The organism is Roseateles sp. GW821-FHT09G03 (assembly GCF_059416045.1).
Map to the genome: position 1 here is coordinate 1 of NZ_JBWKOK010000011.1, position 54,870 is coordinate 54,870.

At 68.9% G+C, this 54,870-nt stretch carries 55 protein-coding genes (1 of these 55 only partly in view); 27 read left to right on the top strand and 28 right to left on the bottom strand.

Annotated features, from left to right (window positions below):
* Nucleotides 1-146: 146 nt before the first annotated feature.
* The 9 genes from AC07OZ_RS27670 to AC07OZ_RS27710 all read right to left on the bottom strand — a co-directional run bounded on the left by AC07OZ_RS27670 (nt 147) and on the right by AC07OZ_RS27710 (nt 9,119).
* On the bottom strand, nt 147-1,517 hold the full coding sequence (locus AC07OZ_RS27670; RefSeq protein WP_495470236.1) for an SLC13 family permease: 1,371 nt from the start codon (nt 1,515-1,517) through the stop codon (nt 147-149).
* Between the two features lie 191 nt (nt 1,518-1,708).
* Nucleotides 1,709-2,659: an ACP S-malonyltransferase gene (locus AC07OZ_RS27675; RefSeq protein WP_495470237.1), complete on the bottom strand. Its 951-nt coding sequence runs from the start codon at nt 2,657-2,659 to the stop codon at nt 1,709-1,711.
* Nucleotides 2,656-3,609, bottom strand: coding sequence for a triphosphoribosyl-dephospho-CoA synthase MdcB (mdcB, locus tag AC07OZ_RS27680; protein ID WP_495470238.1), 954 nt, complete (start codon nt 3,607-3,609; stop codon nt 2,656-2,658). The genes AC07OZ_RS27675 and mdcB overlap by 4 nt, the downstream gene beginning before the upstream one ends.
* Before the next feature lie 7 nt (nt 3,610-3,616).
* A complete protein-coding gene (mdcG, locus tag AC07OZ_RS27685; RefSeq protein ID WP_495470239.1) occupies nt 3,617-4,297 on the bottom strand; it encodes a malonate decarboxylase holo-[acyl-carrier-protein] synthase in 681 nt (226 codons plus the stop codon).
* A gap of 22 nt (nt 4,298-4,319) precedes the next feature.
* Nucleotides 4,320-5,021 carry a biotin-independent malonate decarboxylase subunit gamma gene (locus tag AC07OZ_RS27690; RefSeq protein ID WP_495470240.1) on the bottom strand — a complete coding sequence of 234 codons (702 nt, stop codon included), beginning with the start codon at nt 5,019-5,021 and terminating at the stop codon, nt 4,320-4,322.
* A 99-nt stretch (nt 5,022-5,120) separates the two neighbouring features.
* A complete protein-coding gene (locus AC07OZ_RS27695) occupies nt 5,121-6,032 on the bottom strand; it encodes a biotin-independent malonate decarboxylase subunit beta (protein ID WP_495470241.1) in 912 nt (303 codons plus the stop codon).
* Nucleotides 6,029-6,361, bottom strand: coding sequence for a malonate decarboxylase acyl carrier protein (mdcC, locus tag AC07OZ_RS27700; protein WP_495470242.1), 333 nt, complete (start codon nt 6,359-6,361; stop codon nt 6,029-6,031). The genes AC07OZ_RS27695 and mdcC overlap by 4 nt, the downstream gene beginning before the upstream one ends.
* A gap of 22 nt (nt 6,362-6,383) precedes the next feature.
* On the bottom strand, nt 6,384-8,063 hold the full coding sequence (gene mdcA, locus AC07OZ_RS27705) for a malonate decarboxylase subunit alpha (protein WP_495470243.1): 1,680 nt from the start codon (nt 8,061-8,063) through the stop codon (nt 6,384-6,386).
* Nucleotides 8,064-8,201: 138 nt separating this feature from the next.
* Nucleotides 8,202-9,119, bottom strand: a complete 918-nt coding sequence (locus AC07OZ_RS27710) for a LysR substrate-binding domain-containing protein (RefSeq protein ID WP_495470244.1) — start codon at nt 9,117-9,119, stop codon at nt 8,202-8,204.
* A gap of 285 nt (nt 9,120-9,404) precedes the next feature.
* Here AC07OZ_RS27710 and AC07OZ_RS27715 point away from each other — a divergent pair, with 285 nt between their 5' ends.
* Both AC07OZ_RS27715 and AC07OZ_RS27720 read left to right on the top strand, forming a co-directional pair.
* Entirely contained in the window at nt 9,405-10,253 is an 849-nt protein-coding gene (locus tag AC07OZ_RS27715) for a DUF8813 domain-containing protein (protein WP_495470245.1), read from the top strand.
* Between the two features lies 1 nt (nt 10,254).
* Entirely contained in the window at nt 10,255-10,866 is a 612-nt protein-coding gene (locus AC07OZ_RS27720; protein WP_495470246.1) for a DUF4411 family protein, read from the top strand.
* Here AC07OZ_RS27720 and AC07OZ_RS27725 read toward each other — a convergent pair.
* From AC07OZ_RS27725 to AC07OZ_RS27740, 4 genes are all read right to left on the bottom strand, one after another.
* Nucleotides 10,824-11,687 (bottom strand): HEAT repeat domain-containing protein, encoded by an 864-nt coding sequence (locus tag AC07OZ_RS27725; RefSeq protein ID WP_495470247.1) that lies wholly within the window; start codon nt 11,685-11,687, stop codon nt 10,824-10,826. The genes AC07OZ_RS27720 and AC07OZ_RS27725 overlap by 43 nt on opposite strands.
* Before the next feature lie 151 nt (nt 11,688-11,838).
* Nucleotides 11,839-13,164 (bottom strand): ABC transporter ATP-binding protein, encoded by a 1,326-nt coding sequence (locus AC07OZ_RS27730; RefSeq protein ID WP_495470248.1) that lies wholly within the window; start codon nt 13,162-13,164, stop codon nt 11,839-11,841.
* 24 nt (nt 13,165-13,188) lie between these two features.
* On the bottom strand, nt 13,189-14,916 hold the full coding sequence (locus AC07OZ_RS27735; RefSeq protein ID WP_495470249.1) for an ABC transporter permease: 1,728 nt from the start codon (nt 14,914-14,916) through the stop codon (nt 13,189-13,191).
* Between the two features lie 230 nt (nt 14,917-15,146).
* Entirely contained in the window at nt 15,147-16,046 is a 900-nt protein-coding gene (locus AC07OZ_RS27740) for a LysR substrate-binding domain-containing protein (protein ID WP_495470250.1), read from the bottom strand.
* 127 nt (nt 16,047-16,173) lie between these two features.
* On the opposite strand from AC07OZ_RS27740, the gene AC07OZ_RS27745 reads away from it, so the two are divergent.
* The 8 genes from AC07OZ_RS27745 (at nt 16,174) to AC07OZ_RS27780 (ending at nt 23,873) form a co-directional block, all read left to right on the top strand.
* On the top strand, nt 16,174-17,406 hold the full coding sequence (locus tag AC07OZ_RS27745; RefSeq protein WP_495470251.1) for an alkaline phosphatase family protein: 1,233 nt from the start codon (nt 16,174-16,176) through the stop codon (nt 17,404-17,406).
* Nucleotides 17,407-17,605: 199 nt separating this feature from the next.
* Nucleotides 17,606-18,490: a phosphonate ABC transporter substrate-binding protein gene (phnD, locus tag AC07OZ_RS27750; RefSeq protein ID WP_495470252.1), complete on the top strand. Its 885-nt coding sequence runs from the start codon at nt 17,606-17,608 to the stop codon at nt 18,488-18,490.
* Complete coding sequence (gene phnC / locus AC07OZ_RS27755) at nt 18,487-19,278, top strand: phosphonate ABC transporter ATP-binding protein (RefSeq protein WP_495470253.1); 792 nt, start codon at nt 18,487-18,489, stop codon at nt 19,276-19,278. The genes phnD and phnC overlap by 4 nt, the downstream gene beginning before the upstream one ends.
* A gap of 5 nt (nt 19,279-19,283) precedes the next feature.
* Nucleotides 19,284-20,120 carry a phosphonate ABC transporter, permease protein PhnE gene (gene phnE, locus AC07OZ_RS27760; RefSeq protein ID WP_495470363.1) on the top strand — a complete coding sequence of 279 codons (837 nt, stop codon included), beginning with the start codon at nt 19,284-19,286 and terminating at the stop codon, nt 20,118-20,120.
* An 81-nt stretch (nt 20,121-20,201) separates the two neighbouring features.
* Nucleotides 20,202-21,299 (top strand): iron-containing alcohol dehydrogenase PsrA, encoded by a 1,098-nt coding sequence (gene psrA, locus AC07OZ_RS27765; RefSeq protein ID WP_495470254.1) that lies wholly within the window; start codon nt 20,202-20,204, stop codon nt 21,297-21,299.
* Nucleotides 21,296-22,129: a phosphonoacetaldehyde hydrolase gene (gene phnX / locus AC07OZ_RS27770; protein WP_495470255.1), complete on the top strand. Its 834-nt coding sequence runs from the start codon at nt 21,296-21,298 to the stop codon at nt 22,127-22,129. Before psrA ends, phnX begins: the two co-directional genes overlap by 4 nt.
* Nucleotides 22,130-22,164: 35 nt before the next feature.
* Nucleotides 22,165-22,803, top strand: coding sequence for a glutathione S-transferase family protein (locus AC07OZ_RS27775; protein ID WP_495470256.1), 639 nt, complete (start codon nt 22,165-22,167; stop codon nt 22,801-22,803).
* 158 nt (nt 22,804-22,961) lie between these two features.
* Nucleotides 22,962-23,873, top strand: coding sequence for an NAD(P)-dependent oxidoreductase (locus tag AC07OZ_RS27780; RefSeq protein ID WP_495470364.1), 912 nt, complete (start codon nt 22,962-22,964; stop codon nt 23,871-23,873).
* A 133-nt stretch (nt 23,874-24,006) separates the two neighbouring features.
* On the opposite strand, the gene AC07OZ_RS27785 is transcribed toward AC07OZ_RS27780, so the two are convergent.
* Nucleotides 24,007-24,900 (bottom strand): aldo/keto reductase family oxidoreductase, encoded by an 894-nt coding sequence (locus AC07OZ_RS27785; protein ID WP_495470257.1) that lies wholly within the window; start codon nt 24,898-24,900, stop codon nt 24,007-24,009.
* A 152-nt stretch (nt 24,901-25,052) separates the two neighbouring features.
* On the opposite strand from AC07OZ_RS27785, the gene AC07OZ_RS27790 reads away from it, so the two are divergent.
* A complete protein-coding gene (locus AC07OZ_RS27790; RefSeq protein ID WP_495470258.1) occupies nt 25,053-26,030 on the top strand; it encodes a LysR family transcriptional regulator in 978 nt (325 codons plus the stop codon).
* A 381-nt stretch (nt 26,031-26,411) separates the two neighbouring features.
* On the opposite strand, the gene fur is transcribed toward AC07OZ_RS27790, so the two are convergent.
* From fur to AC07OZ_RS27810, 4 genes are all read right to left on the bottom strand, one after another.
* A complete protein-coding gene (fur, locus tag AC07OZ_RS27795; protein WP_495470259.1) occupies nt 26,412-26,873 on the bottom strand; it encodes a ferric iron uptake transcriptional regulator in 462 nt (153 codons plus the stop codon).
* 31 nt (nt 26,874-26,904) lie between these two features.
* Nucleotides 26,905-28,107 carry a PepSY-associated TM helix domain-containing protein gene (locus AC07OZ_RS27800; protein WP_495470365.1) on the bottom strand — a complete coding sequence of 401 codons (1,203 nt, stop codon included), beginning with the start codon at nt 28,105-28,107 and terminating at the stop codon, nt 26,905-26,907.
* 13 nt (nt 28,108-28,120) lie between these two features.
* The gene (locus tag AC07OZ_RS27805; protein WP_495470260.1) at nt 28,121-28,324 is read right to left on the bottom strand and encodes a hypothetical protein; all 204 of its coding nucleotides are present in this window, start codon (nt 28,322-28,324) and stop codon (nt 28,121-28,123) included.
* Nucleotides 28,325-28,405: 81 nt separating this feature from the next.
* Nucleotides 28,406-30,130, bottom strand: coding sequence for an FAD-dependent oxidoreductase (locus tag AC07OZ_RS27810; protein ID WP_495470261.1), 1,725 nt, complete (start codon nt 30,128-30,130; stop codon nt 28,406-28,408).
* A 135-nt stretch (nt 30,131-30,265) separates the two neighbouring features.
* Here AC07OZ_RS27810 and AC07OZ_RS27815 point away from each other — a divergent pair, with 135 nt between their 5' ends.
* Nucleotides 30,266-30,757, top strand: coding sequence for an acyl-CoA thioesterase (locus AC07OZ_RS27815; RefSeq protein ID WP_297525873.1), 492 nt, complete (start codon nt 30,266-30,268; stop codon nt 30,755-30,757).
* Nucleotides 30,758-30,791: 34 nt separating this feature from the next.
* On the opposite strand, the gene gshA is transcribed toward AC07OZ_RS27815, so the two are convergent.
* The 6 genes from gshA to AC07OZ_RS27845 all read right to left on the bottom strand — a co-directional run bounded on the left by gshA (nt 30,792) and on the right by AC07OZ_RS27845 (nt 37,497).
* On the bottom strand, nt 30,792-32,258 hold the full coding sequence (gshA, locus tag AC07OZ_RS27820) for a glutamate--cysteine ligase (RefSeq protein ID WP_495470366.1): 1,467 nt from the start codon (nt 32,256-32,258) through the stop codon (nt 30,792-30,794).
* Nucleotides 32,259-32,462: 204 nt separating this feature from the next.
* Complete coding sequence (locus AC07OZ_RS27825) at nt 32,463-33,482, bottom strand: GlxA family transcriptional regulator (RefSeq protein WP_495470262.1); 1,020 nt, start codon at nt 33,480-33,482, stop codon at nt 32,463-32,465.
* 15 nt (nt 33,483-33,497) lie between these two features.
* Nucleotides 33,498-34,088, bottom strand: a complete 591-nt coding sequence (locus AC07OZ_RS27830) for a cysteine hydrolase family protein (protein ID WP_495470263.1) — start codon at nt 34,086-34,088, stop codon at nt 33,498-33,500.
* Between the two features lie 232 nt (nt 34,089-34,320).
* On the bottom strand, nt 34,321-34,920 hold the full coding sequence (locus AC07OZ_RS27835; protein ID WP_495470264.1) for a DUF1415 domain-containing protein: 600 nt from the start codon (nt 34,918-34,920) through the stop codon (nt 34,321-34,323).
* Nucleotides 34,921-34,974: 54 nt separating this feature from the next.
* Nucleotides 34,975-36,189: a M20 aminoacylase family protein gene (locus AC07OZ_RS27840; protein WP_495470265.1), complete on the bottom strand. Its 1,215-nt coding sequence runs from the start codon at nt 36,187-36,189 to the stop codon at nt 34,975-34,977.
* Nucleotides 36,190-36,363: 174 nt separating this feature from the next.
* Nucleotides 36,364-37,497 carry an ABC transporter substrate-binding protein gene (locus AC07OZ_RS27845; RefSeq protein ID WP_495470266.1) on the bottom strand — a complete coding sequence of 378 codons (1,134 nt, stop codon included), beginning with the start codon at nt 37,495-37,497 and terminating at the stop codon, nt 36,364-36,366.
* Nucleotides 37,498-37,680: 183 nt separating this feature from the next.
* On the opposite strand from AC07OZ_RS27845, the gene AC07OZ_RS27850 reads away from it, so the two are divergent.
* Both AC07OZ_RS27850 and AC07OZ_RS27855 read left to right on the top strand, forming a co-directional pair.
* Complete coding sequence (locus AC07OZ_RS27850; protein WP_495470267.1) at nt 37,681-39,753, top strand: molybdopterin-containing oxidoreductase family protein; 2,073 nt, start codon at nt 37,681-37,683, stop codon at nt 39,751-39,753.
* A 37-nt stretch (nt 39,754-39,790) separates the two neighbouring features.
* Nucleotides 39,791-40,858, top strand: coding sequence for an aminopeptidase (locus AC07OZ_RS27855; RefSeq protein WP_495470268.1), 1,068 nt, complete (start codon nt 39,791-39,793; stop codon nt 40,856-40,858).
* A 109-nt stretch (nt 40,859-40,967) separates the two neighbouring features.
* Here the strand turns inward: AC07OZ_RS27855 and AC07OZ_RS27860 are convergent, their stop codons facing one another.
* Complete coding sequence (locus AC07OZ_RS27860; RefSeq protein WP_297525887.1) at nt 40,968-41,219, bottom strand: acyl-CoA-binding protein; 252 nt, start codon at nt 41,217-41,219, stop codon at nt 40,968-40,970.
* A gap of 182 nt (nt 41,220-41,401) precedes the next feature.
* Between AC07OZ_RS27860 and AC07OZ_RS27865 the strand changes: the two genes are divergently transcribed.
* A complete protein-coding gene (locus AC07OZ_RS27865; RefSeq protein WP_495470269.1) occupies nt 41,402-43,012 on the top strand; it encodes a wax ester/triacylglycerol synthase family O-acyltransferase in 1,611 nt (536 codons plus the stop codon).
* A 138-nt stretch (nt 43,013-43,150) separates the two neighbouring features.
* Here AC07OZ_RS27865 and AC07OZ_RS27870 read toward each other — a convergent pair whose 3' ends face one another.
* The 3 genes from AC07OZ_RS27870 to AC07OZ_RS27880 all read right to left on the bottom strand — a co-directional run bounded on the left by AC07OZ_RS27870 (nt 43,151) and on the right by AC07OZ_RS27880 (nt 44,803).
* Nucleotides 43,151-43,483, bottom strand: coding sequence for a hypothetical protein (locus tag AC07OZ_RS27870; RefSeq protein ID WP_495470270.1), 333 nt, complete (start codon nt 43,481-43,483; stop codon nt 43,151-43,153).
* A 136-nt stretch (nt 43,484-43,619) separates the two neighbouring features.
* Nucleotides 43,620-43,952, bottom strand: coding sequence for a hypothetical protein (locus AC07OZ_RS27875; protein WP_495470271.1), 333 nt, complete (start codon nt 43,950-43,952; stop codon nt 43,620-43,622).
* Nucleotides 43,953-44,125: 173 nt separating this feature from the next.
* The gene (locus tag AC07OZ_RS27880) at nt 44,126-44,803 is read right to left on the bottom strand and encodes a TetR/AcrR family transcriptional regulator (protein ID WP_495470272.1); all 678 of its coding nucleotides are present in this window, start codon (nt 44,801-44,803) and stop codon (nt 44,126-44,128) included.
* A gap of 94 nt (nt 44,804-44,897) precedes the next feature.
* On the opposite strand from AC07OZ_RS27880, the gene AC07OZ_RS27885 reads away from it, so the two are divergent.
* From AC07OZ_RS27885 to hisA, 12 genes are all read left to right on the top strand, one after another.
* Nucleotides 44,898-45,854 (top strand): ABC transporter ATP-binding protein, encoded by a 957-nt coding sequence (locus AC07OZ_RS27885; protein ID WP_495470273.1) that lies wholly within the window; start codon nt 44,898-44,900, stop codon nt 45,852-45,854.
* Nucleotides 45,851-46,633 carry an ABC transporter permease gene (locus tag AC07OZ_RS27890; protein WP_495470274.1) on the top strand — a complete coding sequence of 261 codons (783 nt, stop codon included), beginning with the start codon at nt 45,851-45,853 and terminating at the stop codon, nt 46,631-46,633. The genes AC07OZ_RS27885 and AC07OZ_RS27890 overlap by 4 nt, the downstream gene beginning before the upstream one ends.
* 24 nt (nt 46,634-46,657) lie before the next feature.
* A complete protein-coding gene (locus AC07OZ_RS27895; RefSeq protein ID WP_088408428.1) occupies nt 46,658-46,921 on the top strand; it encodes a BolA family protein in 264 nt (87 codons plus the stop codon).
* A gap of 128 nt (nt 46,922-47,049) precedes the next feature.
* A complete protein-coding gene (gene hisG / locus AC07OZ_RS27900; protein WP_495470275.1) occupies nt 47,050-47,691 on the top strand; it encodes an ATP phosphoribosyltransferase in 642 nt (213 codons plus the stop codon).
* 60 nt (nt 47,692-47,751) lie between these two features.
* The gene (hisD, locus tag AC07OZ_RS27905) at nt 47,752-49,062 is read left to right on the top strand and encodes a histidinol dehydrogenase (RefSeq protein WP_495470276.1); all 1,311 of its coding nucleotides are present in this window, start codon (nt 47,752-47,754) and stop codon (nt 49,060-49,062) included.
* 172 nt (nt 49,063-49,234) lie between these two features.
* A complete protein-coding gene (locus AC07OZ_RS27910) occupies nt 49,235-50,785 on the top strand; it encodes a methyl-accepting chemotaxis protein (RefSeq protein ID WP_495470277.1) in 1,551 nt (516 codons plus the stop codon).
* A gap of 170 nt (nt 50,786-50,955) precedes the next feature.
* On the top strand, nt 50,956-51,174 hold the full coding sequence (locus tag AC07OZ_RS27915) for a CopG family transcriptional regulator (RefSeq protein ID WP_495470278.1): 219 nt from the start codon (nt 50,956-50,958) through the stop codon (nt 51,172-51,174).
* Entirely contained in the window at nt 51,171-51,677 is a 507-nt protein-coding gene (locus tag AC07OZ_RS27920; RefSeq protein WP_495470279.1) for a PIN domain-containing protein, read from the top strand. The genes AC07OZ_RS27915 and AC07OZ_RS27920 overlap by 4 nt, the downstream gene beginning before the upstream one ends.
* Entirely contained in the window at nt 51,674-52,774 is a 1,101-nt protein-coding gene (gene hisC, locus AC07OZ_RS27925) for a histidinol-phosphate transaminase (protein WP_495470280.1), read from the top strand. The genes AC07OZ_RS27920 and hisC overlap by 4 nt, the downstream gene beginning before the upstream one ends.
* Nucleotides 52,775-52,831: 57 nt before the next feature.
* A complete protein-coding gene (hisB, locus tag AC07OZ_RS27930; protein WP_495470281.1) occupies nt 52,832-53,428 on the top strand; it encodes an imidazoleglycerol-phosphate dehydratase HisB in 597 nt (198 codons plus the stop codon).
* Entirely contained in the window at nt 53,425-54,093 is a 669-nt protein-coding gene (gene hisH, locus AC07OZ_RS27935) for an imidazole glycerol phosphate synthase subunit HisH (RefSeq protein ID WP_495470282.1), read from the top strand. The genes hisB and hisH overlap by 4 nt, the downstream gene beginning before the upstream one ends.
* A 93-nt stretch (nt 54,094-54,186) precedes the next feature.
* Nucleotides 54,187-54,870 carry the 5' portion of a 1-(5-phosphoribosyl)-5-[(5-phosphoribosylamino)methylideneamino]imidazole-4-carboxamide isomerase gene (gene hisA, locus AC07OZ_RS27940; RefSeq protein WP_279760942.1) on the top strand. The gene runs 60 nt beyond the window's last position, so the window shows 684 of its 744 coding nt (coding positions 1-684); it begins with the start codon at nt 54,187-54,189; the stop codon falls past the right edge of the window.

Below are 54,870 nucleotides of genomic sequence, written 5' to 3' on the forward strand. Positions count from 1 at the left end.
CTCTGGAACAGTGGGCAACGATTCAATCCAGCGATGCTCTCGTCCCTTGGAGCTTGAAAGGAACCATAGAACCTCAAACAGACGGCGCTCAAGTCAGTTTTGAAAGCTCGGCTTCGCCGCCGGCTCCGGCCAAGCTCTTCGAGACATCACAGCACCACGAAGAGTCCCCACACCACCACCGGTGCGATCACCGTCACCGCGACGCCATAGAGCAGCAGCATCCGGAAGAAACGGTCGCGGTCCATGCCCTTGGCATTGGCCAGCACCAAGGCGCCGTTCGTCGAGAACGGACTCACGTCCACGATCGTCGAGGACACCGCCATCGCGGCAATGAATCCGATCGCCATCGTCGAGTTGTCACCGGTCAGGAACGGCACGCCCAGCGGAATCAATGAACCGAGCACCGCGGTCGACGACGCGAAGGCCGAGACCACCGCGCCGACGAAGCACAGCAGCAACGCGGCCATCAATGGCGAGGTCAGGTTCGCGACGCTGTGGCCGACGTAGTCGATGGTGCCCATCTTCTCCATCACGCCCACGTACGTGCTCACGCCGACGATCAGCATGATCTCCGGCCACGACACCTGGCCGAGCGCACTCTTCTGCAGCCGCGGCTGCATCAGGCTCAGGGCCAGACCGATCGTGATCGACACGAAACCGATGTCCAGCTTGTAGCCCAGCGTCAGCACCGCCAGCAGCAGCAGGCCCAGCGCCGTGATCACCTGGTGCGGACCGGTGTCCTGGAAGGTCTGCGTCTGCACCTGGCCCAGCATCGAGGACTTGCTCGCCGCGACGCGGCGGCCCTCGCCGTAGGACGCAGCCTCCGCGTCGCCGAAGACCTGCGGCCCGCCTTGCGCGCGGGCGACCGGCGGGATCGGCGCGAGTTCGCCCTCATCGGCGACGCGGCCGCGCCGGATCAGCTGCAAACCGCCGAGCGCGAGGAAGAGCCCCAGCGCCACCGCGAAGTTGACGCCGAAGCTCGCCAGCATCGTCGTGATCTCGCTGAGCGGCAGGCCCGCCTTGGCGACGATCTTGTTGGTGATGCCGCCGTAGATGCTCATCGGCGAGAAGCCGCCCGCCTGCGCGCCGTGGATCACCATCAGGCCCATCATCAGCGGATGGATGCCGTGCCGCGCGGCGAAGCCGAGCGCGATGGGAGCGATGATCGCGACCGCCGCCGGACTGACCGCGCCGAACGAGGTCAGCAGCGCCGCCACCAGGAACATGATCCACGGGATCGCCGCGATGCGGCCCCGTACCGCGCGCACGGCAAGCCGCACCAGCCAGTCGATGGTGCCGTTGTTCTGCGCGAGCGCGAAGAGGTAGGTGATGCCCGCCAGCGTCAGGAAGAGCTCGGCGGGGAAGCCGGCCATGATGGCCTTCGCGCTCATGCCGGCCGCGAGTGTGCCGACGAGGAAGGCGCCCACGAAGGCCAGCACGCCCATGTTGATCGGCAGCGCCGTGGCCACGATGAACATGGCTGCGAGCGGAAGAATCGATATCCAGTGGATGCCCATCGCTTGTCTCCTGTTGTGACGGTCCGGCGCGTCGAACGCCGGCCGCATCGTTTCTCGATGGCATGCACGGTATCGAGCGCGCGGGCGGGCTTCAATCAAGCTCGCACTCGGACCGTTACGCACGCTGCAACGATCGAGGGACTACCCGCGCCGGGCCGGACTTCTTCGCGTGCGTCACGCGACGGCGTGCGTCAGGACGCGCTGCGTTCGATCCACGCGAGCACGCCGTCGAGCGTGCGGAACTCGTCGGCGGAGCGCGCGGGAATCGACGGGTGCCGCTGCTGCCACAGCCGCGCGAGCGCCTGGCCGCCGCCGATCTCCAGCACGCAGGACGGCGCGCGCGCGGCGAGCTGGTCCATGACCTCGTCCCATCGCACGGTGTGGGCGATCTGACGGGCGAGTCCCGCGCGTGCCTGATCCGCGCTCCACACGCGATTGGCCTCGCTGTCGAAGAGCGCCCGTGTGGGCGCTCCCATGTCGATCCTCGACAGGGCCGATCCGAACGCCTCCGCCGCCGGGCGCATCAGTGGTGTGTGCGACGCGACGGAGACGGCGAGTCGCGTGCACCGCGCCCCACGTGCGGCCAACGCGGCTTCGACCGCTTCGAGTGCGGCAGGCGCGTCGGGCGCGTCGAGCCCATCGTCGTTCAGCGGTCCTCCGATCACGACGGAGTCGTCGCCGTTGCGGATCGCGATGGACACGGACGTTCCGGCCAGAACGGTTTCCACCTCCGACACGGCGACGCCGGTCACGCCGCACAGTCCGCCCGCGAGCGATCGGCTCGCGTCGTCCATGAACGCGGCGCGTTGAGCGGCGAGCCGCATCGCGTCGTCGGCACTGAGCACGCCTGCGGCCGCGCACGCGGCGAGTTCGCCGACGCTGTAGCCGGCGACGCCGTCGATCTCGATCGATGCGGACATCAAGCGCGATGCGATCCGCGACCACGCGGCGAGGCCGCTTGTCGTGATCAACACCTGCGCGTGCGCGTTCGCTCTGGCCCAGGCGGGATCGGCAAGCGCCGCACGCCAGTCGGAGACGCCGAGTCGCGCGCTCATGGCCGATAGCGAGGCATCGTCGTCCAGCCACGGGAGCATCGCGGGATGCTGATTCCCCTGGCCGCTGAAGACGACCGCGACGCTCACGGCAGTGCGAGGCGAGCCGGCGGCACCACATCGACCCCGTCGAAAGCGCCGAGGGCGCCGATCCGCCGCATCCAGCACACGGCTGCCAGCATGTCTGCGGAACCGCCGGGCGAGAGCCGGCGGGCTTCGAAGTCGACGGCGATCGCCGCGGCGCGGGTGATGGCGTCGGGCGTCGCGGCGCCGCCCTGTTCGATGAACTCACCGGCCGCGCGCTGCGCGAAGCGCAGCCCCTCGAGCCCGCCGCGATGCGCGAGGTTGCTGTCGTCCAGCACCGCCATCAGGTGGAAGAGCGTGTCGAGCTGTGCGCCGTCTCGTGAGAGGCCGCGGGCGATCGCCGAGCGCATCGCCGGCACCGCGACATCGAAGACGGCCGGGAAACCGAGCGCGGCCTCTTCGGACGCGCTGCGCAGGCCCCACCGCCGCGCGGCCGTTCCGCCCGGCAGCGTGGATGGGCGCAGCGCGCGTTGCCGGAGCGCCGCCCCCCACCGCTCGATCAGCGCCGTGCTTACCGCCTGCGGTGTCAGCGGTCGATGCGCCGCGACGACGGCGCCGGCGGACGCGCACAGCAGACCGAGGAGGAAGATCGCGCCGCGATGTGTGTTGATGCCGCCGGTCGCGTCCAGCATCCGGGCCTCGGCCTCGATGCCGGCGCGCTCCAGCGTGGGGAAGTCCGCGCCGGCCGCGCCCAGATGAGCGATCCGGACGAAGTACCGGCGCAGCGACGAGATGCTGCGCATGAAGGTCCGCGCATCCATGTCGCGATGACTGCCGTTGCTCGTCAGCGTGACCAGGCCCGGCTTGGGCGACAGCGCCAGTTCGTCATGCAACGCGACCGCCGCGGCGCGGCCGATGTCGCTGGCCGTCAGCCCGCGTCGCGCCGGCGCCGCGCAACGGTTCGAGCGCCCGGCGCTGTGCCAGCCGGAGTCGGGGGAGAGGACCCGTCCGCTCATGGTGCGCTCACGCCGCCGCCTTGACGTCCCGGACGATCTCGCCGAGCTCCGTCGCGAGCCGGCTGCCGCCCATCGACTTCGCCAGGATCGAGCGCACGCCGCCCGCGCGCCAGGTGAGCCACTCCCGCCAGGACACGGCGTTGTCGCCGTCGAAGACGAGTTCGCCGTCGAGCCGCAGACCTGAAATCTCGGCGGCGGCCAGCAGCGCGGCGACCTGATCGGCCTGGTCGGCATCGGTCACGCCGACCCACAGGTCCACATCGGAGTCGGCCCGCACATGGACCATCGCCGACAGCGCCTGCCAGCCGAAGCTGCCGTAGACCCGCGGCTGGACGCCGCAGGCGAGCATCGCGCGGCACAGCGCGTCCCAGGCGGCACGTGCGGACGGGGGCAGCAGCTTGGCCACGGCGCGCGCGGCGGGGAACTCGTCGAAGAACATCACCTCGCTGCGCGCGACGCTCACGCCGATGCGGCGCGACTCCCAGCGCAGCGGCGCGGACAGCCCCATCGCGATCCATGCCGGGTCCGTACCCGCGTCGCAACGCTGCTGCGTCACGACCAGCGGCAAGCCGCGCGACGCCCACAGCGTCAGGCATTCGCGCTCGGTGGCGTCGCGCGCGATCGCGCGCAGCCGCTCCCACGCGGCAGGCGTCAGGTGCACGAGCTGGTGGCGGTGAAGGCGGGTCATGGCGGTGTTCCGGTCCGCGGGGTCAAGCGGCGTCGAGCACGCGCTGCGTCACGTCGGCCGCGAGCCGGCGTCCGCCGCGCCCGGCGCCGTCGATCGCGCGGCGGTCTTCGGTGGGGGCATCAGTCAGCGCCTGCCGCAGCGCGGCTTGCAGGTCGCCGGTCCACAGTCGCCGCACGCCGCCCATCGCGACGTAGTTGTCGACGCCCGGCGCGAATACCGGATTCGTCTCGGACAACGCGGTGAGCATCTCCTCCGGCAGCTTGGTCACGCGCGACATCGCGGGGATGCGCATCACGCGGATCTCGGCCTCGGGCAGCGCGTCGCAGGCGTCGGCGATCAGGCCCGAGGTGATGAAGCCGCCCGACAGCGCCTGGTCGTACACCAGCCCCAGCACGCGATGTCCGCGACGTCGCGCCAGATCGATCGTCATGCCCAGGTGCGCCATCGCGCGGTTGATGCCGAGCAGCTCATCGCGGCGCCGCAACTGCTGCCCCTGCGTGTCGATCAGCAGCAGGATCGGCCGGCCAGGATGGCGGGCGAGGGTGTCCAGCACCACACGCGCCTGCGCCAGCGCGAGCTTCACGCCGATCGGCGCATGTCCCGTCGTGCCCAAGACGGTCAGCGGTTCGCCGTCGAGCTCGACCGTGCCGTGCAGGAAATCGCCGTCCAGCGTCAGCTCGCGGTCCGAGCCGAACAGCGTCGTCGCCAAAGTCTTCCAATCCATGTTCGTGTCTCCTGCCGGGTTCTGTCATTCAAGGGCTCAACGGCTCGGGCGCTCAAGGGCCAGACCTTCGATCACGCGGGCGCTCGACCGCTCGACCGCTCAAGCACTCAAGCGCCCGGCGGCAGAGGGCCGCAACGCGACGACCTCGGCAACCTCCACGTCCGGCACGCGCGCGGCGTCCGCGACGCCGAGCCGCGTCCACAGCGCCTGCGCGTCGTCGCCGGTGACGGGCTCGTCGAGCAGCGCCAGCCGGTGCGCCAGCAGCGCGTGTTCCTGCTCCAGGGCGCCGAGCGTGACCGGACGCGATGTCGGCAGCGTGTCCAACGCGGCGATCGCCGCCTGGCGGAAAGCGGCGACGTCGTCATCGACGAGCGCGTCGCAGTCGCCGCTCAGCCAGCGGTGCTTGCCGCCGGTGGTGCACCAGACCAGCGCGCGGTCGCGGGCGTCGAACTCCTCGACGCCGTGGGAGGCCTCGATGACTTCAGGTCCCGACATCGCGAGCCGGCCCAGGTCGCTCATGACGACGAAGTCCGTGCACCGCGCGACGATGCCCATGCCGCCGAAGCAGCCGTTGGCCGCGCCGATCAGCGCGATCACCGGGATGCCGGCATCGCGCACGTCCAGCACGGCGCGCATGACCTCGGACACGGCGATCAGGCCCGCGTTGGCCTCATGCAATCGAACGCCGCCGGAATCGAGCAGCAGCAGCACCGCGGCGGGTCGGTCGCGCAACGCGCGGCGCAGCAGGCCGACGAGCTTCGCGCCGTGCACCTCGCCCACGCCGCCGCCCATGAACGCGCCTTCCTGCGCGGCCACGAAGATCGGTCGACCGTCGAGCGCCGCGCGCCCGATCGCCACGCCGTCGTCGAAGGCGGAGGGCACGCCGAGCTGCGCCAGATGCGGGCTCATCACGCGCGCCTGCGGCGGCAGCCATTCATGGAAGCTGCCCGGGTCGAGCAGCAGCGCCAGCCGCTCGCGCGCGGAGCACTCGGCGTAGGAGAGCGTCGTCATGGCCGCAACTCCTGGACGGCCTGGTCGAGCCGCAGGCTGACGACGGCCGGCGTGGCACCCATGTCGTTGATGGACACGCGCACGCCGGCCAGGTCGTGGCGGCGATGGAAGTCGTCGAGCACGGCCTTCCAGATCGGCGCGAAGCCGCGCGCGGAGGTCTGGACGCGGACCGCGCAGTCGCCGCCGGCTTCGGGCTCGAGCATCACCTCGAGGTTGCCGGAGCCGACGACGCCAACCAGCACCGGCGCGAAACCGCTCTGCGCGTGAGAGCCGGCGAATCGGAAGTCCAGGGTTTCCAAACCGGGAGGAACGGGCGGAACGGGCGTCATGGCATCTCTCTCGTGTTGTCTCTCACCAGTTGCGGAAGCGCTTCGGCGGGCGGTACAGACCACCGGAGGCGCGCACCAGGTCGCGCATGCCGCGAGCGGCCAGCAGGTTGCGGGTGGCGTCGCGCGGGGCTATGCCGAGGTCCTCGGGGCGTTTGATCACGCCGCGGTCGCGCAGGTTCTCCACGGCGCGTCGGTCGCGTCCCAGCCCCACGGCCGTGTAGCCGGCGACGCCGCGGATCGCCTGCTCGCGTTCCTCGTCGTTGCGGCAGAGCAGCAGGTTGGCGATGCCTTCCTCGGTGAGAACGTGCGTCACGTCGTCGCCGTAGATCATGATCGGCGGCAGATCCATGCCGGCCTGGCGCTGCAGCTCCCACGCGTCCAGGTGCTCGACGAAGGCGGGCTGCATGTGCTCGCGGAAGGTCTCGACCATCTGCACGACCAGCTTGCGGCCGCGCGGCGTGGCGGCGGCGCCGGTCAGGTGGCCGCGCGCTTCCTCGCCGGCCTTCAGCCACGCGGGGCTGGCGTGGCGGCGGCCGCGCGCATCGGCGCCCATGTTGGGCGCGCCGCCGAAGCCGGCGATGCGGCCCAGCGTCGCCGTCGAACTGTTGCCCATCAGGTCCATCTGCAGCGTCGAGCCGATGAACAGGTCGCAGGCGTAATGCCCGGCCGCCTGGCTGAACGCGCGGTTGCTGCGCAGGCTGCCGTCGGGCCCGGTGAAGAACACGTCGGAGCGGGCGCGGATGTAGTCCTCCATGCCGAGCTCGGAGCCGAAGGAATGGATGGACTCCACCCAGCCCGCCTCGATCGCCGGGATCAATGCCGGATGCGGATTCAACGCCCAGTGGCGGCAGATCTTGCCCTTCAGACCGAGCGATTCGCCGTAGGTGGGCAGCAGCAGCTCGATCGCGGCGGTGTCGAAGCCGATACCGTGATTGAGGCGCTGCACGCCGTATTCCGCGTAGATGCCCTTGATGGCCATCATCGCCATCAGCACCTGGATCTCGCTGATCTGCGCGGGGTCGCGGGTGAACAGCGGCTCGATGAAGTTGGGCGTCGGCGCGCGCACGACGAAGTCGACCCAGTCGGCGGGCACGTCGACGCGGGGCAAGGGAGTGCCCTCGGGCAGCAGCTCGTTGACCTGCGCGATGACGATGCCGCCGGAGAAGGCGGTCGCCTCGACGATCGCGGGCGTGTCCTCGGTGTTGGGGCCGGTGTAGAGGTTGCCGTGGGCGTCGGCGGCGTGCGCGGCGATCAGCGAGACCTTGGGCGTCAGGTCGACGAAGTAGCGCGCGAACAGCTCCAGGTAGGTATGGATCGCGCCGATCTTCAGCCGGCCGGCGGACAGCAGCTTGGCCAGCCGCGCGCCCTGCGGGCCGGAGAAGCTGAAGTCGAGCAGGCTGGCGATGCCGCGCTCGAAGACGTCCAGGTGCTCCGGCAGCGCGAGCACGGACTGGACCATGTGCAGGTCGTGGATGCGGCCAGGGTCGAGCCGGACCAGCGCCTTGGCCAGGAAGTCCGCCTGCTTCTGGTTGTTGCCCTCCAGGCAGACGCGGTCGCCGGGCTTGAGCACGGCGTGGAGCAGGTCGACGATCGCGTCGGTGTCGACGCGTCGGCCGGCCAGGCGTGTGCCGAGCGCGTCGCGGGCCGCGGCGAGCCGGGCGGCGCGGTCGCGGGCCTTGGTGTCCATGGGAGTGCGGTCCATGGAGACGGAAGTTACGGGCGCGGCCCCGCCCGATCAATCAACCGGCGCGCGGGACGATTACGGGGAGCGGAACGGTTGGCGAGGGGATACCCGCAGAGGCGCCGACCGGACGTCGGAGTGGCCGCTTCAGTGGCCGGTTCAGTGGCCGCCGAGCTTCAGTGTCCTGCTGGCGGCGAGCAAGGCCAGCAGGTTGGGATCGCGCTCCCGGGTGCGCAGGAAACACAGCGCGATGGTCTGGCGCACGGCGGCGTAGCGGTCCTGCAGCGGGATGAGCCGCACGCTGGGCGGCAGCACGCCGCGCACGCGGCCGGGCAGCAGGGTGCAGCCGATGCCGCCGCCGACGAGGTTCATCAGCGAGAAGATGTCGTTGGTCTTCATCACGATCTGCGGCTCGAACCCGGCGATGCGGAACGCATCGACGAATCGGCTGTAGGTGACGAAGCCTTCCTGCAGGCTGACGAAGCGTTCCTCGGCGCAGTCCCGCAGGTCGATGCTGGTCAGCGCGGCGTAGGGCGACTGGGCGGGGGCAGCGAAGAAGACGTCGTCCTCGAAGAGGGCGTGGGTCTCGAGCTCCGGCGCGGCCTCGGGTTGACCCATGACGGCCGCGTCGATGGTGCCGTCGCGCAGGCGCTGGGTGAGATCCGAATTGGAGCCGAGGATGAGCTCGGCCTGCACGTCGGGCTTGCGCGCCTTGAGCGCCATGATCATCGACGGCACGGTGCCGCTGGTCAGCGAGTACAGCGAGCCGATGCGGATGCGCTCGGCGCCGTAGCCGGCGATGGCGCGGGTGGCGTTGATGCCTTCGTCCATGCGCTGGAGGATCTCGCGGGCGACGTCGGCGAGCGCGTGGGCGGCGTCGGTGGGCTGCAGGTTGCGGCCCTCGAGCCGGAACAGCGCGCAGCGCGTGCCGGCCTCGAGCGAATGCAGCGCGCGGTGCACGCTCACGGCGCTCGTGCCCAGCCGCTCGGCGGCGCGCGCGAGGCTGCCGCTCTCCAGGAACGTGATCAGGATCTCGAGCTTGCGGAAGGTGATCTCTTCGCTGATGCGGGGGAGCATGGGGCGCGACGTCGGGAGTCGGAGAAGACGTCCATTGTGCGGTCATCGAATGATGACTACAGATTCGCGTAGAGACGGAGCGTCCGCGATCGCCTGACGACGATCAAGAGTCTCCACTTCGAACGCCGCAAGTGCCGTCATCGCTGACTGATTCCAGGGATCGGGTACCGCTCAAATCACGTATCGATGCAGTCGCGCCGACCTTCATCTGCCGGTGGTGTTGCACCCGCATCTACCAACGAATTGAGGATCGCGTTGCGGGGCGAGGCGCAGTGCAATGAGCCCATGCACCAAGCAAACCTGAAGGGCCCATCGCAGCGGGTGGCCCACGAGTATTCGATCGACCCGCCGCGACTGTTTTTGGATCCGGAGATCCCGAAACCCGTGCTACGCAGCCCGCGCCCCTGGGGCCTTCTGGTTCATCCGTTCGAAGTGCGTCAGGACTGGTACCAGGAATATCTCACTGAGCTGGGCGAGGATCCGCTTTCCTTCGTTGGCAGCACGACGGTGAATGGCACTCCGCACATCGTGGCGGCATTGATCGTGGCGTTCCTGGGGAGTCGCGGAAGGACCTGCCTTTGGCCGGAGCCGCGGAACCACCTCTTCGACGTGGTCGTCGACATGGCGGAAGCCGCAGGCATTCTCGTGATGACGAGTCCGTGGGGCATAGACGGCGAAGTCGGACCGCCCGATGCAGGGGAGATTCTCGGTCTCACGCTGACTCACGACCTGGCACCTGTGATCGTTCTCAACGAGCGGCAAGGAAAGGACGATCAGCTCCTGACGCTCGCCAGGCACCTTGCCTTGGTGTGGCTCGGACAGTCGGGCATCAGCACCGCAGCTGCTCCGGTTCGCAGCGACGGCAGCATGCCACGATTCTGCGATGCCGTTGCGCGGGAGGTGGTGGCTCGATTCCGCCAGCATGCGCAAGCGAACAAGTTCGTTGTGCCGTGCATGCCCGCCATCGAGGGTTGGCTGGCCATCGCTACACGATCGAGCCGGAGGTTTACTCGGGCTTTGATCTGTCAAACGGGAGGCTCATCGACCACCTACACGTCGGCGTTCCGGATGCTCGGCATCAAGTCCACCGACGTGTTCCACGCGATCGGTCGTTCCCTTGGTCTGGAGGTCTGAGATGGCTTATCTGCTCGATACGAATGTGTTCCTGGAAGCCAGGAAGACTCACTACGGAATGGACTTCTGTCCGGCCTTCTGGCGATGGCTGACGGCCAGCCATGCGGATGGGGAGGTATTCAGCATCGACCAGGTGCGCGAAGAGCTGTCGGATGACCTCATCGTTCCCTGGGTTGCGGCGCAGTCTCCTGACTTCTTTCTCTCGCCGGACGAGACTGTCGCCATGGCGGTTCACGCACTCGTGGTCTGGGTCAAACGGCAGGGCCTGCTCGACCCTGTTATCCGCGAGTTCACGGAAACCGCGGACATGTTTCTGGTGGCGCATGCCCTTGCGAAAGGGCACACGGTGGTGACTTGGGAAAAGTCCGCCCGAGGCTCGAAGAAGAAGATCAAGATTCCTGATGTGTGCGCGGTCTTCGACGTGCGCTGCATCGAACCGCACGTGATGCTCCGCGAGCTCCAGGCCCGCTTCGTCCTCGGCCCGATCCACGAGCCGTACGAAGGCGCGAATCTCGCGAATCTCGCGAAGGTCGCGAAGGACGAACCGCCGAGAGAAGCGGCCGCGGACGTTCAGGAAGCGTTGCTGCGTTCGGTACTCACCGGTACCGATTGACTGGAGCATGCCGCCAGCGCTTCGTCCAGGTGAGCCTGCCAGATTGCGGTCCACGAAGGCGGTGCGGATCGGGAAAGCGCCTGCAGTGGCTCGACCAGGCGCGGATCGGCGAGTGCCTCGGCGGCGTCCAGCTCATACAGGTGGCACTCGGGCGTGAGCTGTGAGATCAGGACTTCGACGATGCCGTGATCGCCGCGCCGCGCGAGCCCCACCAGCGCTTCGCCGCGGACATCCTCGTCGCGGTCCCGCAGGTTCAGGCGCAAGGCTTCGCGGATCTCCGGCGTGTCGTCGTCGCGCAGCGAGCCGAGTCCGAAGGTGGCCCAGTCCCGCACTTCGGCGGACGGATCCGTCGCGAGTCGGATCAGGCCTTCGATCGCCTCCGGCTCCTCGTAGGAGCCGAGCGCCACCGCGACTTGCCAGCGCATCTTGCTGTCCGGATGCGTCGACAGACGGAGCAGTCCCTGGACGCTCGCCCCATGCGGCCGCAACCCGAGTCCGGCGACGGCGGCGCGGACCACGTCGTGATGCGGATCGGACAAGCCTCGCAGGAGGAGCTGCTGCGTCTCCTGCTCCGCGAAGAGCACGTCGCGGCCGTTCTCCCGCCGCATGATTTGCGCGGCGATCGAGAGCCCGACCGCGCGCCGGCGCACTCGCGGGCTTTCGCTCAGTGCCTCGATGCGGGCCAGCAGCGCCGGAGATCCTCGCCGCTGCAGCACCTCGACCGCACGCCATCCTTCCTGCGCATGCCAATGCCGCAGCGCGTGGCGGAGCAACCGTTCAACGCTGAAGGACTTCAACCGATTGCGGGCAAGGCGTTTCATCGGCGCGGGACTCGAAGACGCGATGTCCGACTCTACCCACAACGGCCGGCGGCGCTCCCAGCGGGTCCGTTGGCGCCATGCTTACTCCCTCTCCCGCTTGCGAGAGAGGGCAGGGGTGAGGGCCAGCGGCGGTGGCAGTGCTGAAGCCTCTTCAGCGCGTCGCCGTTTCTTCGTCCCCGGTCGGCAACCGCAGCGCCCCGGTGTTGTAGTCGTACTCGAACACCTCGCCATGCCGCGCCCACGTCACTGCCGTCTGCAGCACCGCATCGGCCTCGGTATCGTCGAGATGCTCGCTCAGCAGTCTGAGCACCGGCTTGTCCGGCATCTCCCCGCTGGGCTCCTGCTCCAGGCTGTGCCGGATGTGCGCGATGAGGGGCACATGCGCCATCAACTGCTGGCCGAAGAGATCGCGCCGCAACCCGTGCGGACCTTCGACGTAGCGTCGACCCAGCGGCGTCAGCTGCAGATCCCCGCTGTCGAGCTGCGCCAGCCCCAGCAGCGCCAGCGCATGCGCGACCGGCAGCAGCTCCGAGTCCGGCAGTCCCGCCTCCTCGCACAGCTGCGGCAGGTCCGCGCGGCCATCGAAGGGCGGCTCGGCGAGCAGCTCCAGCAATCCGTCCATCCGCGCCACGTCCGCCGCCGGCAGGCGCTCGGCCAGCGGCGCCGGCGTGGTCGCGGCGTCGACCGTCCCTGCGGCACGCGACGGCCGCGCCGCGCCCGCCGTCATCAGCGCATAGACCTCGTCGATCAGCGCGCGCACATCGGCGCTCTCCGGATCGCGCGGCCGCGGCAGCTGCACCGCCAGCTGACAACGGATCCTTCCCGGATCGCTCGCGAAGATCAGCACGCGGTCGGCCATCATCACGGCCTCCTCGATGTTGTGCGACACCACCAGCATCGCCCGCGTCGGCATGTGCCCGCCGTCCCACAGTTCGAGGATGTCCTCGCGCAGCCGCTCGCCGGTCAGCACGTCCAGCGCCGAGAACGCCTCGTCCATCAGCAGCACGTCCGGCTCGGTCACCAGCGCGCGCGCGATGCCGACCCGCTGGCGCATGCCGCCCGACAGCTCGCGCGGCAGCGCGCCCTCGAAGCCGCTCAGGCCGATCAGCGCGATCGCCGCCTCGGCCTTGGCTTCGCGCTCGGCCTTGGCGACGCCGCGCGCCTCCAGCCCGAGCTCGACGTTCTGCTGCACCGTCAGCCACGGGAACAGCGCGAAGGACTGGAACACCATGCTGATGCCGCGCGCCGGGCCCGACAGCGGCTGCCCGCGATACCGCACCTGACCTGCGTCGGCCGGCACCAGTCCCGCCATGATCCGCAGCAGCGTGCTCTTACCTGAGCCCGACTGGCCCAGTAGCGCGACGATCTCGCCTTCGCGCAGGTTGAAGTCGACGTCCGCCAGCACGGGACGCGGATGACCGTCGGCCGAGCGGAAACGCTTGCCCACGCCATGGAGTTCGATGATGGATGCGGTCATGCCGGTCTCCTCACAGATCGCAGTTCACAGATGCATGCGGTCTTCGGCCAGCCGGTACAGGCGGCGCCAGACGAAGTGGTTCAGGCCCATCACGAAGATGCACATCACGCCGATGCCCAGCGCGATCCGCGGGAAGTCACCGCGGGCGGTCATCTCCGCGATGTAGCTGCCCAGACCGTGCGCCTTGAGCGTGGTGTCGCCCCAGGAGACGTACTCGGCCACGATGCTCGCGTTCCACGAGCCGCCGCTGGCGGTGATCGCGCCGGTGACGAAGCTCGGGAACACCGCCGGCAGCAGGTAGCGCCGCCATTTCAGCCAGCCGCTCAGGCCCAGGTTGCGGGCGGCGTGGCGCAGCTCGGCGGGGATGTTGGACGCGCCCGCGATGACGTTGAACAGTAGGTACCACTGCGTGCCGAAGATCATCAGCGGCGACAGCCACACATCGGGGTTGAGTTTCCAGCGCACGATCAGCACGACGGCCACCGGGAACAGCAGGTTCGCCGGGAACGCGGCGAGGAACTGTGCCACCGCCTGCAGCCGGCCGGACCAACGCGGGTTCATGCCGATCCAGATGCCGACCGGCACCCACACCAGCGCGGCCAGTGCGATCAGCACCAGCACGCGGACCAGCGTGATCAGCCCGAGTCCGAAGACATGACCGGCTTCCGACCAGCCGACTTCGGTGTGGACGAAGCGGACCAGGTGATACAGCGCCACCATCACCGCCGCGGCCACCACGGCGTCCCAGGCGCGGGTCCAGGTTGCGCTGGCGATGCGCGGGCGGGCGCGGATCGAGGTGCCGTCGTGATGCCGGCGGAACCAGACCAGGCTGCCCTCGAGCCGGTCCACCAGCCACGCCGCCGAGCGCCGCGTGAGCGAGGTGCGACGCAGCCAGTTCAGCATCCACGAGTTGGGCGCGGTGTCGGTGCCGCTGTCCTCGAAGCGGAACTTGTCCGCCCACGCGACCAGCGGGCGAAAGACGAGCTGGTCGTAGAGCACGATGCCCACGAGCATCGCGATGATCGCCCAGCCGATCGCGCCGAGATCGCGGGCCTCGATCGCCATCGCGATGTAGGAGCCGACGCCAGGCAGTTTGATGCTCTGGTCGGAGACCGAGATCGCCTCCGACGCGACGACGAAGAACCAGCCGCCGGACATGGACATCATCATGTTCCACAGCAGGCCCGGCATCGCGTAGGGCAACTCCAGCCGCCAGAAGCGCTGCCAGCCGGAGAGCTGGAACACGCGTGCCGCCTCGTCGAGTTCCGACGGCACCGTGCGCAGCGACTGGTACAGGCTGAAGGCCATGTTCCAGGCCTGCGAGGTGAAGATGGCGAAGATCGCCGCGCACTCGACGCCCAGCAGGTTGCCGGGGAACAGCGCGATGAAGCCGGTCACCGTGATCGACAGGAAGCCCAGGATGGGGATCGACTGGAGGATGTCGAGCATCGGCACCAGCACCTTCTCGGCGGCGCGGACCTTGGCGGCGAGCACCGCGAAGACCGCGCTGAAGAGCAGCGCCAGCACCATCGCAGCCAGCATGCGCAGATTGGTGCGCAGCAGGTAGTAGGGCAGGTGGGACGGGTCCAGCGACAGCGGCAGCGGATCGCCCAGCGCGAACGGGCGCGCCATCTGCGCGGCGCCGTAAGCCAGCAGCACCAGCATCGCCAGCACCAGCGGCAGCAGCGCCCAGTCCCAGCGGTTGGTGCCCGCCTCGACGACAGGACGGGGGAAAAATTGGCGGCGGTCCATGAGCTTTGCTTTCTCGTTCTGCATGGATTCCAGGGATCAGACGGCCCTCAGGCCCCCCGCGCGAAGGTGCGCAGGATGCCTGGGCGTCCCTTCAGAAACCTGTCCGGTTTCTGAGGGGAGTCTGTCGTTGGGAGACTGCCCACCTGATTCGGCCAAGCGTTGGCCGCGAGGTCGCAGGGCCTTGGCCGCAAGGGCCAAAACCCCGCGACCTCCCGTCCCCCATCGTCGCCTTACTGCAGCGGATTTGCTACCGAGGACTGCGGGGGAGTCTTGAGGGCCGTGGCGGTGTCGAAGAACGAGTTCAGCAGCAGGCTGTCCCGGCGTTCCTTGAGGCAGTAGATGTGCGTCTCGGTGAAGGCTGGGTCGCCGTCGATGCGCACGGGGCGGAAACGGGCGTCAGGGATGAACTCGGCCTCGGAGACGACACCGATGCCGATGCCGCGCGCGGCCGCTTCCCGCAGCGCCTCGCGGCTGCCGATCTCCATCGCGACGCGGGGGGCGATGCCCGCCTGCCGCAATGCCGACTCGAGCGCGCGGCGCGTGCTAGATCCGTCCTCGCGCTGCAGCAGCGGCTGGTTCTCCAAGGCCTGCAGCGGAACGCTCTCATGCCTCGCGAAGGGGTGGTCGAGGTGAACGAACAGGATGATCGCGTGTCGCGCGTAGGCCATCGTCTCGAAGCCCGGCGCGTCGTGGAAACGCGCCAGCACGCCGACGTCGATCACGTAGTTCTCCAGGTCCCCGAAGACCTGCGCCGAGTTGCCCAGGCGGATCGACACGTCCACCTTCGGGTACCGCTGGCGATACGCGTCGACCATCTCGATGACGTGGAACGGGCCGACCGCGCCGAGCTTCAACTGGCCGCGCGTGAGTTCGCCGCAGTCGTGCAGCAGGTTGTAGGCCTCGACCTCGAGCGCGGCCAGCTGTCGCGCGATGGGCAGCAGCTGGTGGCCGACGCTGGTCAGCTCGATCCGGTGGCCGCGCCGGTGGAAGAGCTCCACCTTGTGCTGCTGCTCCAGCCCCTGCACCTGGGTCGTCAATGTGGGCTGCGACAGGCCCAACGCCCGCGCCGCGGCGCTGAAGCTGCCATGACGGGCGACGGCGAGGAAGGCGCGGAGCTTGGCGGCCGACATGGGTATAGAGACTCTCGATGATTTCGTGCGATTCGCGATATTGATTCGATCGAGTGACGGTCACGTGACGTTCCTACGCTCCAGGGGCATTTATTCCTCAACCCGCTCAGTCGAGCCCGGAGCCCTCATGACCCTGATCCTCTCCCTGAAACGCCAGTCGGCAGCGCTGCGCGCCCTGGGCGCCGCCCTGGCGCTGGCGGCGCTCGTCCCCGTCGCCGGCGCACAGACCGCGCCGTCGGCGCTGGCGTCGTTCACCCGCACGATCAACGCCGCCATCTCGGGCTACAACCGGGAGCACCTCACCGCGGTGACGCCGGAAGCCTGCGCCGCCGCGTGCCTGAACGATTCGCGCAAGTCCTGGTGCGTCAGCTTCGACTTCTACAAGAACGCCCAGCAGTGCGATCTCAGCGACAAGCGCGCCGCCGATGTCGGCGGCTTGAAGACCGACTATGCGGGCAATCCGTACGACCACTACTCGCTGATCCCGGGGCCGGGCGTGCCCAACCCGATCATCGGACCCTACGGCCGCAGGCATGTGCTCGTGATCGGCATCGACGGGTTGCGCGGCGATGCGTTGTTCTGCGGCGGTTGCGCCGTGACGCCGGCCCTGAGCGCGCTCGCCGGCAGCGGTGCGTTCCACGGCAACGTGCTCGCGGGCGGCGCCCAGGCGACGCTCAGCGGGCCCGGCTGGGGCACGCTGTTCACCGGCTTCTGGGCCGACCAGCACGGGGTCACGAGCAACGACATCGCGTTGCCGCTGAAGAAGCCGCACCTGTTCGACCGCATCAAGGCGGCCTATCCGACGGCCACGCTGGCCGTCGTTGGCGACTGGGCCAACATCACCGGCAACCTGAAGCCCGCCGGCGCCGACTTCGTTGTGGCAAACGCGGCCAAGAACTCGCAGCAGGCCACCAACGCGGTGAAGGGCTGGTTGTCCTGGACGAATCCGCCCGCGGCAATCTTCTACTACCTGCACAACGTCGACATCCATGCGGCCAGCTACGAGCCGCTCAACGCCAACTACCAGTCCAAAATCGTGGCCGAGGATGCGCAGATCCAGCAGGTCCTGGACGCGCTCGCCGCCCGGCCGACCTACGCGCAGGAGGAATGGCTGATCGTCGTCGTCTCCGACCACGGCGGGACGGGCAGCGGCCACGGCGGACAGAGCGCCGGCGAACGCGACGCGGCACTGATCCTGACGAACAGCTACCGCAACCCGGCCAAGCCGGCCTACTGCCAGGGTGATCTGACCGGCACGGCGCTGCTCCAGACCGGCGCGCTGACACCGCACGTGCTCGACTTCCTGGGCCTGCCCAACGACACCTCGGGGACGAAGCACCCCGCCTGCGGCCAGCGCTGACCCGCCGCCCGGGCCGGGGCGCCGCCGGGCGTGACCGGCGGCCCGGGGACTGCGGGCTACGGGCTGCTGACGAGGCCTCAGTTGCATCCATAGATCGGATCAATGGTTTGATCTGCAATTCAACATGGCATCGATGGATGTCCTGTCATGTTGGATTCATAGAGTGCCGGCATCCGCTCACCACTCCCTGGATGCCGCCATGTCGCAAGCCCGCACCTCCGTTCTCCGCCGTGCCGTCCTGGCCGCCGCCGTCGCTGTCGCGGCGGGGCTGCCGGCGGTGGCCTCCGCCCAGCAGCAGACGCTGACGATCGGCCTGATCCCGGCCGAAGACTCGCAGGCGATGATCGAGTCCAGCCGCCAGGTGCTGGACGCGCTGCAGCAGCAGCTCGGCATGACGGTGAAGCCCTTCGTGGCCACCGACTACAACGGCGTCATCGAGGCGCTGCGCTCGAAGAAGCTGGACGTGGCCTATCTCGGTCCGTTCTCGTACGTGCTGGCCAGCTCGGTCGCGAACGTCGAGGCCTTCTCCGTCGCCGTCACCAAGAAGACCGGCCAGAGCGCCTACAAGAGCGTGATCCTCGCCCGCAAGGACAGCGGCGTGAACACGGTCGCCGAGCTCAAGGGGAAGAACTTCGCGTTCGTCGATCCGAGTTCCGCCTCCGGCCACCTGTTCCCGAAAGCCGGCCTGCAGCAGGCCGGCTACGACCCGGACGCGCTGTTCGGCCGTGTGCTGTTCTCCGGCTCGCATGACGCCAGCATCCTGGCCGTCGCCAACAAGAAGGTCGACGCCGCCGCCGTCGCCGACCGCATCTTCGCCAGCGCCGTCGCGAAGGGCACGGTGAAGCAGGACGACTTCGTCGTGCTGTGGTCGTCCAAGCCCATCCCCGAGTCGCCGATGGTCTGGCGCAAGGACCTCGATCCCGCGTTGAAGGACAAGCTCGCCAAGGCGCTGGCCAACCTGAAGGACGTGAAGTGGGGCGACCAGGGCGTGCTCAACGGCTTCCAGCCGACCAATGACGCCGCCTACGACGTCGTGCGCGACACCGCCAAAGTGCTCAAGCTCGACCTGCGGAGCATGAAGTGATCACGCTGCGCGGCGTCACCAAGCGCTTCGGCGACAACGCCGTGCTGCGCGGCGTGGACCTGGATGCGAAGGCCGGCGAATTCCTCGTCGTGCTGGGCCCATCGGGCGCGGGCAAGTCCACGCTGCTGCGCTGCATGAACCGGCTGGCGCTGCCCGATGCCGGCGCGATGACGATTGCGGGCCTGGACGCGATGTCCGGCTCGCGCGCCGCGGACCTGCGCGAGCTGCGGCGCCGCGTCGCGATGGTGTTCCAGCATCACCACGTGGTGCCGCGCCTGAGCGTGGTGAAGAACGTGCTGACGGGCCGGCTCGGCGCGGTGTCGACCTGGAGCTCGGTGCTGCAGCTGTTCCGGGCGGCGGACGTCGCGCTGGCGCTGGAATGCCTCGATCGCGTCGGTCTCGCCCACAAGGCGGATGAGCGTACCGACTCGCTGTCCGGCGGCCAGATGCAGCGCGTGGGCATCGCCCGCGCGCTGGCGCAGCGGCCGCAGGTGATCCTCGCTGACGAGCCCGTCGCGAGCCTGGATCCGCACACCGCGCGCCAGGCGCTCGGGTATCTGAAGCAGGCGTGCCGCGAGCTCGGCATCACCGTGATCTGCAACCTGCATCAGGTGGACTACGCCAAGGAATTCGGCGACCGCATCGTCGGCCTGTCGCAGGGTCGGGTCTTGTTCGACCGGCTGCCCGGCGAGCTGTCCGATGCCGAACTCCACGAGCTCTACGCCGGCCACGCCGGGCTGCAGCTCATCGAGCCCGTGGCGCTCGAAGAGGAAAGGAAAACCGCATGACGACGATGAATGCCGTCGAGCGCGCCGCCGCGGATCGCTTCCGCTGGCTGGTCGGTCTGCCGACGACGCCGGGCGGCTGGACGAAGCTGCTGGCCGCGATGGTGCTGGGCCTGTGGGCGCTGCAATGGAGCGCGAACGGCGCGCAGCTGAGCCCGTCGGAACTGGCGAACGGGCTGCCCCAGATCGCTGATTTCCTGAGCCGCACGTGGCCGCCGGACTGGCGCATCCTCGACCGGCTCTGGGCACCGGCGCTGGAGACGATCCAGATCGCCGTGTGGGGCACGCTGTTGGGCGCGGTCGCTGCCGTGCCGGTGTCCTTCCTCGCCGCGCGCAACCTGCAGGGGCCGCGCTGGTTGTACCAGTTGACGCGGCAGGGTCTGAACGTGACGCGCAGCATCAACGAGCTGATCCTCGCGCTGGTGTTCGTGTCGGCGGTAGGACTGGGACCGTTCCCCGGCGTGCTGGCGCTGGCGGTGCACGGCGCGGGCATGCTCGGCAAGTTCTTCGCCGAGGCGATCGAGGAAATCGACCAGGGTCCGCTCGAGGCGCTGCGCGCCACCGGCGCCCGGCCGTTGCAGGTGATCGTCTTCGGCGTGCTGCCGCAGGTGGTGACCGCGTGGATCGCCGTCGTGCTGTACCGCTTCGAGGTCAACCTGCGCTCGGCGACGGTGCTCGGCATGGTCGGCGCGGGCGGCCTGGGCTTCGAGCTCGTCGGCAGCCTCAAGCTGTTCAAGTACCCCGAGACCGCGACCTGCATCATCGTGATCACCGTGATGGTGGTCGCCGCGGACTTCGTGTCGAGCCAGCTTCGTCGCGCCATCCAGGACAGCGGCCGGCATTGAGCCCGGTGGCGGCCCCGACAACGAGAACCCAACCAGAACCATCGAGAACCAACAAGAGATGACGAGGACAAGGACGTGAACGTGTGGAAGTTTCACAACCCGGTCGACGTGCGGGCCGGCATCGGCGCGCTGGAGGTGTTGCCCGAGCTGGTCGGTGAGCGCGACGCGCTGCTGATCGCCTTCCCGGAGGCGGAGCCGCTGGGGCTGCTCGGTCGGGTGAGGGCGATGCTCGGCCACCGGCTGGTGGCGGTGGAGACCGACATCCGACCCAATCCCGATGTCCGCTGGCTCGCGCCGCTGTACGAGCGCCTGTGGCGCGATCACGGCGACGCGCGCTGCGTGATCGCGCTGGGCGGCGGCAGCAGCATCGACGCGGCGAAGGCGATGCTCACGGCGACACCGTCCGGCCGCTTCGATGAACTGCTCGATCACCTGATCGATCCGAAGGCGGCGCCGCTCCCGGTGGACGGTCCGCATCGCGCGCTGATCGCGGTCCCGACGACCGCCGGCACCGGCAGCGAGGTCACGCCGTGGGCCACGCTGTGGGATGTCGAGCGCTCGCGCAAGCATTCGCTGCACCTGCCGTGGACCTGGCCGGAGGCGGCCATCGTCGATCCTTCGCTGATGGTCAGCCTGCCGGCGGGCGCCACGCTCGCCAGCGGCCTGGACGCGCTGTCGCATGCGCTGGAGTCGCTGTGGAACGTGCACCGCAACCCGGTGTCGTCCAGCCTCGCCGCGAGCGCCGCGCGCACCATCGTCGCCACGCTGCCCGCATTGCTTCAGGAGCCGCGCCGGCTCGACCTGCGTGAAGCACTCGCGGTCGCCGCGCTGCAGGCGGGCATGGCCTTCTCCAACACGAAGACGGCGCTGGCCCACTCGCTGTCCTACGACATCACGCTCACGCACGGCACCGCGCACGGCATCGCGTGCTCCTTCAGCCTGCCGCGCGTGATGCGGCTGGCTTTCGGCCGCGATGCGGCGCTGGATGCCCAGCTGCTGTCGATCTTCGACGCGACCGATGCCGACGGCGCGGTCGCCGCGCTGGAGCGTTTCCTCGCTGTGCTCGGCGTCTCCACCGATCCCGCCGACTACGGCATCGCGCCCGCCGACTGGGACGCGCGCGTCGAACAGGCGCTGCGCGGTCCGCGCGGCCGCAACTTCATCAGGACCTACGCATGAACACGCTCTCTTCGCCGCTTCAAGTGCCGCATCTCCAGGCCGTCATCTTCGACTGGGCCGGCACGCTGGTCGACCACGGCTCGCTGGCGCCGACGCAGATCTTCGTCGACGCGTTCGCGACCTTCGGCATCACGCTGACGCTGGCCGAGGCGCGCGGCCCGATGGGCCTGTCCAAGCGCGATCACATCCGCACGCTGCTCGAGGACGCGTCGCTGCAGGCGCAGTGGCAGGCGCGTTTCGGCCGCCCGTCGACCGCCGCCGACATCGACGCGATCTACGAGCGCTTCATGCCGATGCAGATCGAGAAGGTCGGCCGCTACTCGCAGCCGATTCCCGGCGCGGTCGAGATGCTGGCCGCGCTGCGTCAAGCGGGCTTGAAGATCGGCTCGTGCTCCGGCTATCCGCGCCAGGTGCTGGACGTGCTGCTGCCGCAGGCGAAGGCCGACGGCATCGAGGCGGACCACGTCGTTGCCGGCGACGAACTGATTGCCGGTGGTCGTCCTGGCCCTTTCATGGCGCTGGCGAACGTGCTGGCGCTCGGCATCGGCGACGTGCGCGCCTGCGTGAAGGTCGACGACACGACACCAGGCATCGAGGAAGGCCGCCGGGCAGGCATGTGGACCGTCGGTCTGAGCCTGTCGGGGAACGAGACGGGTCTGACGCTGGCGCAGCTTCAGGCGCTGCCGGACGCCGAGGTCGCGACTAAGCGCGCCTTCGCCGAGCAGCGGCTGGCCGCGGCAGGCGCGCATCTGGTGATCGATTCGGTCGCGCAGCTGCCGAAGGCGCTCATCGAGATCGGCGCAAGGATGGCGCGCGGCGAGCGGCCTTGAGTGGTTCAATGCGCTGACCACTTCGGGACATGCGCATGGGTTGGACTCTCTTCGGATCGGCGGCCTCCGGATCGACGGCGGTGGAAGCCACGCTGACGCTGCTGGGCATCGAGGTCGACCTGATCGAGGGCGCGACCTGGGAGGCCGAGGCCGCCCGGGTGCGCGTCGGCGCGGCCAATCCGATGCGGCAGATCCCGACGCTGGTCGACGACGCCGGCCGCGTGATGACCGAGAGCGCCGCCATCCTGATCCACCTCGCCGACACGCATCCGCAGGCGCGGCTCGCGCCCGCGGTCGACGACCCGCGGCGCGCGGAGTTCCTGCGCTGGATGGTGTTCGTGTCGTCGGCGATCTACTCGCTGCACTGGATCAAGCCGGACGTGACCCGCATCGGCGCGCGGCCCGACCAGCGCGATCAGGTGGTCGACGCGGTCCACGATCGCATCGCGTTCTGCTGGGGCGTCATGGACGCGCAGATGACCCCCGGCCAGTACCTGCTCGGCGACGAGCTGTCCGTCCTTGACCTGTATGTGGCGGTCGTGTCGCGCTTCGGCCCGTGGCGCGAGCGTTTCTATGAGGTCGCGCCGACGATGTCCCCGATCGTTCGCCGTGTCGACGCGGACTCGCGGCTGCAGGAATTCTGGGCGGCGCGCTTTCCGCTCGACGAGGACTGAGCCTCACCGCGTGCGAAGCGCGTGCGCGCCCTGGCAGGCATGCGCGATGGCGCTCCTATCATCGACGGCGAACTCCCTGACTCCATGAGGTCGCCGTGTCCGCCAACCCTTCGTCCGCCAGTCCCTCGTCCGGCTCTCCCCGCAAGCTGCTTGTCCTGATGCCGACGGCGGAAGAGCACCTCTCGCAGTTCCGCGCGCGTTATGACGTGATCTACGCGCCGACCGCCGATACCCGCGCGAAGGCCGTCGCCGAACACGGCGCCGACATCGAGATCGTCCTCACCATCGGCGCCGTCGGCCTGCGCGCCGACGAGATCGCGGCGATGCCCCGGCTGCGCGTCGCCGCGGCCCAGGGCGCGGGTTACGAGGCCATCGACCTCGCCGCCGCCAAGGCGCGCGGCCTCACGCTGTGGAACGGCGCCGGCACCAACGATTCGTGCGTCGCCGATCACGCGATGGCGCTGCTGCTCGCCTCTGTGCGCGCGCTGCCGCAGCAGGAGCAGGCACTGCGCGCCGGCCTCTGGCGCGACGTGCTGCCGCTTCGACCCAGCGTCAACGGGCGCAAGCTGGGCATCCTCGGCATGGGCACCATCGGGCTGCGCATCGCCAAGCGGGCACTGGCCTTCGACATGGAGGTCGGTTATCACAACCGCCGCGAGCGCAACGATTCCGTGGGCTGCCAGTACTTCGGCTCGGCGCTCGACTTGGCGCACTGGGCGGACTTCCTGATCGTCGCCGCGCCGGGCGGCCCGACCACCAAACACATCGTCAATGCCGAGGTGCTGAAGGCGCTCGGCCCGCAGGGCCACGTCGTCAACATCGCCCGCGGCAGCCTGGTCGACACGGCCGCGCTGGCTGCGGCCCTTGCAGCTGGCGAACTCGGCGGCGCGGCGCTCGACGTCTACGAGTCAGAGCCGAAGCCGCCGGAGGCGCTGCTCGGTTTCCCGAACGTGATCCTCACGCCGCACATCGCGGGCTGGTCGCCGGAGTCCGTGCAGGCCACCGTCGACCTCTTCCTCGAGAACGCCCGTCGCTGGGAAGCCGGCGAGCCGGTACTGACGCCGCTCTGAGCAAGCGCGAGCGCTCCGGTCCCACTGGGGCCGGAGTACTGCTTGGGGGTCCTGGAGGGATCCCCCATGCTGTGCGGAGAGCCCGCGCTTGGCGACGGCAGTCCCGATGGCGACCGATGTGGCGATGGCAGTGTCAATGCCTGCCGACGGACGCCATCGCATCGAGCCGGCGCACGGCATCGGCGGAAAGCGTCAGCGCGGCCGCCTGCAAGTTCTGCCGCAGGTGGTCGACCGACGAAGTACCCGGGATGAGCACGAGGTTGGGCGAGCGCTGCAGCAGCCAGGCCAGCGCCACCTGCATCGGTGTCGCGCCGAGTTCAGCGGCGACGGCCGACAGCGTGTCCGACTGCAGCGGCGAGAAGCCGCCGAGCGGGAAGAACGGGACGAAGGCGATGCCTTCCCCAGCCAACTGGTCGAGCAACGCATCGTCGTTGCGATGCGCGAGGTTGTACTGGTTCTGCACGCAGACGATCTCAACGATCTGGCGCGCCTCGGCGACCTGACGCGCTGTCACGTTGCTCAACCCGATGTGGCGGATCAGACCTGACCCTTGCAGCTTCGCCAGCGCGGTCAGCTGTGGTTCCAGCGAGCCTTCCGCCGGGCCATGCACGTCGATCATGCTGCGCAGGTTCACGACGTCGAGCACGTCCAGGCCCAGGTTGCGGAGGTTGTCGTGGACCTGCTGCGTCAAGGCCTCGGCCGACTGCGCCGGTTGCCACGAGGCGTCCTCGCCGCGCCGGGCGCCGACCTTGGTGACGATCGTGAGACCGTCGCGGTAAGGATGGAGCGCCTCGCGAATGATCTGGTTGGTGACGTGCGGGCCGTAGAAGTCGCTGGTGTCGATGTGGTCGACGCCCAGCGCGATGGCCTCGCGCAACACGGCGACCGCGGCGGCGCGGTCCTTCGGCGGACCGAAGACGCCGGGGCCGGCCAGCTGCATCGCGCCGTAGCCGATGCGCGTCACCGTGCGGGAACCCAGCCTGAACGTGCCGGCCTGGTCGAGGAGACGGGGAGAAGTGCTGCTCATGGGGAATCCTTCAATGCTTCGGGGGAGTTCGGGTGAACTTCGAATGAACTTCGGGGGAGATCGGCGACGTCGTGGAAGGACTGTAGGCAGCGCGCGGTCGTACGATAAGGGGATCGAATCCGCACGGGCTGTGCGGAATCAAGGACAGTGAGATGGAACTTGGCGATCTGTCGGCCTTCCTCGCCGTGGCGCGGTCGGGTGGTTTCCGGGAGGCCTCCCGGCAGTCGGGCCTGAGTCCCTCAGGGCTGAGCGAGGCCGTGCGGCGACTGGAGGCGAAGCTCGGGGTCCGGTTGCTGCACCGGAGCACCCGCAGCGTCGCGCCGACCGAGGCCGGTGCGCGCCTGCTGGACCGGCTCGGGCCCGCGCTGGGCGAGGTCGAGGCGGCGCTGGACGTCGTCAACGGTTTTCGTGAGCGGCCGGCCGGAACGCTGCGGCTCAACGTGCCTGCAAGCGCCGCGCGGCTCGTGCTGCCGCAGATCGTCCCGGCCTTCCTGAAGGCGTACCCGGACATCAAGCTCGACATCACCGTGGAGGAGAGCTTCGTCGACGTGCTGGCTGCGGGCTGCGACGCCGGCATCCGCTACGAGGAGCGTCTGGAGCAGGACATGATCGCCGTGCCGATCGGCCCGCGGACGCAGCGTCTGGCGACCGCAGCGTCGCCGGCCTACCTCGCCGAGCACGGCCAGCCGGCGCATCCGCGCGACCTGCTCGCCCACCGCTGCCTGCGCGGCCGCTTCCCCAGCGGCACGATGCCGGCCTACGAGTTCCAACGCGAGGGCGAGTCCGTGACCGTCGATCCCGACGGGCCGATGATCGTGCGCCTCGGCGGCGGCCTGGACCTGGCGATCGACGCGGCGGTTCACGGCTGCGGCGTCATCCAGACTTTCGAGGATTGGGTGCGGCCGCACCTGGAGAGCGGCGCGCTCGTGCCGGTGCTCGAGGACTGGTGGGTGTCCTTCAGCGGTCCGTTCCTCTACTACCCGGGCCGGCGCTATCTGCCCGCGCCGCTGCGCGCCTTCGTCGATTTCGTGAAGGACCAGCAGGCCGCGCAGGCGGAGGCCGGGAAGCGGGCAAAGAGCGGAACGAGCGGAACGCGCGGAAGGCGCGGACAAAAAAAGTCCGCCGCTTGAGCAACGTCCAGGACCGGGGTCAGGCGTTGCTCAAGTCGAGCGGACGAAGGCTTTGAGAACTGAAAGTGGCCCCTCGAAGCAGGGGCAGTGGTTCCGCGAACGGAACACCGGAGGCGAAGATTCGCCAGGCTGAGCTAGGATCTCAGCCGAGCAAACCCGTCGCCAATCCCAGGCAGGACATGACGCCGATGCAGACCACCCAGGCATCCGCGTTGTTCAACGAAGACCAGACCGTTTGCTTGAGCATCTGCATGACCATCTCCTGCTGCAGCCGGGTTGGCTGCGATGGATGGAAATGTACTGTATGTCCATACAGTATTCAACAGGGATGTGCCGGATTGTGCGGCGCCCGCCACGTCGGCCGCCAAAATCGCTTCGGATTCAGCGGCTCCGCTTCGCCCGGCACTCGGGGTTCGAGCACAGCCCGTAGAGCGCGAGGGCGTGCTCGACCAGTTCGTAGCCCCGCTCCTCGGCGATCTCGCGCTGGCGCTGTTCGATGCCGGCGTCGTAGAACTCCTCCACCAGGCCGCAGGCCAGGCACACCATGTGATCGTGGTGCTGCGCGGAGTTGAGCTCGAACACGGCCTTGCCCGATTCGAAGTGCTGGCGCGCCAGCAACCCCGCCTCGACGAACTGCATCAGCACCCGGTACACCGTCGCCAGGCCGATGTCCGCGCCGTCCAGCAGCAGGGCGCGGTAGACATCTTCGGCGCTGAGGTGGCGCTGGTCCGACTGCTCGAAGATCTGCAGCACCTTGATGCGCGGCAGCGTGGCCTTCAGGCCGCTGGATTGCAGGCTCTCGATCTGGTGTTTGGGGGAGTCGGGCTTGTTCGAATCGGGCATGTGCGGTGAGTGCGATCGTGCGGACTGGCGATCAGGCGGCCGCGGTTTCAGGATTCTTGGCGTCGTCCAGGTCGTCGTCGGTGTCGGCCGTCGAAGCCGTCAACGCCGCCGTGCCCTTCGCGCCCTTGCGCGCACCGTGCGGCTTGCGCAGCCACAGGTACAGGCCGCTGCCGAGGACGACGATGGTCGCCACGTCCAGCAGCGCCCAGAGGATCTTCATCGGCATGCCGCCGTAGTCGCCGAAATGCAGCGGCTGCGACACCAGCAGCGCCGTCAGGTACCACGGCAGTTCCGGCGCGGCCGTCAGCTGCGAGGTCTTCGCGTCGATCAGCAGCGGCTGCAGCAGCTTGGAGGTCAGCGGCGTCGTGCCCTTCAGGAAGAAGGTGTTGTGGTGCGGGCTCGAGAACGCCGTGCCCGGGAACGCGATGAACGAGACCTTGCGCTTGTCGCCGACCTTCATGGCCGTGTCCATCGAGCCCTGCAGCGGCGCGCGCTCGACGGCGGTCAGCAGCGGCTGGTCCTTGTACGGCGCCAGCAGCGCGGTGACCTTGTCGTACTGCCAGTACTGCACCAGCAGTTCCGCCCAGGTGTTGATCATCCCGGTCGCGCCGACGACGAAGCACCACACCAGCGTCACGATGCCGATCAGGTTGTGCAGGTCCAGCCACTTCACGCGCGTCGAGCGGTCCTTGCGCACCGCGCCGAAGTCGAGCTTGCGCATGAACGGCGCGTACAGCACCACGCCGCTGACCAGCGCGATCAGCAGCAGCAGGCCCATCAGGCCGAGGAAGAGCTTGCCCGGCAGACCCGCGAACAGGTCGACGTGCAGCCGGAACATCAGGTCCATGAAGCCTTCGCCGATGCGGTACTCGCGCACGGCCAGGCCGGTGCGCGCGTCGACGGCGACCGACTTGAACTGGTCGGTCGGTGCCGGGGTCGGCGCGAGCGTGAACCACCACAGGCGCGGGTCGTCCTCGTTCTCGCCGGCGTACTGGATGACCATCGTCGGGTGCACCGCGTTGGCCGCCTTGGCCATCACGTCCAGCGACACGCGCTGTTTGTCCATCGCGGCGGGCAGCTCCGGCGCCTCGATCTCGTCGCCGAGCAGGTGACCGATCTCGTGATGGAAGATCAGCGGCAGGCCGGTCAGGCACAGCAGCAGCATGAAGAGCGTGCAGACCAGGCTCGTCCACTTGTGGAGCCAGGTCCAGACGCGGATGGCGCGCGAGCTCAGCATCGTCGTGTCCTCAGGCCTTGGGTTGGGAGCGCTGTGGCCGCCATGCGTACCAGGCGATGACCGCCACCGGCACGCCCAGGCCGACCCACGACCAGGCATCGCCCCACTCGTCGGACACCAGCGCGGTCAGCAGGCCGGAGGTGCTCAGCAGGCCCAGCGCGATCGGCCAGGCCCAGAGACGGCTGGATTTACGGCGGGATTCGGGAGACAGCATCGGACGGCGCCCAGTTTGCAAATAACAATTATTCGCATTCTAAGGCGAAGCCGCACGCCGGTGACGGCGTGGGGCGCTGGCTCAGACCGACGCGCGGGCGACGGCGGCAGGGCTGAGGCGCTCGGCGCGCGCCGCGTCCTGGCGGGCCAGGTACTGGTGGATGCTGGCGACGACCTGTGCGCCTTCCCCGATCGCGCCGCCGACGCGCTTCACCGACCCCGAACGCACGTCGCCGACGGCGAACACGCCGGGGATGCTCGACTCCAGCGGCTCCGGCTTGTATTCGGACAGCGGGCAGGCGCAGGCGCGGCCCGTGATGATGAAGCCGGCCTTGTCGAGTTCCAGTCCGCACTCGGCGATCACGCCGGTCTCCGGCTCGGCGCCGATGAACATGAACAGGTGCTGCAGCGCGAGACGCTTCTCCTGGCCGTTGCGTCGGTCGCGCCAGGTCACCGCTTCGAGCGAGTCGCCGCCTTCGAGTTCCTTCAGCTCCTGGTGCGGCTGCAGTTCGATGTTGGCCGTGCCCTGGATGCGATCGATCAGGTAGCGCGACATCGTCGCCGCCAGGCCCGGACCGCGGATCAACATGATGACTTTGGCCGCGTGGTTGGAGAGGAACACCGCCGCCTGCCCCGCCGAGTTCCCGCCGCCGACGATGACCACCGTCTGCCGGCTGCAGATGCGGGCCTCGATCGGCGAGGCCCAGTACCAGACGCCGCGCCCCTCGAAGCGCGTCAGCGCGTCGATCTCGGGCCGGCGGTAGCGCGCGCCGGTGGCGATCACCGCGGTGCGCGCGCGCACCTTGCGGCCGTCCTCGAGCGACAGGTGGAGTTCGTCCTCCATGCCTTGCCGCTCGCAGCTCATCTGGGTGACCTTGGCGGGGATCAGCATGTCCGCGCCGAACTTCTGGGCCTGGACGAAGGCGCGCCCCGCCAGCGCCTGGCCGGAGATGCCGGTGGGGAAGCCGAGGTAGTTCTCGATGCGCGAACTCGCGCCGGCCTGGCCGCCGAACGAGCGGCAGTCCAGCACCAGCACCGACAGGCCCTCGGACGCCGCGTACACGGCGGACGACAGCCCCGCCGGGCCCGCGCCGATGATGGCCACGTCGTACAGCTCGGTGCGCTCGCGCATGTCGACGATGCCCATGCAGCGCGCGACCTCGTCGTCCGTCGGGTCGACCAGCACCTCGCCGCCGGGGCAGATGACCAGCATCTGCACGCCCTCGGTCATGTACTGGTCGGCAAGGGCCTTGGCGTCCTCGTTCTGGTCGGGCTCCAACTGCTGGTGCGGGTAGCCGTTGCGGCCCAGGAAGCTGCGCAGCCGCATCACCGGCGCGGACTTGCCGCGGCCGATCAGCGTCGCGCCGCTGGCCCCGGCCTCGATCAGTCCGACGCGGCGGAGGATGAAGGCGCGGGTCAGGCGCTCGCCGAGGTCGGCCTCGCCGATCAGCAGCGCGCGCAGTTGCGGCGGGCTGACGTCGACGGCCTCGACCTCGGTCTCGGCGATCGCGTCGATGAAGGAGGGCCGGCCGCTGAGCTGGCCGACCTCGCCCAGGAAGCCGCCGGGGCCGTGCCGGTGGATCGGCGTCACGTGGCCGAGGCTGTCGCGCTGCGACACGGTGATCTCGCCGCTGAGGATCAGGATCATGCCCATGCCGGTGTCGCCGGCACGGACCACCCACTCGCCCTGGGAATAACGCCGGAACCGGCCGAAACGCGCCACGCGCGCGATATCGGCGACGCCGAGCGCGGGGAACATCTGGGCACCGCGCGTCTCGATGATGCTCTGCTGCTGGACCTGGACCATGGAACCTCCTGCCGCGCACCCTAACCGACGCGCGTGTCAGCGGCAAGCGCCAGAAGAGTGAGCCGCAGCCGCCCCGGAGTCTGGCACCATGGCGGCCACTCCCTCACTCCCTGATCCGATGCCGGATCCCGCGCCATGGACCTGCCTTCCCATCAACTCACGATGACGGTGCTGATGACGCCGGACATGGCCAACTTCTCCGGCAACGTGCACGGCGGCACCATCCTGAAGCTGCTCGACCAGGTCGCGTACGCCTGTGCCAGCCGGTACGCGGGCCGCTACACGGTGACGCTGTCGGTGGACCAGGTGATGTTCCGCCAGCCAATCCATGTCGGCGAACTGGTCAGCTTCCTGGCGACGGTCAACTACGCCGGCACTTCGTCGATGGAGATCGGCATCAAGGTGGTTACCGAGAACATCCGCGACCAGGTGGTGCGTCACGCCAACAGCTGCTTCTTCACGATGGTGGCGGTTGGCGAGGACGGTCGCCCCGTGCCGGTGCCCCCGCGCACGCCGACGACGCCGGACGAGAAGCGCCGCTGGGACGCGGCGCTCGAGCGCAAGAAGCTGCGCCAGGAACTGCAGAAGCGCCACGACGAACTGCGCAGCTCGTCGCTGCCGGGCTGAGCCGCGGTCCAGCGTCAGCCGAGCGCAACCACGCTCAGCCGCGCAGCTGCGCGGGATCGAGGTACTGCTGGCGGAAGGTCTCGAAGTCGACGGTATCCGCCGCTTCGATCGCCGCCTGTGCTTCCAGCGACGCGCGCGCCGACTGGTCGAAGCGCGCCATCAGGCCCTCGGGCAGCGGCGCCTCCAGCATCTGGCGGCGGGACACCTCCGACTGCGCCGCGACGAAGGCCAGGTGCGACGACGCGTACTGCGCGCGCATGGCCGCCAGCACGCGGGCCGACGGGAGTTGATCGGGAGCGTCCCAGCGCTCGCTGGCTTGCGCGAGCGCCTCGCGGTACAGCGACCCGCCCAGCGTGGCGTCCACCTTGGCCGCGATCGGCGCGAACTCGGTCAGCAGCTCGCGGCCCCAGTCGCGCAGCGACACCTCGCCGCCGCGGCGCTCCAGCTTCAGGCCGGGTTCGCGGCCGGCGGACGCCGTGCGGTGCTGGTTGCGCGCCAGCGCGCCCAGCTCCTCCGGCGTGTCGTTCGGGCTGTCGGTGAGCCAGCAGTGCAGCAGGAACAGGTCGAGGAAGCGCATCGTGCTCGCGGCGATGCCGACCGGCTCGAACGGGTCCAGGTCCATGCAGCGGACTTCGATGTATTCGACGCCGCGCTCGCGCAGCGCGTGCAGCGGCCGTTCCCCGGAGCGGATCGTGCGCTTGGGACGGATCGTGCCGTAGAACTCGTTCTCGATCTGCAGCAGCGTCGTCGACAGCTGGTTGTACTCGCCGCCCGGGTTGACGACGCCCACCTTCTCGTACGCCGCATAGGGGCGTGTCAGCGCGTCCTGCAGCGAGGCCGCGTAGCCGTCGATGCTGTTGTAGCTGACCGCCAGGGACGATTGCGCATCGCTCTGGTACCCGAGGCGGCCCATGCGCAGCGAGGTGCCGTAGGGCATGTGCAGCGTGCCGTCGGTCAGCGGCTGCAGGCCGTGCTCGCGGCCGGCCACGAAGCTCGCGCACAGGGCCGGCGACGCGCCGAACAGCGTCAGCAGCAGGAAGGAGTGGCGGCGGAAATTGCGGATCAGCGCGAAGTGGTCGGCGTTGTCCAGGCCCGGCATCGACCAGTTGTAGTGGATGCCCGAGATGGTCTGCATGCGCCGCCCGTAGCGGTGTCCCAGGCCCATGCGGTAGACGCTCTTGGCGCGCCCGATGTTGGAGGCGCCGTAGCGGCCGATGGGGATGGTCTCGTCGGCCGGGAGCTGGCAGGGCATGCTCGACGCCCACATCAGCTCATTGCCCAGACTGCGGTAGACGGCCTGGTGGATCTCGGTGAGCTGGCGTTCGCAGTCCTCGGCGGACGCGTGCACGCCGGTGATCAGTTCGAGCTGCGATTCGCTGAAGTCGGTGGTGACGGTCTCGTGCGTCAGCGCAGAGCCGAGCGCCGTCGGATGCGGCGTCAGCGCGAGGGAGGCGCCGCTCGGTTGCGCGCGCAGGCTTTCCTTCTCCACGCCGCGGCGCATGCCCGCCAGACGGGCCGGATCCAGGGCCTCCAGTCGCTTCAACCAGTCGTTCAAATGCCGCTCCTCGTTCACTGTGGGCGCGCAAGTTACCAGAAGTGCACGAAACCCGCTTGACTTGGATTTATGTGAATTGTGCTAGCCCTGCGCAGGGCAAAAGGCAGGCCAGCAAGGGTTCACCAGGAGGCGGACCCACCGACCTCGATGTTAGGCGGGCGTGCTCATCCGGCGGCGGGTGCGGCGAAGTTGCTGGTCCGAACTGAAACCCGCGGCGAGCGCCGCCTGCGCCGGGCGCGCGCCGCGCTGGAGTTCCCGTCGCGCCAGCTCGAGCCGGATCGCGCACAGGTAGTCGAGCGGCGTCGTGCCGCCGTGCTGGGTGAAGAGCCGCGTGAGGTGGCGCGGCGTCACGTGCGCGACCTCGGCCATGCGGGGGAGGCTCCAGTCGGCGCGAGGGTCGGCGCAGACCGCGTCCTGCACGCGGTGCAGCGCGGCATGCATGTGGTGCCGGTTCGCCAGCATCGGCGAGAGCTCAGGATCCTGCGCACCGCGGCGCAGATAAACGACCATCACCTGCGCTACCGACGCGGCGATCACCTCGCCGCAGTGATCGGCGATCAGCGCCAGCACCAGGTCGATGCCCGCTGTAATTCCGGCGCTGCTGGCCAGCGCGCCGTCCAGCACGAAGACGCGGTTGGCCTGGACGTCGGCGCGCGGGGCCGCGTCGCGCAGGGCGTCGAGTGCCTCGTGGTGCGTCGTGCAGCGCCGCCCGTCGAGCAGCCCCGCCCGCGCCGCCAGCAACGCGCCGGCGCAGATGCTCAGCAGCCGGCCCTGGCCGCCGGCCAGCAGCGCGCCGCCTTCGCGATGCAGCCAGCGTTCGATGCGAAGGTCTTCTTCCCGATCACTGGTGCCGGCCGGCGCATCGTCCGGATGCGGGTGCCGTCGGCCGCTCAGGACCAGCCAATCGCGCGCGCCCAGCGTGGGCAGCGGCTCGAGCGCGGCGAGCGTCAGGCCGACCGAGCTCAAGGCCGAATCGGCCACGGCGCAGTAGCGCAGACGGAATGCCTCCGGCTCGCCGCGCCGGCGCAGGGCCTGGTTGGCGAGCCGGAGCGCCTCGGCGGCGCCCGCCAGGTCGAGCAACAGCGTGTGGCGCTCGACCAGGATCCAGACGTCGATGGGTCCGGCGCCAGGAACGGCACCGGAATCGGTGGCAGTGTCGGAAATGGACATCGCCGCAGTATGCGCTCAGCCGGCGCGGGCCAGCGCCTGCTCGACCGTCACGATCTCGGCGAAGCGGCCCTGCAGGGCGACCTCGGTGCGCAGCTTGAGGTCGTCGACGCCGACCACGACGCCGCTGGCATGCGGGATCGGGAAGGTGTGCGTCGCCTCGGTCACGTAGTCGACGGTCCATCCCTCGTCGCTGGCATGGCGGGTGGTGGTCTCGCAGCACTGTTCGGTGCGGATGCCGGCGACGATCAGCCGGCGGATGCCTTGCTCGGTCAGCCACACGGTCAGGCCAGTGCCGACCAGCGCGCTGTGGCGGCGCTTCAGGAACTCGGCGGCGATGGGCACCTGGGCCAGTCCGTCCAGCGGGCGGACGTGGCCGCTGAGCAGCGAGAAGGGGTTGTCCGCCGACTCGGGGCCGTCGCTGTGGAGGATGCGGATGATCGGCAGGCCGCGGGCCGCGGCGCCGTCGAGCAGGGCGTTGGTGCGCTCCAGATAGGCCGGCCACGTGCTCTCGTCCCAGTACGGGCGATGGCGGAACGACTCCTGCACGTCGATCAGCAGGACGGCGGTGGTGGGGGTGGCGGCAGCAGCGTTCGAGGCGGTGGTCATCGAGGACTCCATCGGGTGGTTGATGGGAGTCATCGTGCCGGCCGCGGCTCGGTCCGTCGCGCCGCCGGCGGACCAGTCGCCGTCAAATCAGGACATCAGGTATGCCGCGACCGCAGCCCTCACCCCAACCCTCTCCCGCAAGCGGGAGAGGGGGCAAGAAGGGCGCCGGCATTACTCCCTCTCCCGCTTGCGGGAGATGGCAGGGGTGAGGGCCAGCGGCCTCCCGCCGGCCTCAGTCCTCGCGCGTGGTGCGCTGGGCCAGCGGCAGCTTCGCCTCGACGTCCAGCGCATCCCAGCCCTTGCGGCCGATGCGGCGCAGCGTGTCGATGTTGGCCTCGTAGATGGCGTCGGTGTCGGGCATGGTCTCGACGGCGCGTTCGATGCTCTCCTCGCGTAGCAGGTGCAGCGTGGGATACGGCGAGCGGTTGCTGAGGTTGTCGACGTCGTCCACGTCGGTGCCGTCGAACTGGTAGTCCGGGTGGAAACTCGCCACCTGCAGCACGCCGTCCAGGTCCAGGTCTTCGACCAGCGCGTCGGCGGCGCCGAGGAAGTCGTTGAAGTCCAGGAAATCGTTCAACACCCAGGGGTGGACCAGCAGCGTGGTCTCGGTCTCGTCCGGATCAGCGCGGTTGAGCGCGAGCAGTTCGTGCGCCAGGTCCTTGAGCAGGTCCTCCGGCGTGCGCGCCGCGCTGACCACGGTGCGCAGCCGCTGGTTCACCTCGACGCTCTTGGCGAAGGGGCACAGGTTCAAGCCGATCACCGCCCGCTGCAGCCAGCGGTGGGTGTCGTCGAGGACGGTCTTTTCCTGGTCGGGCGCAATCGGGGCGGTCATCGGGCGGGAGGCTGGAGGGGGTCTGGCTGGATGCTGGTCGAAGGTGTCTGGCGCTCAGGCCTTGGCGGGCCGGGGCTGCTTGAACCAGGCGTCGACCAGCCGCACCCACATCGATCCGCCAAGCGGGATCAGCTCGTCGTTGAAGTCGTAGCTCGGGTTGTGCAGCATGCAGGGCCCCAGGCCGTGGCCGCCCTCGCGGTGGCTGCCGTCGCCGTTGCCGATCAGGAAGTAGCAGCCCGGCACGGCCTGCAGGTAGTAGCTGAAGTCCTCGGCGCCCATCGTGGGCTCGAACGCCTGCACATTGGGCGCGCCCAGCATCTCGGTCAGCACGCCGCGGACGAACTCGGTCTCGGCGGGGTGGTTGATCGTCGGCGGGTAGTTGCGGTGGAAGGAGAACTCGCACTCCACCTCGAAGGCGTCGCCCGTCGCCTCGGTGATCTGCTTCATGCGGCGCTCGATCAGGTCCAGCGTCTCCAGCGTGAAGGTGCGGACGGTGCCCTGCAGCTCGCAGCGTTCGGGGATGACGTTGGTGGCCTCGCCGGCGTGGATCATCGTCACCGAGATCACGCCCGCGTCGATCGGCCGCTTGTTGCGCGTGATGATGGTCTGGTAGGCCTGCACCAGCTGCGCGGCCACCACCACCGGGTCGGTGCCCAGGTGCGGCATCGCGCCGTGCGCGCCCTTGCCCTTGATGGTGACCTTGAACTCGTTGCTCGAGGCGAAGACCGGGCCGCTCTTGAGCGCGAACTGGCCGGCCGCCATGCCGGGCCAGTTGTGGATGCCGAACATGGCTTCCATCGGGAACTTCGTGAACAGCCCGTCCTTGATCATCTCGCGGGCGCCGCCGCCGCCTTCCTCGGCCGGCTGGAAGACGACGTAGACGGTGCCGTCGAAGTCGCGGTGCGCCGCCAGGTGCTTGGCGCCGGCCAGCAGCATCGCGGTGTGGCCGTCGTGGCCGCACGCGTGCATCTTGCCGGGGTGCTTGCTCGCGTGGGCGAAGGTGTTGTGCTCGGTGATCGGGAGCGCGTCGATGTCGGCGCGCAGGCCCAGCGTGCGGCCGCTGGCGCCGCCGTCGCGGCCCTTGATGATGCCGACCACGCCGGTCTTGCCCAGGCCGCGGTGGATCTCGATGCCCCAGTCGGTCAGCGCCTGCGCGACGACGTCGGCGGTGCGGTCCTCGTGGAAGCAGAGTTCGGGATGCGCGTGCAGGTCACGTCGCAGCTTGGCGATGGCCGGGGCGTCGGCCAGGATGGGTTCGATCAGCTTCATGTGCGGGCACTCCGATGTCGTCGCGACAGCGCGTCGGGCTTGCCGCGGGCCAGAAAGGCCGCGGCGCCGCTCAGGGCGGCGCCGCTGTGGTCGGACCAGTGTACTCGCGGGCCTGGACCGGCACCGCCGACGGCGTGCGATCCAGCGCCCCGGGTCTGCCCGGGGGTAGGCAGATCAGCGCTTCACGCGCCCGTCGTTGGTCAGCATCGTCATCTCGACGAAGCTCGAGCCGACATGCTTGTTGGGCCGGAAGTTCACGTTGAAGCCGCCGACGTTGTAGTTCGCGAGCGTGTCGAGCGCCGCGACCAGGCCCTCGCGGGTCGGACGGGTCATGCGGCGGATGCCTTCGCTGATGACCTTGGCGCCGATGTAGCCCTCGATGGCGGTGTAGTTGAACTTCTGGCCGGCCTTGGTGGCGGCCTGCTGGTACTCGTGCACCACGCCGACCTGAGAGCCGAACGGGTAGGGCATGACCTGGCTGACGACCACGCCCATCGCGTCCTGGCCGAGCTCGTCCAGCAGCGACTGGGTGCCGACGAAGGACACGTTGTAGAACACGCCGCCGTAGCCCGCCTTGCGCGCGGCGCGGATGAAGGCGGCGCAGCTCTTGTAGGCGCTGATCATGACGATCGCTTCGGGCGGCGAGCCGCTCTGCACCAGGTCCTTGACGGCCTTGGCCACCTCGACGCTGTTGCGCTCGACGGTGGACGTGGCCTGCGGCTGGAGCGCCAGCGGCTTCATCGCGCGCAGCACGCCGTCCAGGCCGGCCTTGCCGTAGGCGTCGTTCTGGTGGAAGACCGAGATGCGCATCAGGCCCAGCTGGGTCAGCTGCTTCACGATCAGGGCGGTTTCGTCGTAGTACGAGGCTCTCACGTGGTAGACCCACGGGCTGAACGGATCGCGCAGCGCCTCGGCGCCGGTGAAGGGTGCGACGAAGGGGATCTTGGCCTGGTTGACCAGCGGCAGCGCGGCCAGCGAGGTCGGTGTGCCGACATAGCCGAACAGCGCGAAGACGTCGTCGGCGATCAGCTTCTCCGTGTTGGCCTTGCAGCGGTCGGGCTCGTAGCCGTCGTCCAGCGTGCGCAGCTCGATGGTTGTGCCGTTGATGCCGCCGGCGGCGTTCTGGGCGTCGAAGAACAGCTTGGCGCCGGCCTGCATCTGGATGCCCAGCTGGGCGGCGGCGCCGGTCAGCGGCACCGACTGACCCAGCACCAGGCGTTTGCCTTGTGCGCGGACGGCCGTCGGGAGGGGCAGGGTGGCGAGCGCGCCCAGGGCGCTGGCGGAGGCGAGAAGTTGGCGGCGATCCAAGGGGGACTCCCAGAGGGGTGCGAATTGATATTGTGGCGTCCGCCGGACGGCAAGCGCGCCAGGGGGCTCGACACGACCTATTTCGGCCCCCTGGCGCGCGAGCTTAGCGGCTCGTGCGTCCAGCGTTGTCGCCGACTCGGGTAAGAAAACGCAAGGGTGTGGTGCCTGTGCAATAGTTGACGCATGTCGTCCGTCCTCTCTGAAGCCGCCGTGAACCTCCCGCCACAGGCCGCCGATCGCGGCACGCGATTCGTCAAGGGGGCCTGCCCGCACGACTGTCCCGATACCTGCGCGCTGCGCATCACGGTCGAGGACGGCAAGGTCGTGAAGGTGCAGGGCCAGCCCGAGCATCCGAGCACCCACGGCGCGCTGTGCACGAAGGTGTCGCGGTATCCCGAGCGGACGTACCACGAGGAGCGGGTGCTGCACCCGCTCAAGCGCATCAGCGCGAAGCACGAAGCGCCGCGTTTCGAGCGCATCGGCTGGGACCAGGCGATCGCCGAGATCACCGGCCGGCTGAAGGCCATCGCGGCGCGCGATCCGCAGGCGATCCTGCCCTACAGCTACGCCGGCACGATGGGCATGCTGCAGGGCGAGGCGATGGCGGGGCGCTTCTTCAACCGGCTGGGCGCGTCCTGCCTGGACCGCACGATCTGTGCATCGGCCGGCGGCGCGGGGCTGGCGGCGACCTACGGACACAAGGTGGGCATGCACCTGCCGCACTTCGCGGAGGCGAAGCTGATCGTGATCTGGGGCAGCAACTCGATCGCGTCCAACCTGCATTTCTGGACCTTCGCGAACCAGGCCAAGCGCAACGGCGCGAGGCTGATCTGCATCGATCCGCGCAGGACCGAGACCGCCGACAAGTGCCATCAACACCTGGCCCTGCTGCCGGGCACGGACGGCGCGCTGGCGCTGGGGCTGATGCACGAGCTGATCGCCAACGACTGGCTCGATCACGACTACCTCTTCCGGCATGTTGACGGCTGGGATGAATTGAAGGCAAGGGCGCTGGCATGGACGCCCGAACGCACGGCGGCCGAATGCGGGCTCACGGCGGACGAGGTCCGCGGCCTGGCCCGGGACTACGGGACGCTGGCGCCCGCGGCGATCCGGTTGAACTACGGCATGCAACGCGTGCGCGGCGGCGGCAATGCGGTGCGGCTGATCGCGCTGCTGCCATGCCTGACCGGCGCGTGGCGACATCGCGCGGGCGGGCTGCTGCTGTCGAGTTCGGGCTGGTTCGCGCCGTTCAAGAACCCCACGCTGGAGCGTCCGGACCTGCGCGCCGGCCGGCCGTCGCGGACGATCAACATGAGCACGATCGGCGACGACCTGCTGCGCGAGGCGTCGCCCGCGTTCGGCCCGAAGGTCGAGGCGCTGATCGTCTACAACAGCAACCCGGTCGCGGTGGCGCCGGAGTCGCCGAAGGTGGTGGCGGGCTTCCAGCGCGAGGACCTGCTGACGGTGGTGCTGGAGCACTTCATGACGGACACCGCCGACCTGGCCGACTACGTGCTGCCGGCGACGACGCAGATGGAGCACCTGGACATCCACACCAGCTACGGCCACACGGACGTGCTGGTGAATGAGCCGGCGATCGCGCCGGTGGGCGAGGCCCGGCCGAACACGCAGGTCTTCCGGGAACTCGCCGCGGCGATGGGCTTCGACGAACCCGCCTTCCACGATGACGACGAGGCGCTGCTGCGCCAGGCCTTCCGCGACGACGTCGATCTGGCGCAACTCCGCGAGCGCGGCTGGTTCAAGCTGCCGCTGGCGGAGGCGCCGTTCGCGGAGGGCGGCTTCCCGTCGTCGAACGGCAAGGCCGATGCGCACGGCGCGGACTACGTGCCCAACTACGAGAGCCGCACGAGCGATCCCGCGCTGGCGGCGCGATATCCGCTGGCGATGATCTCGCCGCCGGCGCGCAACCACCTGAACAGCACCTTCGTGAACGTGAAGAGCCTGCGTGACATCGAGGGCGAGCAGGTGCTTGAAATGAGCGCCGGCGACGCGGTGGCGCGCGGACTCAGCGATGGCCAGCTGGTGCGCGTGTTCAACGACCGCGGCAGCTACGCCTGCCGGCTGGACGTGAGCGCACGGGCCCGCGAGGGCGTCGTGCACGGGCTGGGCATCTGGTGGCGCAAGCTGGGCGCGGATGGGCGCAACGTCAACGAGGTCACGCACCAGCGCTTGACCGACCTGGGGCGTGCCCCGTGTTTCTACGACTGCCTGGTCGAAGTGTCCGCGGCGTGAGCGCGACAGGTCACACCACCGAACGATGCCTGGAACGATGACGAAGCGCGTGCGACGACTGCTGCTGGTCCTGCTGGCCGCGCCGCTGCTGCTGGCGATGACGGCGCTGGGCGGCTGCGCGCAGCTGTCGTACTACGGGCAGTCGCTGTCGGGGCACCTGTCGCTGGTGCGCTCGGCCAAGCCGGTCGATGAATGGCTGGGCCAGCAAGACCTGGACCCCGAAGTGCGCAAGCAACTCGAGTTGTCGAAGTCGCTGCGCGACTACGCGTCCTCGGAGCTGAAGCTGCCGGACAACGACAGCTACCGCCGCTATGCCGACCTGAAGCGCGGCTCTGCGGTGTGGAACGTCGTCGCGACGCCGGAGCTGAGCCTGCAGCTCAAGACCTGGTGCTACCCGATCATGGGCTGCGCCGGCTACCGCGGCTACTTCGACCCCAACGATGCGCGCGAGCTGGCGCAGGAACTCCGCAAGCAGGGCTTGGAGCCTTACGTCTACGGCGTGCCGGCGTATTCGTCGCTGGGCTGGAGCAACTGGCTGGGCGGCGACCCCCTGTTGAACACCTTCATCCGCTACCCCGAGGCGCAGCTGGCGCGGATGATCTTCCACGAACTGGCCCACCAGGTCGCGTATGCCAACGACGACACCGCGTTCAACGAGAGCTTCGCGACGGCGGTCGAGCAGATCGGCGTGGGGCGATGGCTGAAGGACCGGCCCGAGGCGCTGCGCGACGATGAGCAGTCGCGGCGCAGACAGGACGAGATCCAGGTCTTGCTCAAGTCCACGCGGGACCAACTGCAGGACGTGTTCCGCAGCACGGCGAGCGACGACGAGAAGCGCGCCGGCAAGGCCGCGGCCTTTGCGAAGCTGCGCGCGGAATACGAGGCGATCAAGCGCGACCGCTGGAACGGCGACACGCGCTTCGACCGCTGGGTGCTGGGCCTGAACACGCCGGCGCTGGCGATCCAGGGCAGCTACACGGACCTGGTGCCGGACTTCGTCCGGCTGTTCGATCGGCAGGGCGCGGACTGGCCGCGGTTCTATGCCGAGGTGCAGCGGCTGGCGAAGCTGCCGAAGGATGAGCGCCGGGCGGAGCTGGCGCGCTGAGCCGCGTGGCCCTGCGCGTCGGTTCGCGCACTGCAATCCAGAAACGACAAGGCCGCCCCTGCGGGGCGGCCTCATGGCATGGCCGGCGCTGCGGCCGGACCTTGAGGGCTTACTTCAAGCCTTCGACCAGATCGATGTAGTCCTGCATCGCCTGATCGTTGGTCTTGCCCTCGAGGGTCTTCCAGGCGTCCCACTTGGCGCGGTTGACGAAGTCCGTCATGCCGGGGCGGTCGCCCTCGACGTCGCCGGTCGTCGCCTGCTTGAACAGCGCGTACAGCTTCAGCAGCGTCTGGTTGTCCGGGCGCTCGGGCAGATTCTTGGAATCGGCGACGGCGGCGTCGAATTGGTCCTTCAGGCTCATGGTGTGTCTCCCGTGGCGGTGAGCAGGGCGTCCCGTTGGCGACAATCGGAACGGATGGCCGCGATGTTACCCACCCCACCCCCAGGTTCGGACTGGGGTCGCCTCTCTAGATGGCGGATGATCCGGGCTTCATCGCCTCATCCTTCGCTTCGTCCTCTGCCCCGTCCGCCCAGGAGACTGCATTGCCCACCCCCGCCGCGTCCAGACCGTCCCCCCTCCGGAGCGCCAAGCCCAAGTCGTCGAAGGCCGCCCCCACGACGCTTGCGCCCGCCGCAAAGACGCTGGGCAAGGCGTCCGGGACTGGCAGCGGAAACGGGGACGGCAATCGGGCGAAGAGCGCCGACCGCCCGGACGGCCTGCCGAAGGGCGCCGAGCCGATGTCCAAGGTCGACACCGCCTGGCTGCGCCTGGACACCGAAGCCAACCGGATGATCATCCACGGTGTGCTGCTGCTGAAGCCTCACGTGTCGCTCGACGACCTGCGCACGCGCGTCGCCGAACGGCTGCTCCGCTTCCCGCGCTTCAGACAGCGAGTCGTCGAGGCCGGTGACAGCGCCTGGTGGGTCGAGGACGCCGAGGTCGACATCACGCGGCACGTCGTCCCCGAAACGCTGAACCGCCGCCGCGGGCGTCCGCTCGAAGGTGCGCTGCAGGACCGCCTCGCCGACCTCGCCGCGGAGCCGCTGGATCCGTCGCGTCCGCTCTGGCAGTTGCACCTGATCGAGCATTACGACGGCAGCAGCGCGCTCATCGCGCGCGTGCATCACTGCATCGCCGATGGCATCGCGCTGATCGCGGTGCTGCTGTCGATCACCGATGGCGGTCCCGTGCCGCCGAAGCTGCTGGCCACGAAGGCGAAGGAGAAGTCAGGCAAGACGGCCAAGGCAGCGAAGACCGCTGCCGACGAGGCCGCCGAGCCCGAATGGCTTGCCGATGCGATGGTCAAGCCGATCAACGCCTGGACCGTCCGTGAGATCCAGGAGCACGCCGGATCCGGGAAGCCGGACGCCTCGCCGGCCGAGCGTCTGGGCAAGCAGGTTCTCAAGGATGCCGCCGCGCTCACCGACGCACCCGACGACGCGAAGACGCGCCTCAAGGGCAAGGCCGGGCGCGCCAAGCGCGTCGCCTGGGGCGCGCCGCTGCCGCTGGACGCCGTCAAGGCGGTCGGCAAGTCGATGAACGTCTCGGTGAACGACGTGCTGCTGAACTGCGTCGCCGGGGCGCTCGGGCTCTACCTGCGCGAGCACGGAGACGACACCCGGGGCCAGGAGATCCGCGCGCTGGTGCCGGTGAACCTGCGTCCGCTGGAGACCGCGTGGCAGTTGGGCAACCGCTTCGGCATGGTGCCGTTGCCGCTGCCGGTGGGCATCACGAATCCGGTCAAGCGCCTCTACGCGGTGCATGCGCAGACGCAGGCGCTCAAGAACAGCCTGCAGCCGGCCTTGGCGATGGGCTTGATGGCGACATCGGGCTCGGTCGAGAAGGCGGCCCAGCGGGCGATGCTGAAGACGCTCTCACGCAAGGCGACGGCACTGATGACCAACGTGCCGGGGCCGACGCAAGCGTTGCAGCTGTGCGGCTCGGCCGTCGAGCGGGTGATGTTCTGGGCGCCGCAGGCGGGCGACATGAGCCTGGGCATCAGCATCCTGACCTACGCCGGTCAGGTGCAGTTCGGACTGATCGCCGACGCCGGCCTGTGCCCCGATCCGGAACGCATCGTGGCCCACTTCGAGCCCGAGTTCCAGCAACTGCTCACGCTCGCGCTGATGCTGCCGTGGGAGGTCAAGGACTGACCCCGGCGCAGCGGGCCTCGCCCGCCGCCATGGAGAACAGCGCCATGTAAAACGCCGCCCGAGGGCGGCGTTCGTGATTCCGGAAACCGGTGTCTCGACGCCGGGGCTCAGCCGCCGGATTTCCGAAACCGGAACCGATTACTTGGCGGCGGCCTTCTTGGCCGGCTGCGGGCGGCCCGCGGCGGTCGGGTAGGCGGACATCACGCGGACCGGGTCGGCGCTGGCCAGGTACTCGGCGTACTGGGTCTGGCCGCAGGAGACCGCCTGGCCGCTGGTGGCCTCGCCGCGGTACTCGCCGCGGTTGTAGACGAAGCGGTACTCGTTGGCGGCGGCGGCCTGCTCGAACTTCACGGCGTGCTGGCTGGCGCACTCGGCGCGCAGCGCCTTGGCGTCGGCGTTCTCGGCGGTGGCGGCGTGGGCCATCGGGGCGATCAGGGCCAGCAGGGCGGCGGTGGTCAGGATGCGCTTCATGGAATCGGTCCCTTGATGTCGGTGAATACGATATCCCTAATTTATAGGGTGTCGTTTTCCGCCGCCAACCGCGACCAGGGGGTCCGGCTTCGCACGAATCCAGGGTTTGTGCGGAGGACCGGACCCGGGCTTGCTGCTAATTGCGACGCGCTTCATCCGGATGCGTCCGAGCCCATCGCGACTGGCAGGTGTGCCAGGTCATGACGGCCCAGAGGATCCCAAGTCCGAGGAACGCCGCGGCCAGGACGAGCCAGCGAGCCAAAGGGAGTTCAACGCCGTTGAAGATCACCATGGCCACGGTCGGTGCCGCTAGCACCGGCGCCATCCTCAGCAGGCCGTAGCGAATGACAAACCCCGTCGGCCCCCGGCGCCGCAACCGTTCCCAGTCATTCATCAAGGACGATGGCGCCCACGGAGCGATCCTGAAGCTCGAACGAAGAGAGTCAGTGGGCCTCAGTTCCTGAAACATGCTCATCGCTCCAAACGAGTCAGCGGCAATGTCGCCGCCCCTGAACCGTATTCATCGAGCTGCGGACGCGCATGACTCAAGCCAGTCAATCTGACTGGCAGGGATGAGTCAAATGGAGCAGGGTTTGACAAGCGTCAAGAGAGCGCCGAGTCCCAATGGCGGGACGGGGCCGTTCATGCTTGGGCGTTACCACCCGCGTGTGGCTGATACTTCCCCGCCAGCTGGAACAGGTGGTCCCGCGAGGTCGGGTCCAGGTAAGGCAGCAGCAGCCCCAGCACGTGGAAGGCGCCGCGCATCAGCGCTTCGCCGGCCTGCTCGGGCTCGAGCGCGTTGCGCGGATCGCGCACATATTCATAGCTCAGCCAGTAGCTCAACAGCACCACCATCGCGTTGGCCGTCGGCACCGCCTCGCGGACCTGCATCGTCAACGCGCCGCTGGCCTGCAATCCGCCCAGCATCCCCACCATCGCCTGCGTCTTCTGCTCCAGCACGTGCTGGAAATGCGTCTCCAGCTTGCGGTTCTTCGACAGCAGGTCGTTGAGGTCGCGGTACAGGAAGCGGTGCTGCCAGATCAGTTCGAACAGCATGTGGAAGAACAGCCAGGCGTCCTCCACGTTGCGCACGTTGCCCACCGCGCCCAGCAGCTCCGACAAGGCCTTGTCGTAGCGGTTGAAGAGCGCGTTGATCAGCTCGTCCTTGGCCGGGTAGTGGTAGTACAGGTTGCCGGGCGAGATGCCGAGCTCCGCCGAAATCAGCGTGGTGGAGACGTTCGGTTCGCCGAAGCGGTTGAACAGGTCCAGCGTGACTTCGAGGATGCGTTCGGCGGTGCGGCGCGGCTTCTTGGTGGCCATGGGCCCGGGGGCGTTGAGGGGTGGGGGAGGTGGGCGCATTCTGTCATGACCCCAGGCCAGCGCGGGACGGGCCCGCTGCCTACAATCGCCGCCCATGCCCGGAAGCCCCCCACAACAGTCGGCCGCCATGTCCGTGCCGGCCGGCGGTCCGCCCGCCCTGCGTTTCAGCAATGTCAGCAAGACCTACCGCGACGGCCAGTTCCGCGCGCTGGACGGCGTCAGCTTCGACATCCAGCCCGGCGAGTTCTTCGGCCTGCTGGGCCCGAACGGCGCCGGCAAGACCAGCCTGATCAGCATCCTCGCCGGCCTGTCCCGCGCCAGCGGCGGGCAGGTGTCGGTGCTTGGCCACGACGTCGTCGACGACTACGCCGAGGCCCGCAAGAAGCTCGGCATCGTGCCGCAGGAGCTGGTCTTCGACCCGTTCTTCAGCGTGCGCGAGACGCTGCGCATCCAGTCCGGCTACTTCGGCGTGCGCAACAACGACGACTGGATCGACGAGCTGCTGCTCAACCTCGGTCTGGCCGACAAGGCCCACAACAACATGCGCCAGCTCTCGGGCGGCATGAAGCGCCGCGTGCTGGTCGCGCAGGCGCTGGTGCACCGCCCGCCGGTCATCGTGCTGGACGAGCCCACCGCCGGCGTCGACGTCGAACTGCGTCAGACGCTGTGGCAGTTCATCGCGCGACTGAACCGCGAAGGCCACACCGTCCTGCTGACCACGCACTACCTGGAAGAGGCCGAGGCGCTCTGCCACCGCATCGCGATGTTGAAGCAGGGCAAGATCGTCGCGCTCAACCGCACGTCGGAACTGCTGGCGGGCACCGCGTCCACGATGCTGCAGTTCAAGACCGATTCGGCGCTGCCGCTGGCCCTGTCCGAGCGCGCCCGCACCACGGGCCGCATCGTCCAGCTGACCGCGCATGACGCGGCCGAGGTCGAACAGATCCTGGGCACCCTGCGCGAGGCCGCCGTCCCCATCGAAGACCTGGAGATCGGCCGCGCCGACCTCGAGGACGTCTTCATCGAAATCATGCAGGGGAACCGCACATGAGCGCGAGTCACTTCCCGATCCGCCTCGAAGGCGCGCGCACGCTCTTCTACAAGGAGGTCCTGCGCTTCTGGAAGGTCGGCTTCCAGACCGTCGGCGCCCCGGTGCTGACGGCCGTGCTGTACCTGCTGGTCTTCGGCCATGTGCTGGAGGACCACGTGAAGGTCTATGGCACGGTCGGCTACACCAGCTTCCTCATCCCCGGCCTGGTGATGATGAGCGTGCTGCAGAACGCCTTTGCGAACAGCAGCTCGTCTCTGATCCAGAGCAAGATCACCGGCAACCTGGTGTTCCTGCTGGTCACGCCGCTGTCGCACTGGGCCTGGTTCCTCGCCTATGCCGGTGCGTCCATCCTGCGCGGGCTAATGGTGGGCGCGGGCGTGTTCATCGCCACCGTGTGGTTCGCGCCGCCGGGCATGGCCAACCCGCTGTGGGTACTGGCCTTCGCCATCCTGGGCGCCGGACTGATGGGCTCGCTGGGCCTGATCGCCGGCCTGTGGGCGGAGAAGTTCGACCAGATGGCCGCCTTCCAGAATTTCATCGTCATGCCGATGACCTTCCTGTCGGGCGTCTTCTACTCGGTGCATTCGCTGCCGCCGTTCTGGCAGGGCGTCAGCCACCTGAACCCGTTCTTCTACATGATCGACGGTTTCCGCCACGGCTTCTTCGGCGTCAGCGACGTCTCGCCGTGGATCAGCCTGGGCGTCGTTGCCGTCGCCTTCGCGGCGGTCGCGGCCATCGCGCTGGAACTGCTGCGCCGCGGCTACAAGATCCGCCACTGACCTTAGGTAGAATCCCTCCCCATCATGGCCGATCCGACCCCCGCAGAAGTCCAGAGCTACATCGCCCAGGGACTCGCTTGCAGCGAGCTCCAGGTCGAGGGCGACGGACGCCATTTCTTCGCGACGATCGTGTCGGCCGAGTTCGAGGGCCTGAGCCGGATCAAGCGCCACCAGCGCGTGTACCAGGCGCTGGGCGATCGCATGCGCGAGCAGATCCACGCGCTGTCGATGAAGACGCTGACCCCCGACGAGTTCGCGCAGCAAGGCACCGCGCACCACCATCACTGACAGCCACCCGGCCTGCAGGCGGGTGGCGGTGTGTCCCCGTCCGGTGAACCCGCTGCCGTCCCCCTGAACGACCGAGGCCACAGCCCGAGGCGCTTTCCCGTGAAGCGCGCGTTCACCGAGGACCCCGCATGATCACCCTGGCACTTTCCAAGGGCCGCATCTTCGAAGAGACCCTGCCGCTGCTGGCCGCCGCCGGCATCCAGGTGCTCGAAGACCCGGACAGCTCCCGCAAGCTGATCCTCCCGACCAATCAGGCCGAGGTGCGCGTCGTGCTCGTGCGCGCGACCGACGTGCCGACCTACGTCGAGTACGGCGGCGCCGACCTCGGCGTGGCCGGCCGCGACGTGCTGATCGAGCACGGTGGCGCGGGCCTGTACCAGCCGCTGGACCTGCGCATCGCGCAGTGCCGCATGAGCGTCGCGGTGCGCGACGACTACGACTACGACAACGCCGTCCGCCAGGGCTCGCGGCTGCGCGTGGCGACCAAGTACACGACCATCGCCCGCCAGCATTTCGCCGACAAGGGCGTGCACGTGGACCTGATCAAGCTCTACGGCTCGATGGAACTGGCGCCGCTGACGGGCCTGGCCGACGCCATCGTCGACCTGGTCTCCACCGGCAGCACGCTGAAGGCGAACCGTCTGGTGGAGGTCGAGCGGATCATGGACATCTCCTCGCGGCTGGTCGTGAACCAGGCGGCGCTGAAGCTCAAGCGCGAGGCGCTCAAGCCGCTGATCGACGCGATCGCTTCCGCCATCCCCGCTGCTTGACCTGCTGCTTGACCCGCGGCCCGGCTGCTGCCTGATCGCCGACTGATTCCGGAGTCCGTCATGACGAACCTTCGCACCCTCAACACTGCCGACGCCGACTTCGAGGCGCAGTTCCAGCGTGTGCTGCACTGGTCGGCGGAGACCGACGCCGCGATCGAGACGCGCGTCGCCGAGATCCTGGCCGACGTGCGCGCCCGCGGCGACGCGGCGGTGCTCGACTACACCGCGCGCTTCGACGGTCTGCAGGCGGAATCGCTGACGACGCTGGAGCTGACGCGCGAGGAGCTCAAGGCCGCCTTCGACGGCCTGCCCACCGAACAGGCGAAGGCGTTGACGCAGGCCGCGGCGCGGGTGCGCAGCTACCACGAGCGACAGAAGCAGGCCTGCGGCGAGAGCTGGAGCTACCGCGACGAGGACGGCACGCTGCTCGGCCAGAAGGTCACGCCGCTGGACCGCGTCGGCATCTACGTGCCGGGCGGCAAGGCCGCCTATCCGTCGAGCGTGCTGATGAACGCCATCCCGGCGCAGGTCGCCGGCGTGCCCGAGATCGTGATGGTCGTGCCGACGCCGCGCGGCGAGAAGAACCCGCTCGTGCTGGCCGCGGCCTACGTCGCCGGCGTGCACCGCGCGTTCACCATCGGCGGTGCGCAGGCGGTGGCCGCGCTGGCCTACGGCACCGCGACCGTGCCGCGCGTCGACAAGATCACCGGCCCGGGCAACGCCTACGTCGCCAGCGCCAAGAAGAACGTCTTCGGCCAGGTCGGCATCGACATGATCGCGGGTCCGAGCGAGATCCTCGTGCTGGCCGACGGCACCACACCGCCGGACTGGGTCGCGATGGACCTGTTCAGCCAGGCCGAGCACGACGAGATGGCGCAGAGCATCCTGCTGTGCCCGGATGCCGGCTACATCGCCCAGGTCCGCGAGGCCATCGAGCGCCTGCTGCCCGGCATGCCGCGCAAGGACGTCATCCGCGCGTCGCTGGAAGGGCGGGGCGCACTGATCCAGACCCGGTCGATGGACGAGGCCTGCGAGATCAGCAACCGCATCGCCCCGGAACATCTGGAAGTCTCCAGCGCCGATCCGCACCGCTGGGAGCCCTTGCTGCGCCACGCGGGCGCGATCTTCCTCGGCGCGTACACCAGCGAGTCGCTGGGCGATTACTGCGCCGGGCCGAACCACGTGCTGCCGACCTCGGGCACGGCGCGCTTCTCCTCGCCGCTGGGCGTCTACGACTTCCAGAAGCGCTCCAGCCTGATCGAGGTCAGTGAGGCCGGCGCCCAGGTGCTCGGCCCGATCGCCGCGACCCTCGCCTACGGCGAAGGCCTGCAGGCGCACGCGCAGGCGGCGGAGTTCCGTCTCAAGCGCTGACTCTGGGCGATCACCCGGGCGCGTGCCTCTGCCGCCGACGGATTTCACGCGCTGACGCCGGGCAAACCCTGGGTCGCGGATAAACCGCCACATTTCCCGTCGTTTCGCGGTTCGCCCTTTCGTGCGAAACGCCTAGCATGCTTCGAACATCTCCATCACAGGACGTCGAATCATGAAGGTCTCAGATCTGCGCGTCGGGGTACGCATCTCCTTGGGATTCGCGGCCGTGCTGCTGGCCACCGTGCTGGTCGGCGTGGTGGCGCTGACCCGCATGCAGGTGATCCAGGGCAACGTGGAGGAGATGGGATCCGACTGGATCCCGTCGATCAACGCGATCAACGCCTTGCGCGGCGATCTCAACGAGCTGCGACGGGCCGAGATGGGGATGTGCCTGAAGGACGTCATCCTCGAGGTCGAGCAGGAGCAGGAGCGCATCAAGAACCTGCGCGAGAAGTCCCTGCCCGAACTGGCCAAGGCGTACGAAACGATGGTTTCTTCTCCGGCGGAAGCCGAGCAGTGGAAGGACGCGAAGGCCAAGTACGCGACCTTCATCGCCGTCCAGGACAAGCTGATCGCCGCGCGCAAGGCCGGCAACCGCGGCGAGTATCAGTCCACCGTCAACGGCGAATCGCAGCAGGCCTTCGTCGCGCTGATCGGCGCGGTGCAGAAGCTGGTCGACATCAACACGCAGGGCGCGGCCGACAGCGTCGAGGAATCTCGCAAGGCCTACAAGGCGGTGATCACGACGATGTCGGTGCTGATCATTGCCGCGCTGGCCGCCGGCGGCGTGCTGGCGTTCTACTTGACCCGCAGCACGGTCCGTCCGCTGAACGACATGGTGAGCGTTGCCAGCCGTGTGGCCGAGGGCGACCTGACCGTCGAGATCGACACCTCGCGTCGCGACGAACTGGGCCAGTTGGCCCAGGCTTTGGCGGCGATGCAAGGCGCGCTGAACCGCTCGCTGTCGGCGGTGCGGACCAGCGCCGAGAGCATCGCGATGTCCAGTGCCGAGGTCGCCGCGGGCAGCAGCGACTTGTCGGCGCGGACCGAGCAGATGGCCTCGAGCCTGGAAGAGACCTCGGCCACGATGCATGCGCTGACCGACACGGTCCGCCTGAACGCCGACTCCACGCGGCAGGCCAGCCAGCTGGCGCTCAATGCCAGCCAGGTTGCCGACCGCGGCGGCATCGTGGTGTCCGAGGTGGTCAGCACCATGGACCAGATCAACGCGTCCTCGCGCAAGATCTCCGACATCATCGGCACGATCGACGGCATTGCCTTCCAGACCAACATCCTGGCGCTGAACGCGGCCGTCGAGGCCGCCCGCGCGGGCGAGCAGGGCCGCGGTTTCGCGGTGGTGGCCAGCGAGGTCCGTTCGCTGGCGCAGCGCAGCGCCGAGGCGGCCAAGGAGATCAAGACGCTGATCGGCGCCAGTGTCGAGCGGGTCGATGCGGGGTCACGTCTTGTCAGCGACGCCGGCGACACGATGCGGGAGATCGTCTCCGCCGTGCAGCGGGTGACGGACATCATCCAGGAGATCTCCTCGGCCACGCAGGAGCAGAGCACCAGCCTGATGGAAGTCGGCCAGGCCGTTCAACGCCTGGACGAGGTCACCCAGCAGAACGCCGCGCTGGTCGAGGAATCCTCCGCCGCTTCCGAGTCGCTCCGCGAGCAGGCGGGCAGCCTGCAGCACGTCGTCGCGCAGTTCCGCCTGCACGCATAACGCAGTCAAAGAACTGGAGGCAGCGAGTCTCCCTGGGGCCGGAATGACTCTGGGGGTTCCCGAAGGGACGCCCCCTGAGTCGTGGAGAGCCCGCGCCTGGCCTCCCAAAGTCGGTCTTCACGGAACACGAAGTTCGTGCAACACGAACTTCGTGTTAATCTGAAGGCCTGATGAAGAATGTCACCGTGACCATGGAAGACAGCGTCGCCGAGTGGGCGAGGCTGGAGGCTGCGCGGCGCAACACCAGCGTCTCGCGGCTGGTCGGCGAGCTGCTCGCCGAGAAGATGCGCCACGACGACGCCTATGAGCGCGCCCTGCAGGACTGGCTGCACCGTGAGCGCACCTGGTCCTCCGACGGCCAGCCTTATCCGGGACGAGAGGTGCTGTGAACGCCCCCGTCATCACCCCCGTGGAACTGACCGCGCCGGTCTTCGTCGACACCTCGGTGCTGATCCTCAGCGAGGACGGTGCCGACCCTGTCCGCCGCGCGCAGGCCATGGGTTGGCTGCGCTGCCTGTGGCAGCAGCGCCTGGGCCGGACCTCCAGCCAGGTGCTCAACGACTTCTACCGCTCGGTGACGACGCACATCAGACCCGCGATGCCGAACGGCGACGCCCGGGCCGAGGTGCGCCGCTACCAGCGCTGGGCGCCCTGGGCGACCGATCATGCGACGGTCGAATCGGCCTGGTCGCTCGAAAGCCGCTTCTCGCTGCCCTACGCCGATGCGCTGATCGTCGCGGCCGCCAAGGCGCAAGGCTGCGAGACCGTGCTGAGCCTGGCGCTGCCGCACGGGCAGCTCTACGACAGCGTCCTGATCGTCGACCCGCTGCGCGCCTTGCCGGCGGGCGTCTCCCTTTCCGACTTGCTGCCCGCCGCAGCGCTTGCCCCATGAACGCTGCCCTCGATCGCGCCCTCGGTGTCCTTCGTGAGGACGTCCGCGCGATGCACGCCTACCAGGTGCATCCGTCCGCCGGCCTGATCAAGCTGGATGCGATGGAGAACCCGTTCCGGCTGCCGCCCGAACTCCAGCGCGCGCTGGGCGAGCGTCTCGGCGCCGTCGCCATCAACCGTTATCCGGGCGAGCGCACGCAGGAGCTGGCGCAGGCGCTGGCCGCGCACGCGAAGCTGCCCGAGGGCCAGGCGCTGATGCTGGGCAACGGCTCGGATGAACTGATCTCGCTGCTGGCGATGGCTGTCTGCCAGCCGGGTGAGCGCGTCGTCGTGCTGGCGCCGGTGCCCGGCTTCGTCATGTACGAGCTGTCGTCGAGGTACCAGCACCTCGAATTCGTCGGCGTGCCGCTGACGGCGGACTTCGAGCTCGACGAAGCCGCGATGCTCGCCGCGATCGCCGAGCACCGTCCGGCCATCGTCTACCTGGCCTACCCGAACAACCCGACGGCCAACCTCTGGGACGACGCCGTCATCGAACGCATCGCCCAGGCCGCGCCGGGGCTGGTCGTCATGGACGAGGCCTACCAGCCCTTCGCCGCGCGCGACTCGATGGCACTGATGGCGCGCCATCCCCAGGTGCTGGTCATGCGCACGATGAGCAAGTTCGGCCTGGCCGGGGTGCGCATCGGCTACATGATGGGCAACGCCGAACTGATCCGGCACATCGACAAGCTGCGCCCGCCCTACAACGTCAGCGTGCTGAACGCGGAAGCCGGCCTCTTCGCGCTGGAGCATGCCGACGTCTACGAGCGCCAGGCCGCCGAACTGCGGGCCGAGCGTGCCAAGCTGCAGACCGCGCTGGCCACGTTGGCAAGGACCGTCGACCTGCACGCCTTCCCGAGCGAGGGCAACATGATCCTGGTGCGCGTGCCCGATGCCAACCGCCTGCACGCGGACCTGAAGGCCCGCGGCGTGCTGGTCAAGAACGTCTCCGGCATGCATCCGCTGCTGGCGCGCTGCCTGCGACTGACGGTCGGCACGCCGGACGAGAACGCGGCGATGCTGGCGGCGATCGAAGCCAGCCTGGCAACCCATTGAAGCAAGCCCGAACGACCACTGTCCCTCCTCGATCCTCCTGATCTCCCTGGAATCCCCATGAGCTCCGAACGCATCGCCGAAGTCCGCCGCGACACCAAGGAAACGCAGATCCGCGTGCGCGTGAATCTGGACGGTACCGGGCAGGCGTCGCTGAACACCGGCATCGGTTTCTTCGACCACATGCTCGACCAGATCGCCCGCCACGGGCTGATCGACCTCGACATCGAGGCCAAGGGCGACCTGCACATCGACGGCCACCACACCGTCGAGGACGTCGGCATCACGCTCGGCATGGCCGTCGCGCAGGCGATCGGCGACAAGAAGGGCATCACCCGCTACGGCCACAGCTACGTGCCGCTGGACGAGGCGCTGTCGCGGGTGGTGGTGGACTTCTCCGGCCGCCCGGGACTGGCCATGGACGTCAAGTTCACCGCCGGATCGGTCGGCGCCTTCGACACGCAGCTGACCTACGAGTTCTTCCAGGGCTTCGTCAATCATGCGCTGGTGTCGCTGCACGTGGACAACCTCAAGGGCCACAACGCGCACCACCAGTGCGAGACCATGTTCAAGGCCTTCGGCCGCGCGCTGCGCATGGCGATGACGCTGGATCCGCGATCGGCCGGCGTCATCCCCTCGACGAAGGGCACGCTGTGAGCGCCTCCGGAGCCTCTCGGCCGCGCACGGTCGCGGTCGTCGACTACGGCATGGGCAACCTGCGCTCGGTGTCGCAGGCGGTGCTCGCCGCGGCGCAGGACCAGGGCGTGCACGTGGTCATCACCTCGAAGCCCGACGAGGTCTACGCCGCCGAGCGGATCGTGCTGCCCGGCCAGGGCGCGATGCGCGACTGCATGCGCGAGCTGCAGGACAGCGGCCTGAAGAAGGCGGTGCTCGACGCCGCCGCGCGCAAGCCGCTGATGGGCGTGTGCGTGGGCATGCAGATGCTGCTCGACCACAGCGAGGAGCAGGACACGCCAGGGCTGGGGCTGATCCCGGGCCGCGTGAAGCGCTTCCGCCTGGAGGGCCAGGTGCAGCCCGACGGCAGCCGCTACAAGGTGCCGCAGATGGGCTGGAACCGCGTGCACCAGACGCGGGCGCATCCGGTCTGGGGCGAGGTGCCGGACCAGAGCTGGTTCTACTTCGTCCACAGCTTCTATGCCGAGACGTCGGACGCGCGCGACAGCGCGGGCGAGAGCGAGTACGGCCCGCGCTTTACCTGTGCGGTGGCGCGGGATAACATTTTTGCCACCCAATTCCACCCCGAGAAAAGTGCCGCGTCCGGGCTCGCCCTGTATCGCAACTTCCTGCACTGGATGCCCTGAGCGCACGACGCCCGGCGTCCCGTCCAGCGATCGCCGCGCCGTTCTCGAGTCTTCCCGGATCCTTCCCTTTCCTTCACCCCCACTGCCTCGGCCATGCTGCTGATTCCCGCGATCGACCTGAAAGACGGCAAATGCGTCCGCCTCAAGCAAGGCGACATGAACGACTCCACGACCTTCGGCGAGGATCCCGCCGAGATGGCTCGCCGATGGGTCGACGCCGGCGCCCGGCGCCTGCACCTCGTGGACCTGAACGGCGCCTTCGCGGGCAAGCCGGTCAACGAGGCGGCCATCAAGGCGATCCTGCGCGAGGTCGGCGACGACATCCCCGTGCAGCTGGGCGGCGGCATCCGCGACCTGGATACGATCGAGCGCTACCTGGACGACGGCCTGTCGTACGTGATCATCGGGACGGCCGCGGTGAAGAACCCCGGCTTCCTGAAGGACGCGGCATCGGCCTTCGGCGGCCACATCATCGTGGGCCTGGACGCGAAGGACGGCAAGGTCGCCACCGACGGCTGGAGCAAGCTCACCGGCCATGAGGTCATCGACCTCGCGAAGAAGTTCGAGGACTACGGCATCGAGGGCGTGATCTACACCGACATCGGCCGAGACGGCATGCTCACCGGCATCAACATCGACGCGACGGTGAAGCTGGCGCAGGCCTTGTCGATTCCGGTGATCGCCTCGGGCGGCCTGTCCAACATCGCCGACATCGAAGCGCTCTGCGCGGTCGAGTCCGAAGGCGTGGGCGGCGTGATCTGCGGCCGCGCGATCTAC

What these genes read in the sequence shown, in the direction of transcription:
- AC07OZ_RS27875 (WP_495470271.1), bottom strand. Translation starts at nt 43,952, where the DNA reads ATGTTTCAGGAACTGAGGCCCACTGACTCTCTTCGTTCGAGCTTCAGG.
- AC07OZ_RS27880 (WP_495470272.1), bottom strand. Translation starts at nt 44,803, where the DNA reads ATGGCCACCAAGAAGCCGCGCCGCACCGCCGAACGCATCCTCGAAGTC.
- AC07OZ_RS27860 (WP_297525887.1), bottom strand. Translation starts at nt 41,219, where the DNA reads ATGAGCCTGAAGGACCAATTCGACGCCGCCGTCGCCGATTCCAAGAAT.
- AC07OZ_RS27790 (WP_495470258.1), top strand. Translation starts at nt 25,053, where the DNA reads ATGGAACTTGGCGATCTGTCGGCCTTCCTCGCCGTGGCGCGGTCGGGT.
- AC07OZ_RS27885 (WP_495470273.1), top strand. Translation starts at nt 44,898, where the DNA reads ATGCCCGGAAGCCCCCCACAACAGTCGGCCGCCATGTCCGTGCCGGCC.
- mdcG (WP_495470239.1), bottom strand. Translation starts at nt 4,297, where the DNA reads ATGACCCGCCTTCACCGCCACCAGCTCGTGCACCTGACGCCTGCCGCG.
- AC07OZ_RS27840 (WP_495470265.1), bottom strand. Translation starts at nt 36,189, where the DNA reads ATGAAGCTGATCGAACCCATCCTGGCCGACGCCCCGGCCATCGCCAAG.
- hisB (WP_495470281.1), top strand. Translation starts at nt 52,832, where the DNA reads ATGAGCTCCGAACGCATCGCCGAAGTCCGCCGCGACACCAAGGAAACG.
- mdcA (WP_495470243.1), bottom strand. Translation starts at nt 8,063, where the DNA reads ATGGACCGCACTCCCATGGACACCAAGGCCCGCGACCGCGCCGCCCGG.
- hisG (WP_495470275.1), top strand. Translation starts at nt 47,050, where the DNA reads ATGATCACCCTGGCACTTTCCAAGGGCCGCATCTTCGAAGAGACCCTG.
- AC07OZ_RS27730 (WP_495470248.1), bottom strand. Translation starts at nt 13,164, where the DNA reads ATGACCGCATCCATCATCGAACTCCATGGCGTGGGCAAGCGTTTCCGC.
- AC07OZ_RS27870 (WP_495470270.1), bottom strand. Translation starts at nt 43,483, where the DNA reads ATGAAGCGCATCCTGACCACCGCCGCCCTGCTGGCCCTGATCGCCCCG.
- AC07OZ_RS27825 (WP_495470262.1), bottom strand. Translation starts at nt 33,482, where the DNA reads ATGTCCATTTCCGACACTGCCACCGATTCCGGTGCCGTTCCTGGCGCC.
- AC07OZ_RS27810 (WP_495470261.1), bottom strand. Translation starts at nt 30,130, where the DNA reads ATGGTCCAGGTCCAGCAGCAGAGCATCATCGAGACGCGCGGTGCCCAG.
- AC07OZ_RS27735 (WP_495470249.1), bottom strand. Translation starts at nt 14,916, where the DNA reads ATGGACCGCCGCCAATTTTTCCCCCGTCCTGTCGTCGAGGCGGGCACC.
- AC07OZ_RS27695 (WP_495470241.1), bottom strand. Translation starts at nt 6,032, where the DNA reads ATGACGACGCTCTCCTACGCCGAGTGCTCCGCGCGCGAGCGGCTGGCG.
- AC07OZ_RS27855 (WP_495470268.1), top strand. Translation starts at nt 39,791, where the DNA reads ATGACGAAGCGCGTGCGACGACTGCTGCTGGTCCTGCTGGCCGCGCCG.
- AC07OZ_RS27850 (WP_495470267.1), top strand. Translation starts at nt 37,681, where the DNA reads ATGTCGTCCGTCCTCTCTGAAGCCGCCGTGAACCTCCCGCCACAGGCC.
- AC07OZ_RS27910 (WP_495470277.1), top strand. Translation starts at nt 49,235, where the DNA reads ATGAAGGTCTCAGATCTGCGCGTCGGGGTACGCATCTCCTTGGGATTC.
- AC07OZ_RS27710 (WP_495470244.1), bottom strand. Translation starts at nt 9,119, where the DNA reads ATGCTCCCCCGCATCAGCGAAGAGATCACCTTCCGCAAGCTCGAGATC.
- AC07OZ_RS27805 (WP_495470260.1), bottom strand. Translation starts at nt 28,324, where the DNA reads ATGCTGTCTCCCGAATCCCGCCGTAAATCCAGCCGTCTCTGGGCCTGG.
- phnX (WP_495470255.1), top strand. Translation starts at nt 21,296, where the DNA reads ATGAACACGCTCTCTTCGCCGCTTCAAGTGCCGCATCTCCAGGCCGTC.
- AC07OZ_RS27745 (WP_495470251.1), top strand. Translation starts at nt 16,174, where the DNA reads ATGACCCTGATCCTCTCCCTGAAACGCCAGTCGGCAGCGCTGCGCGCC.
- AC07OZ_RS27715 (WP_495470245.1), top strand. Translation starts at nt 9,405, where the DNA reads ATGCACCAAGCAAACCTGAAGGGCCCATCGCAGCGGGTGGCCCACGAG.
- AC07OZ_RS27670 (WP_495470236.1), bottom strand. Translation starts at nt 1,517, where the DNA reads ATGGGCATCCACTGGATATCGATTCTTCCGCTCGCAGCCATGTTCATC.
- gshA (WP_495470366.1), bottom strand. Translation starts at nt 32,258, where the DNA reads ATGCGCCGCGGCGTGGAGAAGGAAAGCCTGCGCGCGCAACCGAGCGGC.
- mdcB (WP_495470238.1), bottom strand. Translation starts at nt 3,609, where the DNA reads ATGAGCGGACGGGTCCTCTCCCCCGACTCCGGCTGGCACAGCGCCGGG.
- AC07OZ_RS27725 (WP_495470247.1), bottom strand. Translation starts at nt 11,687, where the DNA reads ATGAAACGCCTTGCCCGCAATCGGTTGAAGTCCTTCAGCGTTGAACGG.
- phnD (WP_495470252.1), top strand. Translation starts at nt 17,606, where the DNA reads ATGTCGCAAGCCCGCACCTCCGTTCTCCGCCGTGCCGTCCTGGCCGCC.
- AC07OZ_RS27740 (WP_495470250.1), bottom strand. Translation starts at nt 16,046, where the DNA reads ATGTCGGCCGCCAAGCTCCGCGCCTTCCTCGCCGTCGCCCGTCATGGC.
- AC07OZ_RS27835 (WP_495470264.1), bottom strand. Translation starts at nt 34,920, where the DNA reads ATGACCGCCCCGATTGCGCCCGACCAGGAAAAGACCGTCCTCGACGAC.
- AC07OZ_RS27895 (WP_088408428.1), top strand. Translation starts at nt 46,658, where the DNA reads ATGGCCGATCCGACCCCCGCAGAAGTCCAGAGCTACATCGCCCAGGGA.
- AC07OZ_RS27775 (WP_495470256.1), top strand. Translation starts at nt 22,165, where the DNA reads ATGGGTTGGACTCTCTTCGGATCGGCGGCCTCCGGATCGACGGCGGTG.
- AC07OZ_RS27915 (WP_495470278.1), top strand. Translation starts at nt 50,956, where the DNA reads ATGAAGAATGTCACCGTGACCATGGAAGACAGCGTCGCCGAGTGGGCG.
- fur (WP_495470259.1), bottom strand. Translation starts at nt 26,873, where the DNA reads ATGCCCGATTCGAACAAGCCCGACTCCCCCAAACACCAGATCGAGAGC.
- mdcC (WP_495470242.1), bottom strand. Translation starts at nt 6,361, where the DNA reads ATGACGCCCGTTCCGCCCGTTCCTCCCGGTTTGGAAACCCTGGACTTC.
- hisC (WP_495470280.1), top strand. Translation starts at nt 51,674, where the DNA reads ATGAACGCTGCCCTCGATCGCGCCCTCGGTGTCCTTCGTGAGGACGTC.
- AC07OZ_RS27720 (WP_495470246.1), top strand. Translation starts at nt 10,255, where the DNA reads ATGGCTTATCTGCTCGATACGAATGTGTTCCTGGAAGCCAGGAAGACT.
- AC07OZ_RS27815 (WP_297525873.1), top strand. Translation starts at nt 30,266, where the DNA reads ATGGACCTGCCTTCCCATCAACTCACGATGACGGTGCTGATGACGCCG.
- phnE (WP_495470363.1), top strand. Translation starts at nt 19,284, where the DNA reads ATGAATGCCGTCGAGCGCGCCGCCGCGGATCGCTTCCGCTGGCTGGTC.
- hisD (WP_495470276.1), top strand. Translation starts at nt 47,752, where the DNA reads ATGACGAACCTTCGCACCCTCAACACTGCCGACGCCGACTTCGAGGCG.
- AC07OZ_RS27890 (WP_495470274.1), top strand. Translation starts at nt 45,851, where the DNA reads ATGAGCGCGAGTCACTTCCCGATCCGCCTCGAAGGCGCGCGCACGCTC.
- AC07OZ_RS27690 (WP_495470240.1), bottom strand. Translation starts at nt 5,021, where the DNA reads ATGGATTGGAAGACTTTGGCGACGACGCTGTTCGGCTCGGACCGCGAG.
- AC07OZ_RS27830 (WP_495470263.1), bottom strand. Translation starts at nt 34,088, where the DNA reads ATGACCACCGCCTCGAACGCTGCTGCCGCCACCCCCACCACCGCCGTC.
- AC07OZ_RS27780 (WP_495470364.1), top strand. Translation starts at nt 22,962, where the DNA reads ATGCCGACGGCGGAAGAGCACCTCTCGCAGTTCCGCGCGCGTTATGAC.
- AC07OZ_RS27785 (WP_495470257.1), bottom strand. Translation starts at nt 24,900, where the DNA reads ATGAGCAGCACTTCTCCCCGTCTCCTCGACCAGGCCGGCACGTTCAGG.